The following is a 54555-nucleotide window of genomic DNA, read 5'->3' on the forward strand; positions in this document are numbered from 1 at the left end:
GCCGTTCAAAGCCCGCGGCGCCCTGGCCATCCTGCGCGGCTCACTCGCCCCCGACGGATGCGTGCTCAAACTGGGCGGCAAGGACGACTTCCGCCACGAAGGCCCCGCCAAGGTCTTCGACTCCGAGGACGCGTGCTTTACAGCCATCCAGGAGGGGCGTGTCATGCCCGGCGACGTCGTCATCGTCCGCTACGAGGGCCCGGCGGGCGGGCCCGGCATGCGCGAGATGCTCTCGATCACGGGGGCACTGGTGGGCCGAGGGCTGGGGGAGTCCGTGGCGCTGGTCACCGACGGGCGCTTCAGTGGGGTCTCGCACGGCCTGGTGATCGGGCACGTGGCCCCCGAGGCCTACCATGGCGGGCCGATCGCGCTGGTGCGCGACGGCGACCCGATCGTCATCGACAGCGCCGCCGCCACCCTCGACCTGCTGGTGCCCGAGACCGAACTGGAACGCCGCCGCGCCGCCTGGCAACGGCCGGAACGCGAGGTCGAACGCGGCGTGCTGACCAAATATGTGGCTACCGTCCGCTCCGCCTCCGACGGCGCGGTCACCGCCTGACGCATGACACGCCGCCGCCGCGCCCCGTGGTCGCCAGGGCAGGGGCGCGGCGGTCGTGGCGACCACGTGCCTTTCGGCCGGTCGCGCGCGCCCACGAGGACCTTAACGGATGGAGTGCGCGAAATATAGGTCTTGCCGTAATGGCGATTTTAGCCCTAGCGTCTTGATAATCCGTACGACGTCCTGATTATTAAGACGAGGGCCTATGAGCGACCTGTCGCCCGCCATCGAACCCCGTGATCCCGCCTTCCTCATGCGCCCCGAGCGGCTGGCGTCCCTGCAGCCGTCCCGCTTCAGCGCCAGCCGGTCGCTCGTCGCGACCATGCTGCGAAAGGGATGGACGGTCGATGCGGAGCGGCTGCAGCTGGACGACCGCGGCGACGGAACGGCCGTCTACCGGGTCGAGACGCACGCGGGCGTGCTGTCGTTCGTGGCGTTCAGCACCGAGCCGCGCTTCGTGGACCGCACCCCGCGGATCATCGGCCGGAGCTGGGACATGGTCGGCGCGCTGCTCGAGGGCGAGGCCGACGCGGGGCGGATCGAGCAGACGCGGACGGAGCTGCCCAAACTGTACGCGGGCCGCGCCGCGCCGGGGACGCTCGTGTGGTGCCGGTCCAACCGGAGCCTGCGGGCCTTCGAGCACGCGGTGGAAGCGCTGGCCGACGGGCGGCAGCCCAGCCTCGACCGGCTGCGCCACGTCGGCTACCTCATGCGCAACACCGGGCTGGACGCCAACGGCACGTTCGGCACCCGCACCTACCTGTCCTACGGGCCTGACCATCCGCTGATGGCGCCGTATCACGCGCAGATGCTCACCGCCTACCTCATGCGCGAGTTCAGCTTCGACCTGTGCGATCACCTGGCCCGCGCCGCCCGCCCCGGTGCCGCGCGGCTCGCCCCCGCGCTGCGGCGCCATCTCGGCCTGGGCAACGGGTCGGCGCTGGGCCTGGTGCTGTTCGTCGCCAACCATCCGCGCATGGTCGACCGCTGGCTGCGCGTGCGCGAGGACGCCCTGGCACGGGCCAGACGGCTCGGCTTCCCGGCCGGCGACCCGGCGTACGCGCGGCTCGTCAGCCTGCTCGACGGCGCGATCGTGCACCGCGAGCAGGACCCCGTGCGCTACGGAGTCTTCCCCGCCGGGCCCCGGTTGGCCGCCGAGCTGCGCCAGGTGCGGGAGCGTGCGGCCGAGCTGCGCGATGAGGGCCCGCGCGGGGCGCACCCGTTCGAGACGCTGCGGCGGGCGGTCGAGGGCACGGTGGCCCCCGAGACCGAGGAGATCCTGAACGCGCTGCTCATGGAGCTCCTGCCGGACGAGGTGGACGAGGAGTTCGACCGGCTCATCGTGGACGAGCGGCTCATCGGCGACCCGGGCATGACGGTGCGGGAGTTCGGCGCGATGTTGCGCGGACCGTACGCGTGGGCGCACGACCTGCCCCTCGCCGACGAGGCGCGCCGGGCACGGGTCTGGTACAAGTCGCGGGCCGCGGAGGAGCCGCGTTCCGGGCCGCGCGAGCAGTTTCCCGGTGGTTTCGACCTGTCGGTGGACGTGCCCGGCGACGTGCGCCGGCTGTCGCGGCTGATGGCCCGCTACGACCCGCGCACCCGGGTCGGCCGGGTGCTCTTCGACCATCCGGAGGAGCGGGCGGCGGTCGAACGGCTCCAGGCGCTGCGCGACCTGCCGTACGCGCTGCCCCGGATGGACATGCTCGACCTGGACTTCCTGCCGGTGCACGTCATCCGGCTGGCCAACGCCGCCTTCTACGGTCTCGACCGGACGAAGGACTTCCTGGGCCGCACCCTGCGCGGCCTGATCTTCCAGGGCGCTCCCACACGCGCCGACCTGGCCGGTGGCGACCTAGGCCCGTGGTGGCAGCCCCGCGAACCCGACACCGAGGACATGACCCTTGACTGAGAACAACGCGCCGCGAACCCAGCCGCTGAGCACCGCGCTCAAATGCCTCAAGATGCTCGAAGTGGTGGCCGGTGCCGAGCGCTCGGTACGCGTCGCCGAGCTGGCCCGAGAGCTCGGCCTGACCCGCGCGGCCGTGCACCAGCAGCTCGTCACCCTGGTCGCCGCCGGGTGGATGGAGCAGGCCGGTGACGGCACCTACCGGCTGACGTTGCGGCCGGCCCGCGTCGGGCAGGCGGCGCTGCGCCAGGCCGGGCTGGGCGAACGTGTGCTGCCGGTGATGGAACGCCTGGTGGACGTCGTACGCGAGGCCGTCTCCCTGGCCATACTCGAACGCGGCACCGCCACGATCATCCAGCGCATCGAACCCGGCCGCCCGCTCCAGGTGGACCTGCGGGCCGAGGCCAGGATGCCGATCAGCCGCAGCGCGTCAGGGCAGGTGCTGCTGGCCTACGCGACCGAGCGCCAGCTCGCCGAGCTGCGGGAGCTTGGCGCCGAGCTGCCCGGCGAGGACGAGCTGGCGCGGGTGCGCGAGCGCGGGTACGCGACCTCCGAGGGCCGCTGGCTCGAAGGCGTGCTCGGGATCGCCGCCCCCGTGTTCGACGTCGAGCGGCGGTGCGTAGGGGCGCTGAGCGTCGCGGGGCCGAGCAGCCGGTTCGACCACGAGAAGGGCATCCGCGCGCTGGGCGACGCGGTCGCCGAGATCAACGAGGTGCTGTCGGGCGGGCCGGCCGGCACTCGAGGGGAGCGGCTGTGAAGGCGCGTGCCGCCGGCGGGCGAAGGGAGCGAGTGTGACCGCGAACCCGCTCACCGTCAGCCTGCGGGAGACGCGGGTCATGACCGAGCGTCTCCTGCTGCTGCTGGGCGTGCCGAAGGGGGCCGTGCCCGCCGTGCGCGAGGTGATCGTCGACGCGGAGGCCCTCGGCCTCGGCGGTCTGGCCTTCCTCGACTCCGCCCAAGCCGCCGCGACATCCTGGCGCGTCCCCGCCCTGACCGCCGCGTCCGGCGGGCGGGTCACGGTCGAGGCCCACGGCATGCCCGCGCCGTACGCCGCTCCCGCCCTGCTCGACCTGGGGGTGGCGCTGCAGCGCGAACACGGTCGCGCGGAGATCGAGGTCGGTGGCGTGCGCTCGGCCCATCTCCTCCTTGTCCTCCCGCACGCCGCCCTGCCCTACGGCGCCGGCGTCGAGGTCACCTGCGGCGACGGCGCGCCGCGGCTGACGGTGGGCGAGCGCGCTCCGGCGGCGGACCCCGTGCCCCGGCATCTCGCGCGCGCCGTGCGGCAGGGGCTGGACGTGGACCCCGCGCTGTGGTGGCGGCTCCATCACCGTTCCAACGACGCCCTCACCGAGGACACGCCCGTCTCGCGGCGGCACGCGGGGGCCACCCTCGACCCGGATGACCAGAACGCCGACGTCGACTACGTGGGAGCCAACCCGTGATCTTTGTTGATGGCCTGGAGTGCAGCACCTTCGATCGGGAGGTCTTCGAGGAGTTGCGCGGCGGCGGCCTCGGCTGCGTCACCGTCACGTGCGGGTTCTGGGAGGACGCGATCGAGTCGATGGACTCCCTGGTGGCCTGGCGCGACCTCGTGCGGGCGAACGCGGATCTGGTCGCGGTCGCCACGACGGCCGCCGAGATCGAGGAGATCCAGGCGGACGGCCGGACCGCGCTGCTGCTCGGCTTCCAGAACAGCTCGTTCCTGTCCGGACGCATCGGCTACGTCGAGCTCTTCGCCGACCTCGGCGTACGCGTGGCGCAGCTCACGTACAACATCCAGAACGACGTCGGCGCGAGCTGCTACGACCCCGTGGACGGCGGGCTGACGAGGTTCGGCCGCGAGGTGGTCGAGGAGATGAACCGCGCGGGCATGGTCGTCGACCTGTCCCACGTCGGCGAGCGCACCAGCCTGGAGGCGATCGAGCACTCCGCCGAGCCGGTGGCCGTGACGCACGCGAACCCCGCGTCGCTGGTGCCGCACCCCCGCAACAAGTCCGACGGGCTGCTGCGGGCGCTGGCCGAGAAGGGCGGCGTGCTCGGCGTGTCCGGCTACCGCAACATCAGCGGCGCGTACGCCGCGAGCGCCGACACCTGGGCCGAGTTGGTGGCCAGGACCGCGGACCTGGTGGGCGTCGATCACGTCGGCGTCGGCTCCGACCTCGGCCGCAAGGTCGTGTACGCCGACCTGCAGTGGATGCGCCAGGGCAGGTGGACCAGGACGACACAGTACGGCGCCGGCTCGGCGACCAACCCGGGCAAGCAGCCCCCGCTGCCCTGGTTCCCCGACACCCGGTCGTTCCCCGCGCTCGCCGAGGCGCTGGCACGGCGCGGATTCGACGCAGCGGACGTGGCGGCGGTCATGGGAGGCAACTGGATGCGCCTCTACCACGAGGTGCTGCCGAACCGATCGACGAAGGAGTGAGCCCATGGCGACCTTGACCGGCAGGCAGGCGCCGCCCCGCCCTGCGGCCATCGCGCTGCGTGGCGTCTCCAAGACGTTCACGCGCCGGAGCGCCGCGGTCCGCGCGCTGGATTCCAGCGACCTGGACATCGAGCCGGGGGAGTTCGTCTCCCTGATCGGCCCGAGCGGCTGTGGCAAATCGACCCTGCTCAAGCTGATGGCGGGGCTGTTGGAGCCGACCGAGGGATCGGTGTCCGTGGACGGCGTCCCGGTGACCGAGCCGCTGCCACAGGTCGGCGTGGCGTTCCAGAAACCGACGCTGCTGCGCTGGCGTACCGTGCTGGACAACGTGTGCCTGCCGCTCGACATCGCCGGCGACGGCGGGCCCGACGGCCGGCGCCGGGCCAGAGGGCTGCTGGAGATGATCGGGCTGGCCGGGTTCGAGAAGCACTATCCCCGGGAGTTGTCCGGCGGCATGGAGCAGCGGGTGGCCATCGCCCGCTCACTGGTGGGCAGGCCGTCACTGCTGCTGATGGACGAGCCGTTCGGCGCGCTCGACGAGTTCACCCGCGAGGACCTCAACGACGAGTTGCTCGGCGTGTGGCAGAGCGAGCCGAAGACCGTCGTGTTCGTCACCCACAGCATCTCCGAGGCGGTGTTCCTGTCGGACCGGATCGTGGTGATGAGCGCCAGGCCGGGCCGGGTCCACTCCGACATCCCCGTACGGCTGTCGCGGCCGCGCGACAGAGGGCTGCGCGACCAGCCTGAGTTCTACGAGGCCATCCGGCACGTGCGCGCCGCCCTGGACGAGGCGAAAGGCGGCGGCCGATGACGACCCGGCTCGACACCGAACCCCGCCTGACCCAGCCGGGGCAGAGCGGCGGCGCTTCGCGCGACGGCGCCATGTCCGCGATCCTCGCGATAGCGATCTTCGTCGGCATCGTGGGCGCCTGGCAGGCGGTGGCCGCCGCGAAGCTGGTGTCGCCGCTGATCCTGGCCCCGCCCGGCGAGGTGGTCGCGGTCCTGTTCCGGCTGGCGGGCGATGGGACGTTGTGGCCCAACCTGCTGGCGACCGTGAACGAGACCCTGCTCGGCTTCGTCGTGGCGGTGGTGGCGGCCGTGCTCGTCGGGTCGGTGTTCGCGTTCTTCCCCATCCTTCGCAACGCCGTCTATCCGTACATTCTGATCTCGCAGACGTTTCCCAAGGTCGCCATCGCGCCGCTCATCGTCGCGGCGCTCGGGTACGGCCTGGCGCCCAAGGTCGTACTCGCGGCCCTGCTGGCGTTCTTCCCCGTGCTGGCCAACACGATCGCCGGGCTGACCGAGGTGAGCGAGGACGAGGTCAGCCTGTTCCGCGCGATGCGGGCGAGCCGCTGGCAGGAGCTGCGCTACCTGCGCGTGCCCAACGCGCTCGCGTTCATCTTCCCCGCGCTGAACAGCGCCGCCGTGCTGGCGCTCATCGGAGCGATCGTCGGCGAGTTCGTGGCCGCGCGCGAGGGCGTCGGATACGCCATCGCGCAGTACACGGTCACCGGCGAGGTCGCGGCCACGTACGCGATGCTGATCGCCCTGTCGGCCTTCGGGCTCGTGGTGTACGGGGTGCTGTCTCTCGCCGAGCGCCTGGTGCGCAGAGTCAAGTGATCATCAACCCCTGGAGTCTGAGATGAACAGATTCGGACTACGGCTGCTGGGCGTCATCGCGCTCGGAGCGGGCCTCGTGGCCTGCGGCGGCGGCGCCGGCGACGGCGAGCTCGTGTTCACCGTGCCGGACAAGGCGCTGACCGCGACCACCGCGTCCTACACGTCGGTCCCGATCCAAATGGGCTACTTCAAGGCCGAGGGCGTGGGCGTGACGATCCAGCCCGTGGACAGCGCCCCGTCGGCCGTGCAGTCCGTCGCCACGGGCAAGGCCTTCATGACGTACGCGTCCCTGAACGCCGCCATCACCGCGTACCAGAAGGATCCGAGCATCGCCGTGATCGGCGTGACCACCGGCAGCATCTTCCGCGTGGTGGTGCCGCAGCGGAGCCCGATCAAGACCGCCGACGACCTGAAGGGCAGGACCATCGGGGCGAACTCGCTGGCCGGGGTGTCGGCGCTGTTCGCCAAGGGGGTCATCAAGGAGGCCGGGGGAGACCCCGCCAAGGACGCCACGTTCCTGCCGGTCGGGCTGGGCGCCCAGGCGGCCGACGCGCTACGCGGCAAGCAGGTGGACGCCTACGCGGGCTGGGACGGGCCGAACGTGGTCATCGGCGACCTGCTCGGCACCGGCATGCGCGACATCCCCTCGCCGCTGAACGACATGACGGGCACCTCCGCGCTGATCGTGCGCAAGGACTCCATCAAGAACGAGCCCAAGAAGGTGACCGGGATGGCGCGCGCCTTCGTCAAGGCGATGGTCTTCTCGCAGGAGAACCCCGAGGCCGCGATCAAGCTGCACTGGAAGCAGTTCCCCCAGTCCAGGCCCGCCTCCGACGTGCCGGAGGACAAGGCGCTGGCCCAGGCGGTGCGCATCCTCAAGCTGCGCCTGGACATCACCGCCGGCCGCGGAGAGTCCGGCGGGTACGGGGTGATCGACGACGCCGCCCTGCAGAAGACGGTCGCCACCTTCGCCCGGCACGGCATGATCACCTCGCCCCTCGACGTGAAGTCCAGCGGGCTGTTCGACTTCTCGCTGGCCGACCAGTACAACTCCTTCGATGAGAAGGCCGTCGAGGCGGAGGCACGGAAGTGGAGAGCGTGATTCCCGGCGCCGGCAGCGCGGACGGGGTGACGCCATGACGAACGGGGCCGCCCAGGTCGCCGCGGCGCTCGACGTCCTCGGTGTCCGGCACGTCTTCGCCATCGCCAGCATCCACAACCTGCCCATCCTGCACGCGCTGCGCGAACGGGGCGGCATCGAGATCGTCGGCATGCGGCACGAGCAGGCCGCCGTCCACGCCGCCGACGGCTACGCCAGGGCCACGGGGCGGCTCGGCGTCGCCCTGGTGAGCACCGGCCCCGGCACCGCGAACGCCATGGGGGGCCTGTACGAGGCGTCGTTCGCCTCCTCACGGGTGCTGCTGATCACCGGCCAGGTCGAAAGCGCCCATCTGGGACGCGGCCGCGGCTACATCCACGAGGCCGAGGGCCAGACGGACATGCTGCGCTCGGTGTGCCGTACCGTCTCGCTGATCCGCCGCCCCGCCGACATCGGCGCGGAGGTCGTCCGGCTGGCGCGCGACGTGCTCACGGGGCGGCCCGGACCGGCGGCCCTGGAGATCCCGATCGACCTGCAGCGCATGCCCGCCGACGCGCCGCCGCCGGCTGTCACGTCGCCGCCCCGCGACGCCGTGGACGACAGGGCCGCCGAGGAGGCGGCTCGGCAGCTCGCCACCGCGCGGCGTCCCCTCATCTGGGCCGGTGGCGGCGCCGTCGGCTCCGGCGCGTCCGTGGCCGAGTTCGCCGAGGCGGCCGGGACGCCCGTGGTCACCTCGCGGGAGGGACGCGGCGCGCTGCCCGAGGACCACCCGCTGTGCCTGGGCGCCTTCCCTACCGTGGAGCCGCTGCGGTCGTACGTCGAGTCGGCCGATCTCGTCCTGGCCGTGGGCACGCGTTTCCAGATGCACCCGACGGACGCCTGGCGGCTGCGGTTGCCGGACAACCTCATCCACCTCGACGTCGACCCCTCGATGATCGGGCGTAACTACCCGGCCCGGCTGGCGCTCGTCGGTGACGCCCGGCGCGGCCTGGAGCAGGTGGCGGAACGGCTGCGCGACCACGCGGCGGCGATCCCCGACCGGTCGGGCTACCTGGCCGAGGGACGGGCGGCGTGGGCGGCGGCCAGGGAGCGGATCAGCGCCGAGATGGGGCCCGACCACGAGGCCATCTGCGCCTCGATCCGCCGTCACCTGCCCCGCCACGGCGTGGTGGTCCGTGACGCGACCGTCCCCGCGTACGTGTGGGGCGACCGCGTCCTGCCGATCCTGGCGCCGCGCACCTCGATCCGCCCCGCCGCGGCCGGCATAGGCCCGGGACTGCCCCTCGCCATCGGCGCCGCCACCGGCTCGGGCGCGCCGACGGTGCTGGTGCAGGGGGACGGTGGCTTCATGCTGAGCGCCGGCGAACTGGCCGCCGCCGCACAGGCCGGAGCGCACGTGATCGTGTGCCTGTTCAACGACCGGGGGTACGGCGTGCTCCGCGAGATCATCCGCGGCACGGGGGAGGGCACGGCCGAGGACGTGGACCTGGTCACGCCGGACTTCGCGGCGCTCGGGGCGTCGTTCGGGATCGCGACGCGCCGGATCACGGACGCGGCCGGATTCGACACGGAGTTCGCCGCCGCCGTGACCCGTCCAGGGCCCACGCTCCTGGACATCGACCTGACCGCCCTGGTTCCCATCCGCAGGTGAGCGGGCGGCGTCACGGCATGGCTGCGCGGGGTAGCCGAACCCCGTGTCAGACACCGTGATCGGGGAATGAGATCTGCATGACGAGCGCCGCACCCGAGGCCGGCCACGTTCCCCTCAAGCGGGCTATCGGCCCCAAACTTCTCATCCTGTTCATCATCGGCGACATCCTGGGCACAGGCGTCTACGCGTTGACCGGCGTCGTGGCCGGCCAGATCGGTGGCGCCCTCTGGATGCCCTTCCTGTTCGGCTTCGTCATCGCGTTGCTCACCGCGATGTCCTACGTCGAACTGGTTACGAAATACCCCAGGGCGGCGGGCGCCGCGCTCTACACGCAGAAGGCCTTCAAGAAGCCCTTCTTCACGTTCATGGTCGCGTTCACGGTGATGTGCTCCGGCCTCACCTCGGCCAGCGCCGCCGCCCGCGCGATCGGCGGCGACTACCTGGAGGCGTTCTTCACGCTGCCGAGCGTGGTGGTCGGCATCGTCTTCATCGTCGCCGTCGCGGCGCTGAACTACCGGGGCGTCTCCGAGTCGGTGAAGACCAACATCGTGTTCACGCTGATCGAGCTCACCGGCCTGTTGGTGATCATCCTGATCGGCGTCTACACCGTGTTCACGGGGGCGGGCGAGCCCTCCAGGCTGGTCGAGATCGACGCCGAGCAGGCGGGCGGCCTGATGTACGCCCTGCTCGGCAGCACCGCGCTGGCCTTCTTCGCGTTCGTCGGGTTCGAGGACTCGGTGAACATGGCCGAGGAGACGCAGGACCCCTCACGGAACTTCCCCCGGGCGATCTTCCTCGGAGTGGCGATCACCAGTGTCGTCTACATCCTCGTGGCCCTCACCTCGTCGCTGCTCGTCGCGCCCGGGGTCCTGGAGGAGTCGTCCGGCCCGCTGCTCGAGGTGGTCAAGGCCGGCGGGCTCAACTTCCCGCCGCAGCTCTTCGCCGCGATCGCCATCTTCGCCGTCGCCAACTCGGCTCTGATCAACATGATGATGGCCTCCCGGCTCGTGTACGGCCTGGCCAACGAACGCGTGGTGCCCCGCCGCCTCGGCTGGGTCGATCCGCGCCGCCGTACGCCGGTGATCGGCATCATCTTCACCACCGCGCTGGCCATCGCGCTCATCTCGACGGGAGAGATCGCGGGGCTCGGCGACACGACCGCGTTCCTGCTGCTGTGCGTCTTCACGGTCGTCAATGTGGCCGTGCTCGTGCTGCGCAAGGACCGGGTGGAGCACGCCCACTATCGCACGCCCACGGCCTTTCCGGTGATCGGCGCCGTGCTGGCCTTCATCATGGCGAGCCCGCTGACCGGCCGGCCCGCCGAGGTGTACGTCCGGGCCGGCCTGCTCCTGGCCGTCGGGCTGGTCCTGTGGGGGATCAACTGGCTGGTGGTGCGCCGCCAGAGCGCCTCGTAGGCGCACGAACGGCGGCGCGGCTCCGCGGAGAAGACCACGGCACACAGAGCGAAACCCCGGCTTCGACGAGAAGCCGGGGTTTCGCTGGAGCTGGTGGACGATACTGGGATTGAACCAGTGACCTCTTCCGTGTCAGGGAAGCGCTCTCCCGCTGAGCTAATCGTCCATGGAGGTGGCGACGGGATTTGAACCCGTGTGGACGGCTTTGCAGGCCGCTGCCTCGCCTCTCGGCCACGCCACCGAGCCCAAAACTCCGAGCGGAAGACGGGATTCGAACCCGCGACCCTCACCTTGGCAAGGTGATGCTCTACCACTGAGCCACTTCCGCGTTGCTCCGTTAACTCTAGCGGGTTTTTCGACCGGATGCTTCCGGTCCTTCGTCGCGCAGCAGCCGGACCATGCCGCGTTCGGTCGCGGGCAGGCTGAGGAAGATCTCCAGGATCCTCGTCAGGCGGTGCACCTCGATGCGGTGGAACGAGGGGCCGTCGGAGCGGGCCAGCACCAGAGACAGCGCCAGAGGCGGCAGCGGGGCATGGATGACGTGCAGGCCGTCGTCGAGGGTCAGGGCGACCGGGCGGGCCGGGACGTCGGCCGGGATGGCGGGCGGCTGCTGCGGGGCGCGCCAGCTCGCGTAGACCACTCGCTGCTCGGCCGTCATCGTGGCGGCCCAGTCGGCGCTGAACAACACGGGGAGCGAGTCGACGAGCGTGGTCAGCGCCCGGTCGCCCGCCGTGGTGATGAACTTGAGGATCTCCAGCTCGGGGTAGGTGCCCGGGGCCTCCCGTGTGGTCCAGACGCCCTCGACCCTCACGCCTTCGACGCCTTCGAGGCTCTTGACCAGCGCCTGCCTGGACGTGCCCGCCGGGTTGAAGATCGTGATGTCGTCGACGGCCCGGCCGGCGCCCCGGTCGAGCACGGTCACCTGGGTGATGTCGGCCCCCGCCGCGCCCAGGACCCTCGTCACCTGGGCCAGAGAGCCCGGCCGATCGGGCAGCACCAGGCGCACTCGAAGAAGCATCCGTGTCCCCTCGCATGAAGATGCCGGTGCACAGTTTATCGGTGAGGGGTGCGGCGGTCCGCGCTTTCGCCGCCGCCGCGCTGGTGGCCGGCGCGCGATGACGCGACCGGCATGGTCGGCTGGTCCGACCGGAAACGCTGAGGAAACAGCCCGCTTCATAGAAAGTCCTGACGCATCACAGCAGGACGTTCGGACAGGCGCAGTCAGCTCCTGGCCGACATGTCCACGGACGGAAGGACATCCATGCGAATGCTCACGGGAATAGCCACCGGCGTCATCACCGCGGCCATGCTCACGCTGGGCTCCGCCGGCGCCGCGGCGGCCGCCCCTGACGACACGGCGGTCACCGACGAGGCGGTGGTCACTCCCGACGTGGGGACCAAGGACGTCGAAAGGAAGAAGTTCGACTGCAAGACGCCCAAGGGGAAGAAGCTCAGCGTCTCCTGGGGGACCGGCACGAACATCTCGACGACCATCTACTTCAACAACCACTGCAACCAGAAGCGCACCATCCAGACGTGGGTCGACGGCGCCGGTCTTCCGGAGCCGGTGAAGAGCAAGTGCCTCACCGTGAATCCGAAGACGAAGGGGGACAAGAAGTTCTCCACGTTCGGGCGCACCGTCGTCAAGGTGACGTCCCCGAAGAAGTGCTGACGCGGCGCCGGACTAGCTGAGGTCGCGGCACTCGTCCACCGCGGGGGCCGCCGCGGTGGACGAACCCATGGGCGAATACCGCTCGCGGCCCGACCTGCGCTACAACTGGGACGGTGAAGATGGGGCCGATCGAAGTGTGGCCGCCGGTGGTGCTCGCGCCCATGGCGGGCATCACCAACGCGCCGTTCCGGGTGTTGTGCCGGGACCAGGGCGCGGGATTGTTCGTGTCAGAGATGATCACGACGCGGGCGCTGGTCGAGCGCAATCCCAAGACGTTCAGGATGATCCGGTTCGCGGAGTCCGAGCGGCCCAGGAGCATCCAGTTGTACGGCGTCGACCCCGCCATCGTGGGCCGGGCGGTCCGGATGATCGCCGAGGAAGACCTCGCCGACCACATCGATCTCAACTTCGGCTGCCCGGTGCCCAAGGTGACCAGGCGCGGGGGCGGGTCGGCATTGCCGTACAAACGGCATCTGCTGCGGCGGATCCTGCGCGAGGCGGTCGCGAACGCCGGGCCGCTGCCCGTGACGATGAAGATGCGCAAGGGCATCGACGACGATCACCTGACCTATCTGGACGCCGGGCGCATCGCGGTCGAGGAGGGGGTCGCGGCGATCGCCCTGCACGCCCGCACGGCCCGCCAGCACTACGGAGGCGTGGCCGACTGGGCGGCCATCGCGCGGCTCAAGGAGGCCGTGCCGGAGATCCCCGTGCTGGGCAACGGCGACATCTGGTCGGCCGACGACGCGCTGCGGATGGTGGCGCGCACGGGCTGCGACGGCGTGGTGGTCGGGCGCGGGTGCCTCGGCCGGCCGTGGTTGTTCAGAGATCTGGAGAACGCGTTCAACGGCAGCCCCGAGCGGGCCAGGCCGGTGCTCGGCGAGGTGGCCGAGACGATGGCCAGGCACGCCGAGGGGCTGACCGGGTGTTTCGACATCGAGCGCTACGCGGTGGCCGACTTCCGCAAGCACGTCGGGTGGTATCTGAAGGGGTTCACGGTCGGGAGCGAGCTGCGGCGTGAGCTGGCCACAGCCGAATCGCTCGACGGGCTGCGCGAAGGGCTGGCCAAGCTGGATCACGACCAGCCGTGGCCGCCCAACACCGACACCCCGCGCGGCAAGTCGGGCGAGCGGTCCAAGGTGCTGCTGCCGGACGGGTGGCTGGACGATCCGTGGGACTGCGTGGTGCCGGAGGCGGCCGAGTCGGACGTCTCCGGCGGCTGACGCGCTCAGTGCGGGCCGGTGATCTCGGTGCCGCAGGGGCCGCCGCCGACGGCCGGCTCCAGCCGGACACGCTCGCCCGACATCGTGAGCGTCGGGTAATACTCCGCGATGCGCTCGGCCGAGCGGCCCGTGTAGTGGCAGATGAAGCTGCGCCTGAACCGGTCGCTCGTGGTGTTGGGCTCCGAGCCGTGCACCAGGCTGCCGTTGAAGAACAGCACGTCGCCGGGGTCCATGTCGACGGGCACCCGTTCGAGGCCGGGTGGCGGCGGCACGTACTCCCTGGTGAACGACGCGCCCTGGTCGGCCTCCTCCGGGCAGAACAGGTCCATCAGGTGCGTCCCCGGCACCACCTCCAGGCCGCCGTTCGCCCGGTCCACCCGGTCGAGCGCCACCCAGGCGGCCACGCAGGTGCCCGGCTCGACGCGGAGGTAGAAGTTGTCCTGGTGCATGGCCTGGCCCCTGGCGCCCGGCGGCTTGAAGTAGAACATGCTCTGGGCTGCTATCGGCTCCTCGCCGAGGAGGTCGCGGAGTATCGCGGCGATGCGCGCGTCGAGCAGGAAGCGCAGGGCCACGTCGTTCACCTGGTGCGGGTGCATGATGCGCGGATACTCGCGCAGGATGTCGTACGGCCGGCCGGGCTCCTGCGGCTGCGGGGCGAAGTGCCCGGGGATCGGCCCCCTGGCGTGCAGCGCCATGAACTCCTCGCGCAGCTCGGCCACCTCGTCCTGCGACAGGAGGGCGGGCGCCAGCATGAACCCCTGGTCGTGGAAGTCGTTGAGCCTCATGGGTCTCACGCTAGGGAGCACGGTCGTGCGACGGTATGCCTGTGACCGCTGAGGACCTGTCTGTTCCTGCTGCCGAGCTGTTGATCGTGGGCCACTACGACAAGGCGCCCGGCTACGCGACGCGCCGCCCGGCAGGGTCGCCCAGCTGGCTGCTGTTGTGGACGGAGGCGGGGGAGGGGCTGGTCGAGCAGGGCGGCACGTCGTTCGCGGTGAGGGCTGGGGATCTGGCGGTGCTGGGCTCCGGGGTGGCGCAGCACTACCGGGTGCGGGCGGGCGCGGAGCGGTGGCGGTTCTGGTGGGTGCACTTCCAGCCGCGGCCGGGCTGGGCGGCGTGGCTGGCGCCGTACGCCGAGGGCGACGGTTGCCACCTGGTCGCCGGGGTGCCGCCGTCCGTGCACGAGCGCGTCGATCTGGCGTTCCAGCGGGCGCTCCAGGACGCGCGCTGGACGCCCGGGCTCGCGCGCACGGCGCCGGTCGAGGCGCGGGTTCCGGCGCTCGCCGTGGGCGGGCCCGCGCGGGAGCTGGTGCTCGGCGCCGTCGAGGAGGTGCTGGTGCTGGCCACCGCGTCCGCGCGCCCTGAGGCCACGCGGACGGGCGAGGAGGGCGACGACCGTGTACGCCGGGCCCTGGCGATCATCGCGGCCGAGCCCGGCGCCCCGCATACGGTGGCCTCGCTGGCCCGCGCCGTGGCGCTCTCGCCCTCCCGCTTCGCCCACCTGTTCGCCGAGGAGACCGGTCAGACCCCCATGCGGGTGGTACGCCGGGCGCGGGCCGGCCACGCCGCGAGCCTGCTGGAGGTGACCGACATGGACGTCGGCCAGGTGGCGGTGGCGTGCGGTTTCGTCAGCCCTTTCCATTTCAGCAGGGCCTTCAGCAAGGAGTACGGGATGCCGCCCCGCGACTATCGCGCCCGCCTGCGCGACGTTAGCGGCTGACCGGGAGCGGTCCCCTGTCGGGAGTGAACAGCCGGTCGTCCAGGTGGTCGACGGCGTAGTCGATCGCTCCCATCACCACGCACTCGTCACCCAGCGTGGACGCGCGCACCTCCGGCATGCGCATGCAACTCACCGCCGCCTGCCTGCGCCACGGCGAGCACCTCGCCGCCCTGCCCGGCGAGGCGGCGCGGGCGCGGTCACGCCGGCTCTTCGCCGAGGTGACGGCCGCCACGATGACCGCCACGCTCGCCCACCTGCGCGACCGGTACGGGGGAGCGGAGGCGTACCTGCTGGACGGCGGCCTGCCCCCGGCGGACCTGCCCGTCCTGCGCGCCCGCCTGACGGAAGCGCCCGTCTGAGGGCGCACCCGCGCGCAAGTGGTCGGAGGCTCGTCAGACGTCGACAGGGCCGCCGCTGCGCCAGTAGACGTTGTCCTCTCTCGACAGCAGCCCCTCGTCCACGAGGTACCGCCGCAGCGCCGCGTGGTCGTCGTGGAAGGCCCGCAGCGCCACGTTCACGTCCTTCTCCGGATAGCGCACTCCCGGCTCGAACACCCGCACGATGTACCGGAGGACGACGAGCCGCTTGTCGCGGCGCATCGTCGTGGTCGTCAGCCGCCCGCCGACCAGGAACGTCCGCAACACCCGCTCCTCCGCGCCGAGTTCCCCGGCCGGCTCGTCGGCCGACTGCGCGTGGGCGCGCAGCAGCTCGCGGAACCGCTCGGGCGTGGCCCGCCACGTGCCGTCGTCGTCACGGGCGGCCAGGCCGCCGGTGGCCAGCCTGTGCAGTGCCTTGGGGGACGGGTCGCCGGGGAGGCCGAGCACCAGGGCGGAGAAGGCGCGCAGGGTGTCGTCCTGGGAGAGCAGCCCGAGGACGCGCCGGAGGTCGGGGTCGTTCACCTCACCCATTTTGTCCTATGATCGACGCGAGGCTTTCTTGACTCTTTGTAACCGTAAATGTCACGAAATGTCTCGATCTTGAGACATGGTCATGACACGACCTCAACGCTCCGAGCCGGACACTTAATCGACAGGCCTGTGCCGGGGCGCCCTTGCCAGTCCGTTCCGGCACAGGGCTTGTCGCTTCTCCAGGGATCTCAGAGCCGGTTGAGCCCGATCACGTGGAGCACGGCCCGCCCCTCCTCGTCGGAGGCGGCCAGGTCGACCTGGGCGTCGATGCCCCAGTCACCGTCGCCGGCCGGATCCCTGACCGTCTGGCGGACCTTCCACAACCCGCTCTCCTCCTCGATCCGCAGCAGCGCGGGCCCCCGGGCGTCGGCGTCGGTGAGGATCTCCTCGTGGTCGTCGTAGTACGCGTCCAGCGCCGCGCCCCAGTCGACGTCGGGGGCGAGCTCCTCCAGCTCGTCCTCCTTCTCGACGGCGCAGAGCTCGACCAGCCGGAACATGGCGTTGCGCACCAGCACCCGGAACGCCCGCGGGTTGGCGGTGACCGGGCGCACCTTGGCCTCCAGCTGGTCCTTCTGCTCCAGCACCTCGGCCGGGTTGGTCAGCTTCTCCCACTCGTCGATCAGCGAGGAGTCGACCTGGCGGACGAGCTCGCCGAGCCACTCGATCAGGTCGACCAGGTCGTCGGTCTTGAGATGCTCCGGCACCGTGCGCGACAACGTGCGGTAGGCGTCGGCCAGGTAGCGCAGCACCGTGCCCTCGGACCGGGCCAGCTCGTAGAACTGGATGTACTCGGCGAACGTCATGGCCCGCTCGTACATGTCGCGCACCACGGACTTCGGGCTGACGGTGTAGTCGCCGACCCACGGATGCCCGCGCCGGTAGGTTTCGTACGCCCCGAGCAGCAGGTCGTCCAGCGGCATCGGATACATGACCTCGGCCAGGTGCTCCATCCGCTCCTCGTATTCGACGCCGTCGGCCTTCATCTGCGCGACGGCCTCGCCCCTGGCCTTCTTGAGCTGGGCGGACAGAATCTGGCGCGGGTCGTCGAGAATCGACTCCACGATCGACACCACGTCGAGCGCGTAGGCCGGCGACTCGCGGTCGAGCAGGTCGAACGCGGCCAGCGCGAACGTCGACAGCGCCTGGTTGAGCGCGAAGTCCTCCTGCAGCTCGATCGTGAGCCGGGCCCGCCTGCCCTGCTCGTCGGGCTCGGCGAACTGCTCCACGATGCCGCCGGCCAGCAGCGACCGGTAGATCGCGATGGCCTGGCTGATGTGCCGCCGCTGCCACCTGCGGTCTTCGTGGTTGTCGGTCAGCAGGTGCTTCATCGCCTGGAAGCAGTCGCCCGGCCGGTTGATCACCGCGAGCAGCATGGCGTTGCTGACCTTGAACCGCGAGTTGAGAGGCTCGGGCTCGGCCTCCTGGAGCTTGACGAACGTGTCCTCACTCCAGCCCACGAAGCCCTCCGGCGGCTTCTTGCGAGCATAGCCGCGCCGCCTCTTGGGGTCGTCGCCGATCTTGGCCAGCGCCTTGGCGTTCTCGATGTCGTGCTCGGGAGCCTGGCAGGCGACGTAGCCGATCGTGTCGAAGCCCGCCCGGCCGGCCCGCCCGGCGATCTGGTGGAACTCGCGGGCGCGCAGCCGGCGCACCTTGTTGCCGTCGTACTTCGACAGCGCCGTGAACAACACCGTCCTGATCGGCACGTTGACGCCGACGCCGAGCGTGTCGGTGCCGCAGATGACCTTCAGCAGCCCCGCCTGCGCGAGCCGCTCCACCAGCCGCCGGTATTTCGGCAACATGCCGGCGTGGTGAACGCCGATGCCGTGGCGGACCAGCCGCGACAGGGCGCGCCCGAACCGGGTGGTGAACCGGAAACCGCCGATCATCGAGGCGATGGCCTCCTTCTCGGCCTTCGTCGCCATGTTGATCGACATCAGGGCCTGGGCGCGTTCCATGGCCGCAGCCTGCGTGAAGTGCACGACGTAGACCGGCGCCTGGCCGGTGCTGAGCATCTCCTCCAGCGTCTCGTGCAGCGGGGTCATCCGGTAGGAGTAGACGAGCGGCACCGGCCGCTCCGAGTGCTTGACCACGGACGTGGGCCGCCCGGTGCGCCGGGTCAGGTCGCGCTCGAACATCGACACGTCGCCGAGCGTCGCCGACATCAGGACGAACTGCACGTTGGGCAGCTCCAGCAGCGGCACCTGCCAGGCCCACCCGCGGTCGGGCTCGGCGTAGAAGTGGAACTCGTCCATGACGACCTGGCCGATGTCGGCCGCGGCCCCGTCGCGCAGCGCCACGTTGGCCAGGATCTCGGCCGTGCAGCAGATGATGGGCGCGCCCGCGTTGACGCTCGCGTCGCCGGTCATCATGCCGACGTTCTCGGTGCCGAAGACGGCGCACAGGTCGAAGAACTTCTCCGACACCAGCGCCTTGATCGGCGCGGTGTAGAACGTGCGCACGTCACGCGTCAGCGCGGCGAAGTGGGCGCCGGCGGCCACCAGCGACTTGCCCGAACCCGTCGGCGTGGCCAGGATCAGGTTGCTGCCGGAGACGACCTCGATGAGCGCCTCCTCCTGGGCGGGATAGAGGGTGAGCCCCCGCTCGGCGTTCCAGGCGACGAAAGCGTCGAAGATGGCGTCGGGATCGGCGTCGATGTCATCTGGCAGGCGGTCAACGAGTAGGCTCACACCCTCTATCCTGCCGAAGTTTGCCCGATGGTCGAACCGGCTCCGCCCCGATCAGGTCAAACCTCCAGGTCGAGCTGGAACAGGACCGTGTCGATCCAGCGCCCGTGCTTGAAGCCCACGGCCCTCAGCCGGCCGGCCTGGGCGAAGCCGTACGCCTCGTGAAGCCGCGCCGACGACGGGTCGCCCGAGTCGGCGATCACCGCCACGACCCGGCGGGCGTGCGTCCGGCGCGCCGCGTCCATCAGCTCGCCGAGCAGCAGCCGGCCGAGCCCGCGCCCGGTCATGCCGGGCGCGAGATAGATGGTGTCCTCGACGGTGTGCCGGTAGGCGGGCTTGGGACGGTACTGGGCGAGGTAGGCGTAGCCGGCGATCACGCCGTCCACGTCGGCCACCAGGAACGGCAGCCCGGCCCGCGTGACGCCGGCCGCCTTCGCCCGCCAGTCGTCCAGCGACGGCGGCCTCTCGTCGAACGTGGCCACGCTGCCCGTCACGTAGTGCGCGTAGATGGCGGCGACGGCGGGCAGATCGGCGCCGGCGAGGGCTCGGACCTTCGTCATGCCCCCCATTCTGCGCACCGGCGCATTACGCCGGTGTTTCCCCGACCTCACGCCCCGGCGCGCGGCGCCGTCATCAGCAGCCCGCCGAGCAGCGCGATCACCGCGAGGAACGGCCCGCCGCCGGGGGCGAAGCCGCCCACGGTGAGGGTCAGCACCCCCGCGCCGACCATCGCGGTCGCCCCCAGCGCCGTGCCCCAGCCCTCCTTGCCGTACGGCAGCGCGGGCGGCGTCTCGAACCGGGCGAACCCCTTCAGCAGCGGCCACAACACCAGGCACAGCAGCCCGAACCAGAGCGGCCATCCGGCGAACCAGAGTGCGCTGCCCGGCGCCGGCGTCTCGACGCCCAGCAGGACCACCACGACGCCGGTGACGGCGAACAGGGCCGGCATGTGCCACAGGTACACCGTCATGATCCGCGGCCCCGCCCAGTCCAGCAGCCGGCCCGTGCGCAGCCGCAGCAACCACGGCCGCAGCAGCACGGCCAGCCCGATCTGCCCGGCGGAGACGGCCAGCATGGCGAGGGTGGGCGGGGCCATGTTCGACATCTCGGCGCCGGGCAGCCCGATCATGCTGCCCGGGTAGGGGCCGTACGCCACCAGGAGCGCCGCCGCCCCGAAGCCCCCCGCCGCCAGCGCCCAGGCGTGGCGCAGCCGGCCCTCGGCGTAGAGGAAGCCGAGCTGGTGCACGGCCAGCCAGACGAACACGATGTTCAGGTAGCCCACGGTCTCGACCCCGGTGGAGAAGCGTGCCACGTCGGTCAGCACCGCCCCGGCCGCCAGCCCGGCGGGGACCCACAGGCCGTACCTCTGGTGCAGGCGCAGAGCGTACGGGGTGGCCGTGACGGCGATCAGGTAGACGGCCAGGAACCACAGCAGCTGCCCGGTCAGCTTCGCGCCCACGTCGAGCGGCTGCGGGGGCACGCCCAGCGTGAGCAGGATGTGCGGCAGCGGGATCCACACCGCGGCGAGCGGCAGGAGCGGCCAGGCCAGCCGGCGCAGCCGCTCCGCCAGCCACCGCGGCGCGCTCTTGCCGGTCCGCCCGAAGCCGATCGCGTTCGCGGCGCCGCCCGCGAAGAACACCAGCGGCATCACCTGGCTGATCCAGGTCACCACCCACACGCCGGGCGTGGACAGCGCGTTGCCCGTGGTCAGCCGGACCCCGTCGTACGACAGCACCGGGATGGTCCAGTGCTGCAGGACGATGAGCGCCATGCCGAACACGCGCAGCAGGTCGATGAACGGATCCCGCGTCGCGCGCACGGCTGCCGTGCGGCGCGGCCCTGTGGTCGTGGCCGCGGCGGTGGGGCGGTCCAGCAGGACGGTCATGGGGGCGCCTCGATTCGCAGGGGACGGATGACCCAAGGCTTCCGTCGCGGGCGCCCGCGCACATTGCCGCCGCCCACCCTGTCGAGGTCAAGATCGCACCACCGGCTCCGGTAGGGCTGGCCCTACCCCCGCACACCGGTGCACCCGCTCGTCCGGGACGACGGGACGAAATACGGTTGAGGCCATGCGCTCCCTGATGAGGCGTGTCCTTCTCGACACCCGTTACACGCTGGTGGGCTTCCCCACGACCGTCATAGGTTTCGTGCTCATGGTCGCCGGCTTCGCCGCCGGCACGGGCACCCTGGTCGTGTGGCTCGGCGTGCCGCTCCTGGCCGGCACGCTGCTGATGGCGCGGGGATTCGCCGACGCGGAGCGCGGCTGGCTGTCGGACGTGCTCAAGCGCCCTCCGGTGCGGCCCCGCTACAAGCCGGCCCCGCCCGGCGCGGGCTGGTTCCGCCGGCTGGTCAACCCGCTGACCAGCGGGCAGTCCTGGCTCGATCTGCTGCACGGCATCATCAGCCTGCCGTTCGCCATCGTGGCGTTCGTGCTGACGGTCGTCTTCTGGGCGATCCCCCTGGCGGGGCTGACCTGGCCGCTGTACGGCATCATCACCATGCGGATCCCCGGCAACACGGAGCTGCCGGAGCTGCTCGGCCTCGGCGACGGCTACGTCGTCAACGCGGCCTTCCACGTAGGCATCGGCCTGGTCTTCGCGGTGCTCCTGCCCTTCATGGTGCGCGGGGCCGCGCTGCTGCGGGCCGGGCTCGGCAGGGCGCTGCTGACCGGCGTGGCCGAGCTGCACGAGCGCATCGACGACCTGGCCGAAGGGCGCGCCGCGGCCGTCTCCGCCGAGGCCAACGCGCTGCGCAAGCTGGAGCGCGACATCCACGACGGCCCGCAGCAGCGGCTGGTCTCGCTGGCCATGGAGCTGTCCAGGGCGCAGCGGCAGATGGCCAAGGACCCCGAGGCGGCGCAGGTCACGCTCAAGTCGGCGATCGGCGCCACCCGCGAGACGCTCGACGAGTTGCGCGCGCTCTCGCGCGGCATCGCCCCGCCCGTCCTGTCGGACCGCGGTCTCGCGCCCGCGCTCGCCGCCCTGGCCGGGCGCTGCACGATCCCGGTGGACCTGGACGTGCAGACGGTCGAGCGCTATCAGGCGTCGGTCGAGAACGCCGTCTACTTCGTCTGCGCAGAGGCCCTCACGAACGTGGCCAAGCACAGCCGCGCCACCGTCTGCACGGTCCAGCTCGTCCGCATCGGTGACGGCCTGATGCTCACGATCGGGGATGATGGTGTCGGCGGTGCGAGCATCGCCAAGGGACACGGTCTCGCCGGGCTGGCCGACCGGCTCCGCGCCGTCGACGGGGAGCTGTCGATCCAGTCACCCGACGGCGGGCCGACAACGATCGTGGCGGAGGTGCCGTGCGGGTAGTCGTGGCCGATGACGCGGTCCTGATCAGGGAGGGCCTGGTCAGGCTGCTCGAAGAGTTCGGCTGCGAGGTGGTGGCGGCCGTCGGTGACGGCCCCGGCCTCGTCGAGGCCGTCGCCGGGCACAAGCCCGACGTGTCGGTGGTCGACGTGCGCATGCCGCCGTCGTTCACCGACGAGGGGCTCAGGGCGGCCGTCGAGGCGCGGCGCAGGGTGCCGGGCGCGCCCGTGCTCATCCTGTCGCAGTATGTCGAGGTCTCCTACGCCGACGACCTGCTGGCCGACGCCCGGGGCGCGGTGGGCTACCTGCTGAAGGACCGCGTCGTCGACGTCGACGAGTTTCTCGAGGGCCTGCGGCGGGTGGCCGCCGGCGGCACCGTGTTCGATCCGCAGGTGGTGTCCCAGCTGATGGTACGCAGGCGCAAGGACGACCCGCTGGCGCAGCTCACGCCGCGTGAGCGTGAGGTGCTCGGGTTGATGGCCGAGGGGAAGTCGAATCCGGCCATCGGGCGGCAGCTCGTGATCAGCGACGGGGCCGTGGAGAAGCACATCAGAAGCATCTTCAGCAAGCTCGGCCTCTACGCGGAGGACAGCGACCAGCATCGCCGGGTGCTCGCTGTGCTGACCTACCTGCGGTCCTGACCCTCATGTCGTTGGCGGTTCGCCCGCACCCCCGGCCCCGGCCCGCCGGCGAGCGGGGGCGGCTCCGCTCTCCGGTCCCTCCTCGGCCGCGCTGAGGGGTGGCTGGCCGGTCCGCGCGGCGCTGCGCGCGGACCTGGCCGCTCGGGGTCAGCCGAGCGCGTCGACCAGCTTCTTGCGCTGCTGGGCGCCCAGGCCGCCGAGACGGCGCTTCTCGTCGACGCCCGCCTCCTCCATCAGCGCGGTGGCCTTGGCCGGACCCACGCCCTTGACGGCGCGCAGCGCCTGGGAGACCTTGATCTTCTTCGCGATGTCGTCGTCGCGCTCAAGCAGCTGGGCGAACGTCAGCTCACCGGCCTTGACCTTGGCCAGCAGGGCGGTGCGTGCGGCACGCGCCTCGGCCGCCTTGGCCAGAGCCGCTTGACGCTGCTCGGGGGTGAGGGTGGGAAGTGCCATCTCTGTTCTCTCCTCGGGGAGTTTAGGTTCGGGTTCTGTTACCCGTGGTGCAGTGGCTAATCATGGCGGATACCAGCGGTTCGTGTTGCGGAAAGCGCCCGGCTCAACGTGTCGGCCACCCCGTCGCGGCCACTTCCGTGCGCGCCACGTGCCGCGTGACCGGGCCTTCGCCGGCCCCCATGCCGCCGACCACGTGTTCTCCCACACCGTAGCCCTCATAGAGCGGGTGCGACCTCAGCGGTGGCCGGACCGGGCCCCGGCCGGCCCCGCGAGCGTGGTGCCGCGGGCCGCCGGCCTCGCCGGGTCCGCGGTCGTCCCGGGCGGAGCGGCCGAGGGGCGCGCCCTGCCCGGCGCGAGCGCACCTCCGCACCCTTCATACGCTGGGAAGACGCCGGACATCGCCCGTGTCCGCGAGCGCTCCGGGGACGGCCGCGCACGCCCGGAACGCCCGCGTCGTGGCCGCCTCCGTCATGGGGGCGCGAGCTCCAGATTCACGGGTTCCGCCGCCCGGCTCTCGGGGGTCGGGCTCGGGGGGTCATCGCAGCCGTACCGCCGGCCGGCGGGGGCCGTACAAGATCGCAAACGTGTTCGGATGCGGAGGGCGCTATAGCGGCTTGTCCCCCTGCGGGGTGGAATGCGTCACATTTCGCCTTTCGGGCGTGTCGCGACCCTGGTCAGGGTGGTTTTCCCGCCATCTTTCGAGCCCTTCGGGGGTCAGGAAAGCGTCGAAGACCGACTCCATGGCGCCCAGCAGAGCCCCGCGCCAGCCCAGAGCCGACCCCTCGATCCTGGGCGGGGGGTCGCGGCGGATCGCCATGAGGCGGGGCTCGCAGGCCCGCAGCAGCGTCCCGCCCGCGCGCTCCGCCAGCTCCACGCCGTGGCCCGACAGGGTCACCACCTCCGGATCGTGGGCGTTCACCAGGGCGGCGATCCCGCGGCCGAGCGCGGCGGCGCCGGCCGCCACCGCCTCCTCGCTCGTGGCCAGCACGCGTTCGGCCTGCTCGCGTCCCCGGCCGCCGCCGTGCTCCATGCCGACGTGGCGCAGCAGCGCGTTCGCGCCGACGTCCATGCCCCAGCAGCCGATCGCCCCGCACATGCAGGGCCGGTCGCCGCCGTCCAGCGGCATGTGCCCGAACTCGGCGCCGGTGCCGCTCGCCCCGCCCAGCGGGCGCCCCTCGACGACCAGCACGCCGCCCAGGTCGAAGTCCACATGCAGGTGCAGCCCCACCCGCACCCCTCGCAACCGCCCGCGCCGCGCCTCCGCCAGCGCCGCGAACGCGGTGTCGTTCCCGACCGTCACCTCACCCGCGCCCTCCCGCGGGGCGTCACCGGGGGAGCGGGACAGTCCGAGGAGGGCGGGGACGTTCACCGAGCGCCATCCGAGGTGGGCGATGTCCACCAGCCCGCCGAAGCGCACCGGCCCCGCCAGGGCGACACCTACGCCGACGACCCGGTGGCCGAGCCGGGACGTGTGGGCGGCGACGGCCTCGCCCAGCGGAGCGAGCGCGCCCTGCGGCGTGCCGTCGTGCGGGCGCACGTCCAGGACGGTGACCCGGCCGCCCAGCTCGCACGCCGCCAGCTCCCACGCGTCCTCGCGCACGTCCGCCGCCAGCGCCAGCGGCCCGCGCGGGTGAGGGCCCGGCACCTGGGTCGGCCGTCCCCGCGCGTGCTCGGGGGCCGGTTCCTCGTGCAGCAGCTCGTCGTCGGCCAGCCCGGCGACGAGCACCGACGCCGTCCCCCTCGCCAGCCCCAGGTCGCGGGTCAGGCGCGATCGGGTGCTGGTGGCCCCGCAGTCGTGTACGGCGCGCAGCAGCCGCACACGGTTGTGCGCACGAAGTTCGCCGCTCGTCGTGGCTCCATTCACGAACACAGTTTATGCTCTAGCCGTGAACAAAAGCCTCGTTGAAGCCAGACGCGCTCGTGCCGGAGTTTTCGGATTCTTCATCCTCTGCGGTTTTGTGATGGGTCTCTGGGCGGCCGGGCTGCCGTCCCTGAACGACCGGCTCGACCTCGGCTTCGCCCGGCTGGGCGGCATCCTGCTGCTGATCTCCGGCGGTGCGCTGGTGTCGATGCTGGTGGCCGGGTCCCTGGTGGACAGGTGGTCCAGCAGGCGGGTGTGCTGGTTCGCCGGGCCGTTCTCGGCGCTGGTCCTGCTCGGCCCGGCGCTGGCGCCCTCGTACGAGGCCCTGGTGGTGCTGGCGGTCGTGTTCGGCATCGGGCTCGGGGTGACCGAGGTCTCCATGAACGCCCACTCCGTCGAAGTCGAACGCCGCTACGGCCGGCCGATCATCTCGGCCTTCCACGGCACGTGGAGCCTCGGCGGCGCCGCCGGGGGCGGGCTCACCGCGCTCGTCCTGCAGGCCGGGCTGGACGCCCAGTGGCTGCTGATCGCGGCGGCCCTGGTCGTGCCGTTCCTGTACGTGCCCGCGGCCCGGTTGCTGCTGCCCGACGAGCCCGGGCACGCATCGCCGGAGCCGGGGGCCCAGAAGGGCGCCGGGCTGAAGTGGGGACTCATCGCGATGCTCGGGCTGGCGGCCTTCGCCGGGCACCTGAGCGAGGGCGCGGCCATCGACTGGGCCGCGTTGCACGCCCGTACGGTGCTGGAGACCGACCCCGCCATGGCGCCGCTGGCGTACACGGTCTTCTCCGTGGCCATGACGACCGTCCGGCTGCTGGGCGACCCGATCAGGGCCAGGCTCGGCTCCGTGCGCACCATCCAGTTCGCCGGGCTCTTCGCCACCGTCGGCTACGTGCTGATCCTCCTCTCGCCCGCCGTCGGCGAGCCGCTCCAGGTGGTCTGCGCCTGGACCGGCTGGGCGCTGGCCGGGGTGGGCCTGGCCACGGTGGTGCCGGTGCTGTTCAGCGCGGTCGGAGCGGTCGGCGACCGGGTGGGACGGGCGCTGGCCATGGTGACCGCGTTCGGCTACAGCGGACTGCTGCTGGGGCCCGCCGTGCTCGGCTACGTGGCCGAGGCGTCCTCGCTGCCGGTCGCGCTCGTCATCCCGACGGTCCTGGCCGCCGTGGTGGCGCTCACCGGCGCGCCCGCGATCCGGTCGCTGCTCAGGATCTCCGGAGCGGAGCCCCGCAGGGAAGGGGTCGTCGCGCGCGGGCCCGAACCCGAACCCGCCCGGGACTGACCTCGCGCGGCGCCCCGTCCTCTCCGTCTCTGCCGGCCTCATCCGCTCATCCGTCGTTCGTCCGGCGTGCTGCCGGGGCGCGCCCGGGCTTGGCGCGCCGGTTGTCGCGGATTTGCCAGGATGGCGGCTGACCTGGTGTTATGCGATCGTGACTTGACCTGCGGGTTGCGTGCCGGTTTCATGTGGCCCACGCGGTAAACGTTTACAGCAATCGGGTCGTAAACGTTTACTCCACCGGGAAGGACAACCGTGGCCGACGGACCCACGATCAACACGATCGCCGAGCGCGCCGGCGTCTCGATCGCCTCGGTCTCGCGGGTTCTCAACGGCCTGCCGACCAGGCAGGAGACCGTGCGCAAGGTGATGGCCGCCGCCGACGAGCTCGGCTACGTGCGCAACGCCGTCGCCAGGTCGCTCAAGTCGCGCCGCACCCACCAGGTGGCCTTCGCCATGGCCGACGTGGGCAACCCCGCCTACCTGGCCATGCTCCGCGAGATCCAGCCGGTGCTGAAGGCGGCGGGCTACCGGCTCGTGCTGCACTCCACCGACGCCGTCGTGGCCGACGAGATCGACGTACTGCACAGCCTCGGCGAACGTTACGTGGACGGCCTGATCATGAGCCCGCTGCGGGTCACCGAGCAGCACCTCGAGATGCTGGCCGCGGCCAGGGCGCCCGTCGTGATCATCGGTTCGGTGCCGGAGGGCACGCGGGCCGACAACGTGCGCGCCGACTCCCGCACCGGCGTGCGGCTGGCGATCGACCACCTCTACGCGCTCGGCCGCCGCAGGATCGGCATGATCAACGGCCCGCTCGACACCGTGCCGGGCGCGGCCCGCGGCGCCGCGTACCGCGAGGCGCTCGCCGACCTCGGCCTGCCCTACGACGAGGACCTCGTGCGGATCGGCGACTTCTACCGCGCGGAAGGGGGCCGCGCGGTGGCGGAGCTGCTCGACAGGGTTCCCGACGTGGACGCGCTGATGTGCGCCAACGACCTGATCGCGCTCGGCGCGCTCGACGTGCTGCGCGCGGCGGGCAAGCGGGTGCCCGCCGACGTGGCGGTGGTCGGCATGGACGACACCGACCTGGCGGCGGCCTCGTGGCCGGCGCTGACCAGCGTCTCGCTCGGGTCGGCCGAGCGCGGCAAGGCCGCCGCCGAGCTGCTGCTCGACCGGCTGCAGGGCGGCGACCGCGAGCCGCGGGTGGTCACCGTGCCGCCCCGGCTCGTCATCCGCGCCAGCACGGCGGGCGCGGGCGCCGCGCACGACGACGCGGGACGTACCGAGAGGAAGGAGGGCGGCGCGTGACGGCGACCGTGACGAGACCGGCGCCGCCGCGGAGGCCGCGCGCCAAGCGCCGCCGCATGTCGCGCCAGACGCGCGAGATGTGGCTGCTGATGTTGCCCGCGCTGGTGCCGGTGCTGCTGTTCAGCGTCGGCCCGCTGCTGTACGGCATCGGCCTGGCCTTCACCGACGCCCGCAACACGCGGGTCCACGAGACGAGCTTCGTCGGCCTGGAGAACTTCACCGACCTGCTGGCCGACGGCGACTTCTGGGCCTCGTTCAGGATCGGCGCCGTCTGGGCGGTCTCCGTGACCGTGCTGCAGTTCCTGGCCGCGCTCGGCCTGGCCGTGCTGCTCAACCAGAACCTGCGCTTCAGGGGCGTGGCCCGCGTGCTCGCGGTGGTGCCGTGGGCGATGCCGCCCGTGGTCATCGGCCTGATGTGGAAGCTCGTCTACCACCCGGACGCGGGCATACTGAACGACCTGCTCGGCACGGACGTCAACTGGCTGGCCGACTTCTCGCTCGCGCTGCCCGCGATCATCGTGGTCGGCGTGTGGACCGGCATGCCGCAGACCACGGTCGTGCTCCTGGCCGGCCTGCAGAACGTGCCCAAGGAGCTCTACGAGGCCGGTGAGATGGACGGCGCGGGCCGCTGGCGGCGCTTCTGGAGCATCACGCTGCCGCAGTTGCGGCCCGTGATCGTGGCGATCACCTCGCTCGACTTCGTGTGGAACATCAACCAGTTCGGCCTGGTCTACGTGCTCACGCAGGGCGGGCCCGGCGGGCAGACGCGGCTGCCGATGTTGTTCGCCTACGAGGAGGCGTTCCGCTACCGGTTCGCGGGCTACGCCTCGATGCTCGGCCTCGCCATGGCGATCGTCGTGCTCGCGGTGCTCGGGTTGTACCTGTGGCGGCAGATGAGGGAGAACCGATGAGACGCCTTCCGCAGTACGCCGCGCTGGTCGCGTACATCGTCTTCCTGGCCTTCCCGCTGCTCTGGCTGCTGTCGACGGCGCTGAAGACGCCGCAGGAGATGGCGCTGACCGAGCCGACGTGGCTCCCGCGCGAGCCGACGCTGGCCAACTTCACCGACGCGTTCGGCGAGCAGGACCTGGTGGGCGCGGCGGCGCGCAGCCTGATCGTGGCGCTGTTCAGCAGCGTGATCACGGTGCTGATCTCGCTGCCCGCCTCCTACGCCATGGCCCGCTACCGCGGTCTGCTCAACCGGGTCGCGCTCGGGTGGGTGCTGGTCAGCCAGGTGTTCCCGTTCATCCTGATCATCATCCCGCTCTTCATGATCCTGCGCGAGATGGACCTGGTGAACACGCTGCCTGGGCTGGTGGCCGTGCACGTGACGTTCACGCTGCCGTTCGCGTTGTGGATGTTGCAGGGGTACGTGCGCGCGGTGCCGCCCGAACTGGAGGAGGCGGCGGCCGTGGACGGCGCCACCCGGCTGCGCTCGATCGCCACCGTCGTGGCGCCGCTGCTCGCGCCGGGCGTGGTGGCCACGCTGCTGTTCGCGTTCATCTCGTCGTGGAACGAGTTCATGTTCGCGCTCGTGATCCTGCAGAACCCCGATGTCATGACGCTCCCGCTGACGCTGGTGAGGTTCACCGGCCCAGAGGGGGTGGCCAGGCTCGGCCCGCTGGCCGCGGCGTCGCTCATGGCGACGATCCCGAGCCTGATCTTCTTCGCAATCATCCAGCGGCGCCTGAAGTCCGGCCTGATGGCCGGCGCCGTCAAGGGCTAGGAGGCTCATATGCGTATCAAGTCCGCTCTGGCGGTGGTGGCGATCGCCGCGCTCACCACGGCGTGCGGCGGGGGAGGAGGCGGCGAGTCCTCCTCCCCGAACGAGCCGGTGAAGATCGATTTCCTCAGCCTGGCGTGGCAGAAGGAGTCCGTGGCCGCCAACAAGCAGCTCGTGGAGGAGTGGAACAAGGCCAACCCGAACATCCAGGTCACCTACGTCCAGGGCAGCTGGGACAACGTCAACGACCAGCTCGTCACCCAGTTCGCCGGTGGCACGGCCCCCGACGTCATCCACAACGACTCGCCCGCGCTGTCCGGCTTCGCCACCGACGGCTACCTGCTCGACCTCAGCGGCAAGCTGCCCGCCGAGCTCAAGAACGACATCCCCCAGGCCGCCTGGGACACCGTCACCTTCGATGGCGGCAAGGGCGAGCAGGGCGTCTACGGCGTGCCGTTCCTGCAGGAGTCGCAGGTCGTCATCGCCAACAAGAAGCTGCTCGAGGCGGCCAAGGTGCGTATCCCGACGGCGGACGCCCCGTGGACGTGGGACGAGTTCTCCGCGGCCGCCAAGAAGATGACCAAGGGCGACACGTACGGCGTGGCCTGGCCGATGAAGTCGCCGGTCAACAAGACGCTCAACCTGGCGCTCAACTTCGGCGGCACGTTCTTCCAGACCGTTGACGGCAAGACCACGGTCAAGGTCGGGCCCGAGGAGCGCGAGGTGCTGCAGCGCATCCACGACCAGCTCTACAAGGACAAGTCGGCCGATCCCGCCGCGCTCGGCCAGGGCACGGCCGATCCGCTGCCGGCCTTCTACAAGGGCAAGTTCGCGCTGCTGCCCGCCGGGGTCTACCTGCGCCAGCAGGTCGCCGAGCAGGCGCCGGACGGCTTCGAGTGGGTGACCCTGCCGGGCCCGAAGGGCACCACCACCCAGCAGGGCGCGGTCTCGCAGACGTTGTCGATCGCGCAGGAGAGCGAGCACCCCGACGAGGCCATGAAGTTCATCTCGTTCTTCCTGAACGGGCCCAACCAGGCCAAGCTCGCCAAGGGTGACTGGCTGCTGCCGACCTCCAAGAAGGCCGCCGCCGACCCGGCGATGACCAGCGAGGAGAACGGCTGGGACGTGGCCACCGCCTCCGCCAAGGACCTCGTCGTGGCGCCGTTCCTCAAGGTGAACGGGTTCGACGAGTGGAAGAGCAAGGTCGCCACGCCGGCCCTCCAGGAATACTTCGCCAACAAGATCACCATCGACGAGGTGGCCAAGAGGCTCGTCGAGGACGGCAACAAGGTGCTGGAGCGGTACCAGCGGTGACTCTTCGCGACAGGGCCCGGGGGTGCCTGCTCGGCCTGGCGGCCGGCGACGCCCTCGGCGCCCCCGCCGAGAACCTGACGCCGTCGGAGATCCGGCGCCGGTGGGGACGGCTCACCGAGATCGAGGGCGGAGGCACCGACGACACCGAGTACGCGATCTTCGCCGCGTCGCTCCTCGTCCGCCACGGTCATGCGCTGACCAGCGAGGACGTCGCCGCCGCGTACCGGGAGCTGATCCTGCCCCGGATCGCCGGGCCGATGCGCGGGGCCGGGTTCTCCGAACTGGGCACCGTCGAAGCGCTGCGCCGCGGCCTGGAGCCGCCGCTGACGGGGCTCGTGCACGCGCACGGCTGGTCGGACGGGCTGGCCATGCGGGCCGCGCCGTACGGGATCTTCTGCCCGGGCGATCCGGCGGAGGCGGCCCGGCTGGTGGAGCAGGACGGGCTGGTCAGCGCGGCCGGTGAGGGCATCCTCGGCGGCCGCGCGGTCGCCGGCGCGGTGGCCGCCGCGATGGGCGGCGCCGCCCCTGACGAGGTCGTGGCGGCGGCGCTGGCGGTCATCCCGCCCGACTCCTGGACCGCCAGGAACATCGTCCGGGTCCGCGACGTGCTCGGCCGGTCCTCGGCCGCGGTTGCGGACGCCCACGCCGCCGGCCCTGCCGGCCCCGCTGCCGGCCCGGGCCCTGATGCCGACGCCGACTTTGACGCCGACGCCGCGCGCCGCGCCGATGCCGGCGGGCAGGCCGTTGTCGAGGCGTTGCACGAGGCCGTGGTCGTGCGGCATTACCCCTGGACCGACGTGGCGCCGGAAGCCGTGGCGCTGGCGTTCGCGGCCTTCCTCGCGGGAGGCGGTGACGTGGAGGCGTCGGTGACGTTCGGGGTGAGCCTGGGCAGGGACGCCGACACGATCGGCGCCATCGCCGGGGCCGTGGCGGGAGCCGGTAGCGGAGAGAGCGGCGTGCCCCGGCGGTGGGCCGGAAGAATCGGGCCGGTGACGGGCAAATGCCTGCCCGTCGTGGCAGGGAGACATGTGCTGGACGTCGCCGACGAACTGGCGGAAAGGCTGTAGATCACGATGTCGGGGGACAGGATCAGGGGCGCCTTCGCCGGGCTCGCCGTGGGCGACGCGGCCGGATGGCCCGCCGCCAGGCACCGGGCGGCGCTGCACGCGCCCTGGAGCCGGCGCCTGCACAGGGAGCTGGACGCGTTCGCGGAAGAACATCGCGTGACCACCCTGCCGGTGCCGTTCGCGCTGAACCAGCCGGTGGCGCCGCTGCGCGTCGGCCCGTCCGACGACGCCGAGTGGCTGGCGTGGACGGTGCTCACCATCGACCGGCCGAGGGCCGAGGCCTTCATGGACCTCATCGACCCGGCCCTGGGAACGCCCGGGATACGCGCCGTCAGTGACCCGGTGTCCGGGCCGTCCGGGGGGCGCGCCGGCGGCAGGGCGGTCAGGGCGCGGATCTCGGTGGCGACCGCGCTCGACAACCTCGCCAAGGGAGTGGAGCCGCCCGCGTCCGGGCACGACAACCCGCACTTCTTCGACGACGCCGCCGCGGTCAGGGCCGTCGCGTTCGGGGCCCTGGGGAGGGACCCCACGCGGGATGCCGAGGTGACGAACGCCGGCGACGGCGTCCTGGGGGCCAGAGCCATGGCCGCCGCCGTGGCCGAGGCCGTGGCGTCGGGCTCGGCGGTCAACGCCGTGGAGGCCGCGCTCGCCGTACTGCCCGACGGCACCGCCATCGGCCACAACGCCCGGCTGGCGGTCAAGGCCGCGCGGGCGGCCGGGGATGCGTTCGCCGCCGTCCCCGCGCTGGACGGGGCGCTGCTCGACCACGTCTACAGCTACGGCGTCGGCGCGGCGCAGACGGTGCCCGTCGCGCTGGCGCTGGCCGAGGTGTCGGGCGGGGACCTGGACAGGGCCGTGCCCGCGGCGGCGTGCCTGGCCGCGCTCGCCGACTCGGCGCCCGCGCTGACCGGAGCGCTCACGGGGGCCTGCGGCGGGCTCGGCGCGATCCCGGAGGGGTGGATCACGCCGGTGCGTACGCTGGCCGGTTGCTGCCTGCCTGACCTGGCGGGCCTGGATCTGATCGAACTAGCCAACGATGTCACGGAGGGAATCGCATGACGCCGCTTGAGGACAGGGCAACCGGCTGCGTGGCGGGGGCGGCGGTCGGTGACGCGCTGGGCGGCGCCACCGAGGGCTGGACCCCCGAACAGATCGTCGACCGGTACGCGGGCCGCGTCGAGGGCATCGTGCCGCCGTTCAACGAGGACTGGCGCAACGCCCGGCCGATCGCGCCGTACCACAAGGGTGACGGCCACATCACCGACGACACGTTGATGACCCACGCCCTGATCCGCGTCTACGAGAAGGCCGGCGGGCACCTCGGGGCGTACGCGATGGCCGAGCACATGGTGCCGGAGCTGATGGGCGAGCGGCGGTGGATCCCCGAACTGGAGGCCGAGGCGCTGCCGCTGCAGCGGATCTTCCTGGCCGAGAAGTGGATCGTGGCCAGGCTGCACTACGGGCACGTGGACCCGCGCGAGGCCGGCGTCGGAAATATCGTGAACTGCGGCGCCGCCATGTACGTCGCCCCCGTCGGCATCGTCAACGCCGCCGACCCCGACGGCGCCTACGCCGAGGCCATCGACCTGGCCGGAGCCCACCAGTCCAGCTACGGCCGCGAGGCCGCCGGGGTGATGGCCGCCGCCGTCGCCGAGGCCATGCGGCCGGGCGCCACGGCCGACTCCGTGGTCGCCACCTGCCTGCGCCTGGCCAAGGACGGCACCAGGGCCGCCATCGAGGCCGTCTGCGAGGCCGCCGCCGGGCTCGGGCACTGGGACGGGTCGTTCGAGGCGCTGCGCGCCGCCATGCGGCCGTACGACACCGTCGCCGACACCTACCGCGACCAGGGGCTGGGGGCACGGCGGCCGAGCCGGACGCACAGCATCGAGGAGCTGCCGCTCGCGCTCGGGTTCCTGGTGATCGCCAAGGGCGGCTACCGCGACACCGTGCTCGGCGGGGTCAACTACGGGCGCGACGCCGACTCGATCGCCTCCATGGGCGGGGCCATCGCGGGGGCGCTCGGAGGGTTGTCCTCCGTGCCGGCGGAGTGGGTTGAGCAGATCGGCTCCGCCAGCCGTACGGACCTGGTGGCTCCGGGGCTCGCCATCGCGGGGGTCGCCCGCCGGGTGCACGCCGCCGACCTCGCGCGGCGGCGTGACCACGAGGCCGCCTTCGCCGACCTGGACCGCCGGTGATCCGGCTCACCTGGGTCCAGCCGGAGGACCTGCTCGGCCACGAACTCCGCCAGGCCGCCGAGGACGGCCGCGCCGGCGGCCGGGTCAGGGAGATCGCGGCCCGGTGGCACGCGGCCGGAGGGCACGACGCCCCGCCACGCGCGGGCGCCTCCGACCCCTGCGCCGCGCGACTGCGGGGGCTGGCCGAGGAACTGCTGGACGAGCTGGCGGCCATCCCGTCGCCGCTCGACGAGCCGTCCGACCTGGCCGCGATCATCGCCGCCTGCCCCGCCTGGCCCGCCCCCCGCTCCAGCGCGGCCGACCCCGCACGGGTGCTGGGCGCCTGGCTCGGACGGGCGGCCGGGTGCGTCCTGGGCAAACCCGTCGAGAAGATCCCGCGCGAGGGCATCAGGCGGATCGCCGAGGCCACCGGCAACTGGCCCATCAGGGGCTGGTTCACCGCTGAGGGCCTGCCCGATGACGTCGCGCGCCGCTGGCCGTGGAACCGCCGTAGCGCCGTCAACTCCCTGGCCGAGAACATCGACGGCATCCCCGAGGACGACGACCTCAACTACCCGCTGCTGGCCCTGACCGTCCTGGAACGCCACGGCCGCGGCTTCACCACCGACGACGTGGCCAGGCTGTGGCTGGACGAGTTGCCCGCGGGCCGTACGTTCACCGCCGAGCGGGTCGCGTACCGCAACCTGCTGGACGGCGTCGAGCCGCCGCGCACGGCCACCCATCGCAACCCGTTCCGCGAGTGGATCGGAGCGCTGATCAGGGCGGACGTGTACGGCTGGGTCAACCCGGGCGATCCGGCCACGGCCGCCGAGTACGCCTGGCGCGACGCCCGGCTCACGCACACCGCGAACGGGATCTACGGGGCGATGTTCGTGGCCGCGATGTGCGCCGCCTCGCTGGTGGCCAGGTCGGCGGAGGAGGTGGTGCGGGCGGGCCTGTCGGTGGTGCCCGAGGGGTCGCGATTGCACGAGGCCGTCCGCCTGGCCGTCGCGGACGCCGCCCGTGAGGACGACTTCGAGGGGGTCGTCGACCGCCTCCACGAACGCCACGGCGCCCTGCACTGGGTGCACACGGTCAACAACGCCGCCCTCGTCGCCGCCACGCTGATCCATGGCCGGGGCGACTTCACCGCCACGATCGCGGGGGCGGTCGCCGGCGGCTGGGACACCGACTCGGCAGGGGCCACGGCCGGATCCCTCGCGGGAGCGCTGAACGGCGGCGTGCCCGGCCCCTGGCGCATGCGCGACCGCCTGGCCAGCAGCCTCACCGGGTTCGACGGGGTGGGTCTGGAAGAGCTGGCCGCCCGTACCCAGGAGATGATGGCCCCATGATCTCGGTTTTCGGCAGCGCCAACATGGACCTCGTCGCGTACGTCTCAAAAGCCCCCAAACGCGGCGAGACGGTCACTGGGCACCGCTTCCGCACCATCCCCGGCGGCAAGGGCGCCAACCAGGCGATCGCCGCGGCCCGCGCGGGCGCGCAGGTGGCGTTCCTCGGGGCGGTCGGCGACGACGGTTTCGGCGCGGAGATGCGGGCCACGCTGGCGGAGGCCGGCGTCGACGTACGCGGCCTGCGCCAGGTGCCGGGGCCCAGCGGCATCGCGCACATCGTGGTCGACGACGACGGCGGCAACTCGATCGTCGTCGTGCCAGGGGCGAACGGCACGGTCACCGGACCGTCCCCCGACGACCTGGCCGTGATCGCGGCCTCCCAGGCCCTGCTGCTCCAGCTGGAGCTGCCCATGGGCGCGGTCGTCGAGGCGGCCCAGGGGGCGAGGGCGGCGGGCGTGCCGGTGTTCCTCACGCCGGCGCCCGCGCAGCCCCTGCCAGGTGAGCTGCTCGACGCGGTCACGACGATCGTCCCGAACGAGCACGAGGCGGCTGCCGTCACCGGCGCCTCCGGCGCGGACGCGGCCCTCGACGCGCTGCTCGAGCTGGTCGAGGAGGCCGTGATCACGCTGGGCTCGGAGGGCGCGCTCTTCGGGTCGCGGTCGGGGGAGCGGCTGCGCGTGCCCGCGGTGCCGGTGAAGGCGGTGGACACGACGGCGGCCGGCGACACGTTCGTGGGCGCGCTGGCCGTGGCCCGCTCGGAGGGGCGTGCCATGGCCGGCGCTCTGCGATTCGCCTCGGCGGCGGCGGCGCTGTCGGTGCAGCGTGAGGGGGCCAGCACGTCGATGCCGGCCCGCCAGGAGATCGAACGCGAGGTCTCATGACGTGCCACCTGGGCAGGTGGTGACCATGAGCGACAAATCAGAGGAAAAGCCTGACGCGGTCGGCGGGGTGGAGGGCGAGAGCGACGTCATCGCCGAACGGTCGGGTGCCGGCACCCCGCGGAGCCGCCGCCCAGTCCCAGCCGACCTCCCCGCCGAGGTCGACCAGCAGGAGGACGACCAGCAGGAGGACGACCTGCATGAGGAGGGCGCAGGAGAGGACGAGGAGAACGGGGACGACGTCGTCCGCCCGGACGCCGGCCCCACCGGCTGACCGTCACACGCGTCCCCCGTGCAGGTGGGCGAGGGCCGCCTGACGCCCCTCTCGCGACCGGTCCGGGCTTGTGCGCCGGGCCGCTGTGGTTGCGGCAGGTCGTCACCCGAACCAAGCCGTCCGGGACCGCACGCCGGCCAGCCGGTCAGGCGCGAAGCGGGGGCTTTCGACTCAACTGCCGTATGACTACTATCAGGCACCGATCACCTACTTTGGCGATTTGCGTCATGAACCCACCGATCGGCGGAGGAGAGTGTCCTGCACGTGTCCGGATGGGGCAGGGTCGGTCGTCGACGGACGGAGAACATGGAAGACCGGAGTGAGTCAGCGGGCTCGGCGGGCGCCGGTCCGCCGCGGCTGTCGGGTGTCCGCCGGCTGCCGTTGCGTACCGTGCTGCTCATTGTCGTGTTCGTGCCGAGCGTGACCTTCACTCCGCTGCTGGCCTCGGGAATGTACCAGCTGTTCACTCAGTGGCAGGCGGAGAAGGCCCAGATGGATCTGGCCACCACTGTCGTCGGCAGGCCTGCGGCCGACCTGTTCTTCGGCCTCGACCAGGAGCGGCGCCTCACCGCGGAGATGCAGGCCGACCCTCGTAGGGCCTCCCGCGACAAGCTCGCCGAGCAGCGTGCCGCGACCGACCATGCCGTGCGCGCCTTCCGTCCTCTGGTGGCCCTGGACACCACCGGCGGACAGGAGGGGCTCACCGACGCCATCGCCCGGACCGAACGCGGCCTCGGCCTTCTCGACCAGCAGCGCCGGGCGGTGGACGCCGGCTGGTCCAGCGCGCGGAACGCGTTCGACTACTACAGCGGCGTCATCGAGTCGGACCTCAGCGTGTTGACCGCCCTCGGCAACACCGACGAGGGCCAGGTGAACACCCGGGCACAGACCCTGGTCGACCTTTTCTGGGTGGTCGACGCGATCGGCCGCGAAGACGCCGTTCTGGCTGGCGCCTGGAAGGCGGGACGCCTCACAAGGGACGAGTACGGCCTGGTCACCGACGCCATCGGCACCAGGAACCACCTCATGCGGTCACGAGTGGTCCCCGCTCTCACAGGTGACGAGACCCCGTACGGAAAGCTGACGGCCGGCCAGGCATGGGGCACCATGACCGCCCTGGAAGGGCGGTTGATCGCCTCCGGGAGCAGCTCCGCGGACGACAGTGCGGAGTGGCGCTCCTCGGTGGACACGGTCACCACGCAACTGCTGCGACTCCTCAACCTCCGATTCGAGAACGTCGGGAAGATCGGCTACGACCACGCCGACATGATCTTCAGGGTCTTCGCCGGCATCTCCACCGTGGGCCTGCTCGCCCTGGGCCTGGTGATCTTCACCAGCTGGCGTCTCACCTCCATTCTTCGCCGGCGCATCCTTCACCTGCGCCAGGAGGCCCAGGACCTTCAGGAGAGGTTGCCCGACGTGGTCGCCAGGCTGGAGCGCGGCGAGGACGTCGAGGTCGACGCGGAAGTGCGCATGGTGAAGCCCACTCCCGACGAACTCGGCGAGCTCGGGCAGGCTCTCAACCTGGCCAGCCGCAGCGCCGTCCTCACCGCCGTGCGGCAGGCCGACCAGCACCGCGGTTTCCAGCGCATGCTCCAGCGCATCGCCCGTCGTACGCAGATCCTCATCGGCCTCCAGCTGAAGAAGCTGGACGAGCTGGAGCGCAAACACGAGGACCCGGAGGTGCTGGAGGGCCTGTTCGACCTGGACCATCTCACCGCACGGCTGCGCCGCTACGAGGAGAACCTGGTGATCCTCGGCGGCGGGCAGCCGCAGCGCCGCTGGCGCAAGCCGGTACAACTGCTCGACGTACTGCGCGCCGCGCAGGGCGAGGTCCAGGACTACCGCCGGATCACGATCGACGTCGAGGGCGACCTCTGGATAGCCGAGCGCGCGGTGGGACCGCTGGTCCACGTCCTCGCGGAGCTCATGGAGAACGCCACCACCTTCTCGAAGCCGCTGACCCCGGTCGAGGTTCGGGCCGCACCCGTCAGCCGGGGCATCGCCGTGGAGATCGAAGACCGCGGCCTGGGCATGGAACCCGAGGAGTACGCCGCCGCCAACGCCCTGCTGCGGTCGCCGCCACAGCTCGACGTGATGACCCACGCCGACGATGTGCGTCTCGGCCTGTACGTGGTCGCCCGGCTCTCCGCGAGCCTCGGCCTCCAGGTGGAGCTGCGGTCGTCGGCCTTCGGCGGCACCCGTGTCATCGTGCTGCTCCCGGAGGCGCTGGCGGTGGAGCGCCCCCACGCCGTGCCCGCCCCGGCCGCGCCCCCCGAGGAGGCCCCCCAGGGCGCCACCGAATCGCGGCCGCGCCCGCAGCAGGACACCGTCGGTCCTCACCCGCGTCACGACGACGGTCAGCTGCCGACTCGCTCCAGAGGACGCGCGATCGCGGCTGTGACAGCGCCCGCCGAATCGCCGCGTCGGGACGGCCGGGCAGACGACGCACCGTCGTCGCCCGATCATCAGCCGCTGCCCCAGCGGGTGCGCCAGGCCAGCCTGGCCGCCGAGCTCAAAGTCCCGGCGAACGGGGAAGAACGGCCTCACCAGGAGACCTGGGCGGTACGCGACCAGCCCAGCCGATCCAGTGCGACGATCGGTGCGTTCCAGAGACAGTCACGTAGGCGCCGGACCGGTGACGACGCCTCCCAGCCCCGGCCGAGCGGATCCCCGGAGTCCGCTTCCCCCACGACGGAAGATCGATGATGATGCAGCGAACCACCGCCACCAACGTAGACCTGGACTGGCTCCTGGACGGCCTGGTCGATCAGGTTGCAGGCACCCGGCACGCCATCGTGCTGTCCGACGACGGCCTGGTGATCAGCCGGTCCCGGACCATCGAGCGCTCCGATGCCGAACGCCTCGCCGCGATCGCCACCGGCCAGCAGAGCCTGGCTCGCGGTGTCGGGCAGCTCTTCCGCGGCGGGCCGGTCCATCAGGTCATCATCGAGATGGCCGACCTGTGGCTGTTCGTCACCGCGGCGGGCCGGGGCAGCCATCTGGCCGTGGTCGCGTCCCAGGAGGTCGACGCCGAACTGATGAGCGTCGCGATGCACACCCTGATCCAGCAGGTCGGCCAGAAGCTGGGAACCGATGCGCGCACCCCGCCGGCCGATGACGGCGGGAGACACAGGTGAAGCACTGGACGGAGGGCTTCGAGGACGACGACGCGGACGAAACCCTTGTCCGTCCCTATACGATCACCGGCGGACGAACCGCCCCTGAGCGGGACGACCTGACGCTGATCACTCTCGTGACGGCGATGGTGGAGGACTCACCGGACACCGGATGGGGCCTGAGGCGAATGCAGCCGGAGCACCGCACCATCCTGAGTCTGTGCAAGCGGCCCCTGGCGGTGGCCGAGGTCGCCTCCGCGCTGAACCTCTCGGTCTCAGTGACCAAGATCCTCATCGGCGATCTGATCGAGGCCGGTCGGATGCGGGCTCGGCCACCGCTGGCTTTCGCGCGAACAGGCGGCATTCCCGACATGGCAATCCTGGAGGCGGTGAGGGATGGGTTACGCGAACTCTGACCAGGGGGACCCTGCTCCCCAGGCCGTGAAGATCCTTATCGCCGGTGGGTTCGGCGTAGGGAAGACGACCCTGGTCGGCGCGGTGAGCGAAGTCGCCCCACTGCGTACGGAGGAGTATCTGACCCATGCGAGCGTCGGCGTCGACGATCTGGACGGGCTGGGCGGCAAGTCCACCACCACCGTCGCCCTGGACTTCGGGCGCATCACGATCAACCGTCAACTCGTGCTCTACCTGTTCGGGACCCCCGGGCAAGAACGCTTCTGGTTCATGTGGAACGACCTGGTCAACGGAGCGATGGGCGCGGTCGTCCTGGTAGACACCCGCCGACTGGATGTGAGCTTCGCGTCCATCGACTTCTTCGAGAGCCGCAGCATCCCCTTCGTCGTCGCCGTCAACTGCTTCCACGGTGTCCGGGACCGGACCCAGGAGGAGATCCGCAGGGCGCTCGACCTCGATCCGCAGGTGCCGCTGGTGCTCTGCGACGCCCGCGACCGGAGGGCGGCGCGCGATGTGCTGCTGGCACTTGTCGACCACCTGATGGCGGGCAAGTCCCGCACCACACCGCACCCGGTGGCCTGAGCGTCAAGGCTGAGCGGCGACCTTCGCCCCCAGGCGGGCGGCGCACTCGTCCCGGTAGTCGAGCGTGCGCGAGCGCAGCTCCTTGGGGTCGGCGAGCACGGCCCTGGAGACCGAGGGCACGACGGCATGGCGGACGGACGCGAACACCCTGGCGACGTGGGCGGGGGTGGCGCCCTGGACGCCCAGCCCCGGCGCGAGAACGGGGCCGTTGAGGTCGTCCAGCGCGTCGTCGAGTGCGGGCAGCGTGGCCCCCATGACCAGCCCGACCGGCCCGAACGGCGTGTGCCCCGCGTTCGCCCCCGCCGCGGCGGCGATCACCTGGCCGGCCACGTGCCGCTGCAACGCGGTGGCCTCGGGGTTGGAGGTGCGGGCCAGCACGAACACGCCCGCGTCGTTGACCATGGCCGACGTGATCGCGCCCTCGAGCGACCCGAACCCCAGGTAGGGGCTGAGCGTCACCGCGTCGGCTGCCAGCGGGCCGCCCCGGTCGAGGTACGCCTCCGCGTAGGCGGCCATCGTGCTGCCGATGTCGCCCCGCTTGGCGTCGAGCAGCACCAGCGTGCCGGCCTCGCGCAGGTCGGCCATGGTGCGTTCGAGCACGGCGATGCCGCGGCTGCCCCAGCGCTCGAAGAAGGCCGACTGCGGCTTGACCACCGCGGCCACGTCGCCCACCTCGTCGACGACCGTACGGCTGAAACGCTCCAGACCGGCGGGGGAGTCGTCGAGCCCCCAGGCGTGCAGCAGCGCCGGGCTCGGGTCGAGGCCCACGCAGAGCGGTCCGCACGCGTCGAGCCTGGCTCGCAGGCGCGCCCCGAACGTGTCATTCATCGGCTCCTCCTTCGCCGGAGACGCCGGACGTCAGCCCTCGACACGGTGCTCGCCCGGCCTCTCTCACGACCACCGCCACGGCCCTCAGCGCCGGCCCCGGCGGAACGGTTCTCCGGCGACGATACGGGACAGGACTCCCGATGCTGAACAGGGTGTGCGATCCGAGTCTTCCTCGCTTGGCCTTGGGGGTAGATCAGCAGACATGTACGAGATCGCCCATCGTGTGCTGGTGCTGCGTACCGATCCGCCCCGTGACGTCGTCGTCACGCTCGGCCTGCCGTACGAGGAGCCGGCGGGCGAGTGGTCGTGCCCGTACCGCATCGACGGGCTCGCCGGGTGGGAGCACGAGCGGAAGGTCACCGCGTTCGACTCGCTGGAGGCGATCGGGCTGGCGATGGTCACGGTGCGGGCGGCGCTCGCCGGGTCCCACGAGGCCAAGGGGGGCCTGCTGAGCTGGGACGACGCGCCGCCGGGCCGGCGGGCGCGGACGGTTTACGTGAGCGTGGACCAGGAACACGACATCGCCTACGTCTCCATGAAGCACGAAATGTCACCAGGTGAGGCGGTACGTCAGGTCGAAGCCGACGACGTCATCGTCGACTACGGCGAATCCGGGCAGATCCTCGGCCTGGAGATCTTGAACGCGGCGGCGGTGCTCCCGCCCGAGCTGCGGCTCTGATCGGAGAGGCGTCCTCCACGAGCGCTCGCCGGCGGGCCGGCGACCACGGCCGGTCACCAGGGGCGGGGGAGGGAGCACACCCGCGTACCCTGCGGGCGAGCACGGCCGGGGATAATCGCCCGGGTGAGCATCGTGATCTCGCCGCGCATCGTGGCCACCGACCTCGACGGAACCCTCCTCACCTCCACCGGCACCATCACCCCGCGCACCAAGAAGGCTCTGCGGTCCGCACGAGCGGCCGGAGCCGAAATCGTCTTCGTCACCGCCAGGGCGCCGCGCGGCGTCCGCGAGATCGCCGAGCAGACCGGCATCACCGGCATCGCGATCTGCAGCAACGGAGCCGTCACCTACGACGTGGCCGCCGACGAGATCATCGACAGCAGTCCGCTCCCGCCCGAGGCGGCGAGAAAGGTCGCCGCCGCGCTGGCCGAGGCCATTCCCGGCGTCGGCCTCGCCGTCGAGACCGGCAGAAACGTGCTGACCGAAGTGGCCTACACCCGGCGGGTCAGCCACGACCTCGCGCACTACCGCGAGGTGTCGTCGGTCTTCGACGAGAACGAGCCCATCGTGAAGCTGCTCGCCATGTCCGCAGCGCACACCGCCGACGAGATGTTCACCGCCGTGGTGGCGGCCGTCGAGGGCCAGGCCGAGGTGACGTACTCCAGCGACGAGGGGCTGCTCGAGATCAGCGCGCCGGGCGTGACGAAGGCGGGCGCGCTCGACCGGCTCTGCGGGGAGCGAGGCGTCGGGGCCGGTGAGGTGGTGGCGTTCGGCGACATGCCCAACGATCTGGCGGTGCTCGCGTACGCGGGCGCCGGCTACGCCATGGCGAACGCGCACCATCTGGTGCTGGCGGCGATCGAGCGGCGCACGCTCTCCAACGACGAGGACGGCGTGGCCGCGGTGCTGGAGGATCTCTACGGACGACCCCGCGGGTGACGTGCCCGCCCACGCGGGTGGACGGGCACGTACGGCCTCAGGCGTCGTTGGATGATCACGTCACCGACGAGCGACCGCCCATCAGAACCCCCACCCCCGGCACCACCGCGTCACGGCGAGATGCGCCGGCCTGCCGAGGCGGCCTTCATGCCGACGGGGTCGACGCCGTCGGCGGTGTCGTGCTGAGGCCGCCCGCCCTCCATCATCCGGTCGACCAGCGCCGGCGCCGATACCACGAAGGTCAGGTGGATCAGGGTTTTCCATTGTCAGTGATGCCGGTCTGGCCGCGTCGATGAAGATTTGGCGGGGGTGGATGGACGAGATGCCGATGATGGCCATGGCCGGCTTGACCTTGAGTCTCCTTGTTGCAGGACCGGGACGGCGGTGGTCACGGCTGCAGGCAGCCGGCGGCCGGGAGCTCGGGCGGCACGGTCAGCGCCGCGGGATCGACCAGAGCGGTGAGGTCGCCCGTGGGTTCGAGCAGGCAGGTGCCCAGGTGAAGGGGGTCTATGACGGCATGGGGGGCGGGGGCGGCGGACAGCGCCAGAGCGCCGGCGGCGAAGCACGGTGAGCGTGATCCGCCGAGATGTGGACAACATCGAACCTCCTGGGTAGAGGTGGAACGACCGCTGGTGCTACCCAGAGTAGTGGAATAGTAACTCTTGGTTAAAGGGCTCTACAGGTTGTGATCGGAGGATCGGAGGTCCTGGGCGGCCATGACCTCGTCGGCGTGGTCGGACGCCCACACGCCGAACGCCTCGATCGGCCCCAGGAGGCTGCGGCCCAGCTCGGTCAGCTCGTACTCCACGCGGGGCGGCGCCTCGGCGTACGCGCGCCGCGCCACCAGGCCGTTGAACTCCAGGCGGCGCAGCGTTTCCGTGAGGACCTTCGGGCTGATGCCGCCGATCTCCTCCCGCAGCCGCCCCGGACGGCGCGGGCCGTGGCGGAGCGCCCAGACGACCACCGCGTTCCAGGTGTTGGCGATCAGGTCGAAGGCGAGTCTGGCCTGGCAGTCGGCGAGGAACAACGAAGCCTCCGTTAGGCACCGGATGGTGTGCGACGGGATTCCTATCGTCGTCATCCAAGCAAATCCCTTTGGAGGACGAACATGCGTATCGGGATCCTGGGCGCCGGCGGCATGGCGGACGCCCTCGGCACGCAGTGGGCCAGGGCGGGCCACACGGTCATGATCAGCGGGCGGGACCCGGGCAGGAGCACGGCACAGGCCGGTGAGATGCGCGCCCAGGCCGTTCGGACACCGGCCGGGCAAGCGGATGTCCGGGCCGGGACGTGGGCGGAGGCGGCCTGCTTCGGCGAGGTCGTGATGGTCGCCGTCAGGGAGGCGGGCCTCGTGGACGTGCTCCGGGCCGCTGGTGCGTCGATGCGCGGCAAGCCCGTCATCGACGTGACCAACGCTGCCGCTCCTGACCGCTATGACCCCACGCGACCGATCGCACGCCTGATCAGCGACCTCACCGGAGGTCACGTCGTGAAAGCGTTCAACCTGTGCCACGTGGACGTGTGGCGGATGACGCCGCCGGTGTTCGGCGGGCGGCCACTGGCCGTGCCGCTGTGCGGCGACGACCCGGCCGCCATGGACGCCGCCCGCACGCTGGTCGCCGACCTCGGCTGCAAGCCGCTGAACGGAGGAGGGCTCGACCGGGCGACGCAACTGGAGGCGACCGCCGCGTTCGTGATCGGACTGTGGTTCGGGGGCGCCGACGCCCAGGCCATCCTGCCGCCGCTGGACTCGTCGGGCGCTCACGGGCAGGGCTGACGTACGACGAGAGGCGTAGCGGGGATGACGACGGCCGGCGGATGCCGCGCGCGCCGCCAGGGAGAATCCTGGAGGCCTTCATACGAGGCCGAAGGAGAAGTCCAGTGGTAACCGAGGTCGCCAAGGGCAGTGGGTACATGACCGCGTTCAAGGTCGTCGCCATCCTCAACACGGCATCCGTGCTCGCTCAGGCCGTGACGGCCGGGCAGCTGATGAGCGGCGCCGGCGCCGCCCTGCACGGGCAGGGGTCGTTGGCCGTGCACGTGCTGGGGCTGGTGCAGCTCATTGTGGCCGTGCTGCTGTGGCGTCCGGGCCGCGGAGCCGGCTGGCCCGCACTGGTCAGCCTGGCGATCCTGCTGCTCGGGTTCGTCCAGTCGATGCTGGGCGGCTCCGGGGCGGTGACGACGCACGTGCCGCTCGCTGTGGGGCTCTTCGGGCTCAGCGTGTGGCTCGTGGTCTGGTCCTGGCGCCGCTGACCCGTCGGCGGCACGGGGTCAGGAGGGGTGGCGGGCCAGGTGGTCGGCGTGGCGGACGGGCTCCGGGAGGCGGAAGCGGGCGGCGAGACGGAGAACCTCGTCGGTGGCCGTGTCCAGGGAGATGCGATGGCCCTGGGAGACGTACACCGGTTTGACCCCTCGTTGCGTGCGCAGCGCCCGTCCGACCGTGCCGCCCTCGTACACGATCGGCGTCCACGCCCCGCGCTCCGGCCCGGGAGGCTCGTGCGTGCCGATGAAAGGCGTCTTGCCCACCCCCAGAGCCGGCAGGCCGGTGAGCACCCCCAGGTGGCAGGCCAGCCCGAACCCGCGCGGATGGGCCAGCCCGTACCCGTCGCAGACCAGCAGGTCAGGGGTCACGGTGAGCTGTTCGAGGGCGTCGATCAACGCGGGCAGCTCGCGGAAGGCGAACAGCCCCGGCACGTACGGGAACGCCACCCGCCCCTCGGCGACCACCTGCTCCACCGGCGCGAGCGTGCTCCCGTCGAGGACGACCACGGCCGCCGTCACCGCTTCGTCGCCGTGGTAGTGCACGTCCAGGCCCGCCACCAGCGCGAATCCGGTGGGGCCGGTCAGCTCGACGTGCCCGCGCAGCCGGTCCTGGATGGACTCCGCCTCCGCGACGCTGGAGGGCCATGGATGAAGTCGTCGTACCTGCACAGCGATCAAGGTACGGGGTCGCGGCAGGAGATCGTTGCGTAGGGTCGGTCGTCATGAGCGAAGTTCCGGTGGACATAACGGTGATCGTCGGTCCGGGGGTCGTCGCCGACCCGGCGCTGCTGGCGCGGATCGCCGGCCGCGAATTCGCCGCCCTGGGCGTGCGAGGCACCCTCGTCCACGCCCGCGACGCTTCTCACCTGCTCTCGCTCGTACGGGACGGGGCGGTCGTGATCCCCGGGCCCGAGGCCGAGGTGCGCGCCCTCATCGGACGGCCGCTCGGAGCCGTGGTCTGGGTGGACACGCACCGGACCGACGGCGTCGAGCCGGGCGAGGGCGCGTCCCACCTGCACGGGCGCGGGCTCAGCGGCCTGAGCTGGGGCATCCGGCACGCCCTGCATCGGCTACGCCACACTCCCCTGCGGGTCCCTTACGGGCCGTCCCGCGATCAATGGGGTGATCTGTACGTGCCGGAGGGCGTGCCCAGGCCGCCGGTCGTGGCGCTGGTTCACGGCGGATACTGGCGCTCGATCTGGGCCGCGGACCTCATGGAGGCACTCTGCGCCGACCTGGCGGGGCGCGGGTTCGCGGTGTGGAACCTCGAATACCGCCGTCCCGACACGCACGGCTGGCACGCCACCACCGCCGACGTCGCCACCGGCCTGGCCACCCTCCACGCCCTTCGCCCCCGCACCCCGAGGAGCGCCCCCGCCCGCGACGGCCACCGTGACGATGACCCGGGGCCGGACGCCGGGATCGGGCTGGACCTCGATCGGGTCGCCGTAGCAGGACACTCGGCCGGTGCCCAGCTGGCGTTGCGGGCGGTGGCCGACGGGGCGCGGGCCGCGCTGGCAGTGTCGCTCGCGGGCGTGCTCGACCTGGTCGAGGGCGAGCGGCGGTGGCTCGGTTCCGGTGCCGTCGCCGCCGCCATGGGCGGTCCCGCGCCCGGAGAACGGCCGTCGGGAGGCGCGGACGTCCACGGGGCCGGATCGCCACTGCTCAGGGTGCCGATCGGCGTGTCCCAGCTCGTCGTCCAGGGCGCCTCCGACGACCTGGATCTGATCGACTTCGGCCGCCGCTACGCCGAGGCCGCCGGACGGGCCGGCGACGACGTGACGTACCTGGAACTGCCCGGCGACCACTTCGACGTCATCACCCCCACCACCTCGATCTGGCGGGCAGCGGCGGAGGCCATCGCCGCGGCGCTCACCTGAGCGTGGTCAGGAACCCGCGGCGAGGACGCCACCCGCCCGAAGGGGACGAACCGGTCACCGCCTAGCATGTCCAGGTGATCGTCGGAGAGGTGCTCGGACTGCTCGGCGTCGGTGTGGTGGCCGGCGTGGTGAGCACGGTCGTGAGCCTCGCGTCGATCGTCTCCTATCCGGCGCTGCTGGCGTTCGGCCTGCCCCCGCTGACCGCGAACGTCACCAACACCGTCGCCCTGGTCTTCACCGGCATCGGCGCCGCGGCGGGCTCGCGGCCCGAACTGGCCGGTGAGGGCGGCCGGATGCTCCGGCTCGGCCCGGTGGCCGCGATCGGCGGCGCGACGGGCGCGTTCCTGCTGCTGGTGACCCCTGCCGAGACGTTCGAGCTGATCGCGCCGTGGCTGATCGCGATGGCCTCGCTGCTGCTGGCCCGCCCGCCGTCCGGCCGGGCGGACGGCGAGCACGGGATGGCGGCGCGGGTGGGGCTGTTCGCCGTGACGATCTACGTCGGCTATTTCGGCGCGGCCGGAGGCCTGATGGTGTTCGCCGTGCTGGCCGCCACGTTCGCCCAGCCCGCAGCCAAGCTCAACGCGATGAAGAACGTGTTGTCCGGGCTGGCGAACGCGGTGGCGGCGCTCGGGTTCGCGCTGTTCGGCCCGGTGGACTGGGGTGCGGCGGCGCCGCTGGCGGCCGGGTTCCTGCTCGGCGGATGGACCGGCCCCAAGATCGCCCGCAGGATGCCGGGCTCCGGCCTGCGGTACCTGGCGGCGGCCTGCGGGCTGGCCGTGGCGATCAAGCTGGGCTGGGATTCGTACGTGACCTGACCGGGACGCTCGCACGTTCCTTCACGAGCGCGGCGAACCTGCCGGTGACCCGGCGCCAGATCGGCGTGGAGACCGGCTCGTCCGCCACCGCCCGCTCGTAGATCTCGCCGGGGTCGAACCCCTCGGCTCGCCACTCCCGGATGCGCGCGGGCGTCACCTCCGGATGGAACTGCACGCCCCACGCCCGCTCGCCCACCCGGAACGCCTGGTACGGGCACGCCGCCGTCTCGGCCAGGTGCACGGCCCCGTCGGGCAGCCTGGTGACGGCGTCCTTGTGGTGCTCGACGGCGGGAACCACCGGGGGCAGGTCGTGGAAGAGCGGGTCGGTGGCGGCCTCCGGCCGGATCGTGACCGGAACGCTGCCGTTCTCGGGCGCTCCGGTGTCGCCGGTCACCACGCCTCCCGCCACCTCGGCGATGAGCTGGCCGCCCAGGCAGATGCCGAAGAACGGCACGCCGTCCGCCAGCGCCTGGGCCGCCAGCCGCCGGGTGCCGGCCAGCCACGGCGCCCTGTCGTCCTGGCTGGGCAGGTAGCCACCGCCCAGCACGATCATGGCGTCGTGCTCCAGGCGGCCGGGCAGGGGAACGCCGTCGTGGGCGTGTACGACGTCCAGCTTCAGCTCGGCGTCCTCGAGCCATCCGCCCACGCGGCCGGGGCCGCCGCTGCGGCTGTTCTGGACGATCAGGACATCACCCATCGTGGGCCTCCGCTGGGGTTCGCGAACATGGGGGTGGAAGGGACCGGGGTCACGGCAGGTTGGCGGCCCTGGCGGTGTGGCGGAGCAGGAGGGCGGTCGTCACCGGCCCCACGCCGCCGGGCACCGGGGTGAGCGCGCCAGCCACGGCCGCGACCTCGTCGGAGGCGACGTCGCCGGTCAGCCCGCCGTCCTCGGTGGGGTTGGTGCCGACGTCGATCACCACCGCGCCGGGCGCGACGTGCGCGGCGCCGATCAACCCGGGCCGGCCCGCCGCGGCGATGAGCACCTCGGCCGTGGAGGTGACGCAGGCCAGGTCGCGGGTGCGCGAGTGGCAGACGGTGACGGTGGCGTTCCGGTCGAGCAGGAGGTGCGCCAGCGGCTTGCCCACCACGGTCGAACGGCTCACCACCACGGCGTGCCGCCCCTCCAGCCCCACCTCGTGGTGGTCGAGCAGCGCCATCACGGCGGCCGCCGTGGCGGGCGGGAACGCGGGCAGCCCCGCCGCCAGCCGGCCGAGCGAGAGCGGGTTTGCGCCGTCGACGTCCTTGCGCGGGTCGATCGCGCCGGCCAGCTCCTGCGCCGAAGCGCCCTCCGGCAGGGGCGTCTGCACCATCACGGCGTGCACGTTGGCGTCGGCGCTGAGCCGGGCCAGCGTCTCGCCGATCTGGTCGGGGGTCGCGCCGGGGCCCAGGTCGACCAGGTCGCAGGCGACGCCCACGCCGGCCGCCGCCTTGGCGATCGAGCGGACGTACCACAGGCTCGCCTCGTCGGCCGTGGCCACCACCACGGCCAGGCGCGGCTGCGGGCCGGCGGCCGCCTCGGCCTGCGTCCGGGCGCGGATGGCGGCGGCCAGTTCCTTGCCCGGCAGCGTCCTCACGGGTTGATCTCCTCGCGTACGGAGGCGGTCACGGCGCCGGCTCTGGCGATGGTCGCGTCGACGCCGGACAGGCGGCCGGTCAGCTCCTGGCGTGCCCGCTCGTCCTCGATGCCGCCCAGGTTGACCTCGACGTTCACCCTGGCGGTGGAGAGCGCGGCGCGCGCGGCGTCCGCGGCGGCGGCCACGTCGGTGACGAGGTTGCGGTTGGCGACGGGCAGCAGCATCTCGCACAGCTCGACGACGCGCGTGGCCGTCTCGGCCACGCGGGCGGGCGGCTCGGCGGCGGCGGCCAGGGCTCTGGCGATGGCGGCGCTGCGCTCCTCTCCCTTGGGCAGGCGGTAGGCGTCGGTGACCGCGGTGAAGGCCGCGGCGTCCTCCTCGGCCAGCTTCAGCGCCTGCCCCCGCAGGGCGTCGGTCTCGGCGATCACGCCGGCGACGGTGCCGGCGTGGTCGGCGTACTTCTCGCCGGTGGTGTAGCGGGCCACCATGCCGAGCAGCGCGGCGGCCTGCGCCGCGTGCAGGGCCGCGGTCGCGCCGCCGCCGGGTGCGGGCACCCTGCCGGCCAGCTCGGCCAGGAAGTCGACGATCTTTGAGTCGCGCATGGCGGCATTCTGCCAGGCTCCGCCCGGCTCATTCGCGGAACATCGGCCGCGTGGTGTCGCCGGGGCCGCTCTGCGGCGGGTACGGGTCCTGAGCGGGGCCGTACGCGTGACCGTAATCGAGGCCCTGCTCGAGGTGATGGTCGGGAGGCGGCGGGCGGTGGGTGGCCCGCCACCTCGACGGGAACATGGAGACGACCAGCGTGGTGATGCCGAGGAAGAGCAGCAGGCACGAGTAGGCCAGGGTCTGGTAGCCGCTCCCGACGGTGTCGGGCAGCCACTGGCTCGGCAGGAGCCGCTGACGGGTGAACATCTCCAGGAGGGGCAGGACGCCCAGCGCGGTGAACATGAGGCCGCCGAGCAGCGACGCCACCGGTGACAGGCGAGAGCCGACCAGGAAGGCGAGTGCGATCGCCGACACGGCGATGACGGCCAGCCCGAGCCAGGAGAGCTCGAACGCGACCCTCAGACGCGTCGCGAAATCGCCGACTCCGAACGACAGTCCGACGGCGATCAGCGGAGGCAGGAGCAGCCCGGCGACCACTCCGAGAGCATGACGGGCACCGTTTGACATGTTAAAACCCCGTTTGTTCGGCTCTGTCCAAAGCTACCGTGCGACATCCGTTCGTGTGAGGGGCCCCGTTCTCCGCGTGGACGTTCCTGCGAAATCGCTGTGAAGCCCGCCGGCGGCCGTTGCCCGCCTCGGCGTGCGCGGGCATCGTGGGCCGCATGAGATCCGCGATCCTGAAGACCGCACTCGGCGCCCTGGCCGTCCTCCTCGTGGGCGGTGTCCCCGCGCAGGCCACGGGCAAGCCCGGCACGCTCGATCTACCCGACGGGTTCCAGCCCGAGGGCATCGCGATCGGGCCGGGCCCGTACGCCTACTTCGGCTCCCGCGCGACCGGTGACATCTACCGGGCCGACCTGCGTAGCGGGAAGGGGTCCGTCGTCAGCGAGGGGCCGGGCACGCCGTCGCTCGGTCTCGAGACGGACGGGCGGCGGCTGTTCGTGGCCGGTGGGACGGGCGGCGACGCCCGGGTGGTCGACCTGCGCACGGGCAAGGTGATCAGGTCGTACACGCTGGCCACCGGCGAGTCGTTCGTCAACGACGTCATCCTCACCCGCGGCGCCGCCTACTTCACCGACTCCACCAACCCGGTGCTCTACAAGCTGGAGCTCGGGCGCGGCGGCGCGCTCCCCGCCAAGGCCGTCAAGATCCCGCTCAAGGGCGACATCCAGTACGGCACCGGCATCAACGCCAACGGCATCGCCCCCAGCCCCGACCACAGGTCACTGCTGATCGTCCAGTCGAACACCGGCAAGTTGTTCGAGGCCGACCCGTCCTCCGGCGCCACCACGGAGGTGGACCTGGGCGGCGAGGCGCTCACCAACGGCGACGGCCTGCTCCTGTCAGGCCGCACCCTGTACGCCGTGCTCAACCGGCTCAACACGGTCGCCGCCATCGAACTGGCGCGCGACGCCTCGTCCGGCAAGATCGTCAAGCGGCTGACCGACCCCCGCTTCGACGTGCCGACGACGGTCGCCGCCCACGGCCACCGCCTCTACCTGCCCAACGCCCGCTTCACCACGACGCCGACACCGGAGACGCCGTACACGGTGGTCGCCGTCAAACGCTGACAAGGACCGCGGGGCGCGGCCGGTCCGCGCTCCCGCGGTGGTCAGCGGACCTGGCCGTTCGCCGGGCGCAGGGCCGCGAGCTGCTGCTCGAACGGGACGACCTCCTCGGCGTCGTCCCGCCGGGGCGCGCGGTGCTCCATGAGAGCGGCCAGCTCGCCCGCCGCGCGGGCGACGCGCTCGCCGAGGCCGTCGGTGAAGGCGTCGCCACCGCCGCCCCAGTCCTCCGAGGCTGCGTAGACGGCCGTCGGGACGACGATCGCGCGCAGGTAGGCGAACAGTGGCCGCAGCGCGTGCTCCAGCGCCAGCGAATGGCGGGCGGTGCCGCCGGTGGCGGCGATGAGCACGGGCTTGCCCTCCAGCGCGGTGTTGTCGATCACGTCGAAGAAGCTCTTGAACAGTCCGCTGTACGAGCCGCTGAAGATCGGAGTGACCGCGATGAGCCCGTCGGCCTCCGTCACGTCCTCGATCGCCGCCCGGAGCCGGGCGTTGGGGAAGCCGGCCACGAACGCGCCGGCGACGTCCACGGCCAGCTCGCGCAGCTCGATCACGCGGACGTCCACCGGCTCCGCCCGCTCCTCCAGCCGCCGGCGCGCCGCCTCGGCGAGGCGGTCGGCGAGCAGGCGGGTGGAGGAGGGCTGCGTCAGTCCGGCCGTGACGATGGCGAGCTTCATGTGCGTCGCTCCTTCCGGAGGTTCTTCGGGGAATCGGGGTCAGGCGGTGACGGGCGCGCCGGAGTCCTTCGCCGCGAGCAGGGAGGCGTGGGTCGGGGCGCCGGGCACCTCGGCGGGGCGGCCCTTGGCGAACTCCTCGCGCAGCACCGGCACGACCTCCTCGCCGAGGAGGTCGATCTGCTCCAGCACCGTCTTCAGCGGCAGACCCGCGTGGTCCATGAGGAACAGCTGCCGCTGGTAGTCGCCGAAGTGCTCTCTGAACTCCAGCGTCCTGTCGATGACCTGCTGCGGGCTGCCCACCGTGAGCGGCGTCTCCGCGGTGAACTCCTCCAGCGACGGCCCGTGGCCGTACACGGGGGCGTTGTCGAAGTACGGGCGGAACTCCCGGACCGCGTCCTGCGAGTTCCTGCGCATGAACACCTGGCCGCCCAGCCCGACGATGGCCTGCTCGGGCGTGCCGTGGCCGTAGTGGGCGTAGCGCTGCCGGTAGAGGTTGATCAGGCGCATGAAGTGCTCCTTCGGCCAGAAGATGTTGTTGGCGAAGAAGCCGTCGCCGTAGTAGGCGGCCTGCTCGGCGATCTCGGGGGTGCGGATCGAGCCGTGCCACACGAACGGCGGCACCCCGTCGAGCGGGCGCGGCGTCGAGGTGAAGCCCTGCAGCGGCGTGCGGAAGCGGCCCTCCCAGTCGACGACGTCCTCGCGCCACAGCCGGTGCAGCAGCGCGTAGTTCTCGATGGCCAGCGGGATGCCCTGCCGGATGTCCTGGCCGAACCACGGGTAGACCGGCCCGGTGTTGCCCCGGCCCATCATGAGGTCCACCCGGCCGTCCGCCAGGTGCTGCAGCATGGCGTAGTCCTCGGCGATCTTCACCGGGTCGTTGGTGGTGATCAGCGTCGTGGCCGTGGACAGGACCAGCCGTTCCGTCCTGGCGGCGACGTAGCCGAGCATGGTGGTCGGCGAGGACGGCACGAAGGGCGGGTTGTGGTGCTCACCCGTCGCGAACACGTCGAGGCCGACCTCCTCGGCCTTGAGCGCGATCGTCACCATCGCCTTGATGCGTTCGCGCTCGGTCGGCGTCCGGCCCGTGGTGGGGTCGGTGGTCACGTCGCCCACACTGAAGATCCCGAACTGCACTTTAGTCACCATCCATGACTGTTGAAGCTTTGACGATAAGCGTAGCGCCCAAGCCCGTCCCGGTATTCCATCATCCGCCATCGCCGGTGGACGAGCCGTGGACGGATGACGCCGGTCCAGGAAGCGCGGGTCAGAGCGCGTTGATGTCGGCGGGTCCGAGCACCCGCCGGGGCGCGCCGCGCTCGGCGACCGTGATCATCGCCCGGCCGATCTGCCCGGCCGTGGTCGCCGTCGCGGGGAAGACCCTGCGCAGGACGGGATAGAGCGGCCGGACGACGATGTACGCCAGCCGGTGGAGCCCGGTCCGTGCCGTGACGCCGCCCGCCGGCCGGGCGGGGCCCGGCCTGAACACGTAGGCCCGCAACGGCAGCGCGAGCAGCGCGTCCTCGGCCGCGCCGTCCGCCCCGCCCGCCGACACGTACACGAAGGCCGAACCGGGGGTGAGCCGCGCGAGCGTCTCGCCGGCGGCGTACGCGTGTTCCGGCTCCCCCGGGCAGAAGAAGCACGCGTCGTGGCCGCGGAGCCCGGCCTCGATCGGCGTCAGGTCGAGCAGGTCGGCGTGCACGATCTCGCGCAGCCTGTCATGGACGACCCCCGTCGGGGCGGGGCCGACCGCGAGCACCGCGGTCACCCGGTCGTCGAGCAGGCACGCCCGCAGCACCCCGCGCCCGACCGTCCCGGCCGCCCCGAACAGGATCACCTTTACGTCTGGCTCGCCCCCTGCTCCGGCCTCGACCCCGGTGGCTCCCTAGTCTGTCATCGGGTCCGGGCGGATCTCGGTGAAGAGCCTGAGCCTCGCCTGCCGCAGCCGGTGCCGGGCCTCGGGCGGCCAGCGCAGCGCGAGCGACGGCAGCCGCGTCTCCAGCACGATCTTCAGGTACGGGCGGCCGGAGCGTCCCCCGGGCAC

The 54555-nt window shown here is 72.0% G+C and carries 60 protein-coding genes and 3 tRNA genes (1 of these 63 only partly in view); 39 read left to right on the forward strand and 24 right to left on the reverse strand.

Annotated elements, in window-relative coordinates; all coding sequences use genetic code 11:
• From ABGB01_RS24895 to ABGB01_RS24940, 10 genes are all read left to right on the forward strand, one after another.
• Positions 1 to 559: dihydroxy-acid dehydratase (locus tag ABGB01_RS24895; RefSeq protein ID WP_347775953.1), on the forward strand; the 559-nt coding region annotated here is incomplete at its 5' end.
• A 205-nt stretch (positions 560 to 764) separates the two neighbouring features.
• Positions 765 to 2471: a hypothetical protein gene (locus ABGB01_RS24900; protein WP_347775954.1), complete on the forward strand. Its 1707-nt coding sequence runs from the start codon at positions 765 to 767 to the stop codon at positions 2469 to 2471.
• Positions 2464 to 3225 (forward strand): IclR family transcriptional regulator, encoded by a 762-nt coding sequence (locus tag ABGB01_RS24905; RefSeq protein ID WP_347775955.1) that lies wholly within the window; start codon positions 2464 to 2466, stop codon positions 3223 to 3225. Before ABGB01_RS24900 ends, ABGB01_RS24905 begins: the two co-directional genes overlap by 8 nt.
• Before the next feature lie 34 nt (positions 3226 to 3259).
• Positions 3260 to 3910 carry a hypothetical protein gene (locus ABGB01_RS24910; protein ID WP_347775956.1) on the forward strand — a complete coding sequence of 217 codons (651 nt, stop codon included), beginning with the start codon at positions 3260 to 3262 and terminating at the stop codon, positions 3908 to 3910.
• Entirely contained in the window at positions 3907 to 4890 is a 984-nt protein-coding gene (locus ABGB01_RS24915) for a membrane dipeptidase (RefSeq protein ID WP_347775957.1), read from the forward strand. The genes ABGB01_RS24910 and ABGB01_RS24915 overlap by 4 nt, the downstream gene beginning before the upstream one ends.
• Before the next feature lie 4 nt (positions 4891 to 4894).
• Positions 4895 to 5701, forward strand: a complete 807-nt coding sequence (locus ABGB01_RS24920) for an ABC transporter ATP-binding protein (protein ID WP_347775958.1) — start codon at positions 4895 to 4897, stop codon at positions 5699 to 5701.
• Positions 5698 to 6510, forward strand: a complete 813-nt coding sequence (locus ABGB01_RS24925) for an ABC transporter permease (RefSeq protein ID WP_347775959.1) — start codon at positions 5698 to 5700, stop codon at positions 6508 to 6510. The genes ABGB01_RS24920 and ABGB01_RS24925 overlap by 4 nt, the downstream gene beginning before the upstream one ends.
• A 22-nt stretch (positions 6511 to 6532) precedes the next feature.
• Positions 6533 to 7612 carry an ABC transporter substrate-binding protein gene (locus ABGB01_RS24930; RefSeq protein ID WP_347775960.1) on the forward strand — a complete coding sequence of 360 codons (1080 nt, stop codon included), beginning with the start codon at positions 6533 to 6535 and terminating at the stop codon, positions 7610 to 7612.
• Between the two features lie 34 nt (positions 7613 to 7646).
• A complete protein-coding gene (locus ABGB01_RS24935) occupies positions 7647 to 9260 on the forward strand; it encodes a thiamine pyrophosphate-binding protein (protein WP_347775961.1) in 1614 nt (537 codons plus the stop codon).
• Positions 9261 to 9337: 77 nt separating this feature from the next.
• The gene (locus tag ABGB01_RS24940; RefSeq protein ID WP_347775962.1) at positions 9338 to 10675 is read left to right on the forward strand and encodes an APC family permease; all 1338 of its coding nucleotides are present in this window, start codon (positions 9338 to 9340) and stop codon (positions 10673 to 10675) included.
• 91 nt (positions 10676 to 10766) lie between these two features.
• Here the strand turns inward: ABGB01_RS24940 and ABGB01_RS24945 are convergent.
• The 4 genes from ABGB01_RS24945 to ABGB01_RS24960 form a co-directional block, all read right to left on the reverse strand.
• A tRNA-Val gene (locus ABGB01_RS24945) sits at positions 10767 to 10841 on the reverse strand.
• A 1-nt stretch (position 10842) separates the two neighbouring features.
• A tRNA-Cys gene (locus ABGB01_RS24950) sits at positions 10843 to 10916 on the reverse strand.
• Positions 10917 to 10931: 15 nt separating this feature from the next.
• Positions 10932 to 11003 (reverse strand) — tRNA-Gly (locus ABGB01_RS24955).
• Positions 11004 to 11018: 15 nt separating this feature from the next.
• Entirely contained in the window at positions 11019 to 11693 is a 675-nt protein-coding gene (locus ABGB01_RS24960; RefSeq protein WP_347775963.1) for an ACT domain-containing protein, read from the reverse strand.
• A gap of 243 nt (positions 11694 to 11936) precedes the next feature.
• On the opposite strand from ABGB01_RS24960, the gene ABGB01_RS24965 reads away from it, so the two are divergent.
• Together ABGB01_RS24965 and dusB are read left to right on the forward strand one after the other, a co-directional pair.
• Positions 11937 to 12347 carry a hypothetical protein gene (locus ABGB01_RS24965; protein WP_347775964.1) on the forward strand — a complete coding sequence of 137 codons (411 nt, stop codon included), beginning with the start codon at positions 11937 to 11939 and terminating at the stop codon, positions 12345 to 12347.
• A 119-nt stretch (positions 12348 to 12466) separates the two neighbouring features.
• Positions 12467 to 13570, forward strand: coding sequence for a tRNA dihydrouridine synthase DusB (dusB, locus tag ABGB01_RS24970; RefSeq protein WP_347775965.1), 1104 nt, complete (start codon positions 12467 to 12469; stop codon positions 13568 to 13570).
• 5 nt (positions 13571 to 13575) lie between these two features.
• On the opposite strand, the gene ABGB01_RS24975 is transcribed toward dusB, so the two are convergent.
• Positions 13576 to 14355: a phytanoyl-CoA dioxygenase family protein gene (locus ABGB01_RS24975; RefSeq protein WP_347775966.1), complete on the reverse strand. Its 780-nt coding sequence runs from the start codon at positions 14353 to 14355 to the stop codon at positions 13576 to 13578.
• 41 nt (positions 14356 to 14396) lie between these two features.
• On the opposite strand from ABGB01_RS24975, the gene ABGB01_RS24980 reads away from it, so the two are divergent.
• A complete protein-coding gene (locus ABGB01_RS24980; RefSeq protein ID WP_347775967.1) occupies positions 14397 to 15290 on the forward strand; it encodes a helix-turn-helix domain-containing protein in 894 nt (297 codons plus the stop codon).
• On the opposite strand, the gene ABGB01_RS24985 is transcribed toward ABGB01_RS24980, so the two are convergent.
• Positions 15280 to 15414 carry a hypothetical protein gene (locus ABGB01_RS24985; protein WP_347775968.1) on the reverse strand — a complete coding sequence of 45 codons (135 nt, stop codon included), beginning with the start codon at positions 15412 to 15414 and terminating at the stop codon, positions 15280 to 15282. The two genes, ABGB01_RS24980 and ABGB01_RS24985, sit on opposite strands and share 11 nt — an antisense overlap.
• On the opposite strand from ABGB01_RS24985, the gene ABGB01_RS24990 reads away from it, so the two are divergent.
• Positions 15407 to 15649, forward strand: a complete 243-nt coding sequence (locus tag ABGB01_RS24990; RefSeq protein ID WP_347775969.1) for a tyrosine-protein phosphatase — start codon at positions 15407 to 15409, stop codon at positions 15647 to 15649. The two genes, ABGB01_RS24985 and ABGB01_RS24990, sit on opposite strands and share 8 nt — an antisense overlap.
• A 33-nt stretch (positions 15650 to 15682) precedes the next feature.
• Here the strand turns inward: ABGB01_RS24990 and ABGB01_RS24995 are convergent, their stop codons facing one another.
• The 4 genes from ABGB01_RS24995 to ABGB01_RS25010 all read right to left on the reverse strand — a co-directional run bounded on the left by ABGB01_RS24995 (position 15683) and on the right by ABGB01_RS25010 (position 20767).
• Positions 15683 to 16198 carry a DUF2087 domain-containing protein gene (locus ABGB01_RS24995; RefSeq protein WP_347775970.1) on the reverse strand — a complete coding sequence of 172 codons (516 nt, stop codon included), beginning with the start codon at positions 16196 to 16198 and terminating at the stop codon, positions 15683 to 15685.
• Between the two features lie 188 nt (positions 16199 to 16386).
• Complete coding sequence (locus ABGB01_RS25000) at positions 16387 to 18894, reverse strand: DUF3516 domain-containing protein (RefSeq protein WP_347776150.1); 2508 nt, start codon at positions 18892 to 18894, stop codon at positions 16387 to 16389.
• A gap of 47 nt (positions 18895 to 18941) precedes the next feature.
• A complete protein-coding gene (locus tag ABGB01_RS25005) occupies positions 18942 to 19442 on the reverse strand; it encodes an N-acetyltransferase family protein (protein WP_347775971.1) in 501 nt (166 codons plus the stop codon).
• Positions 19443 to 19489: 47 nt separating this feature from the next.
• The gene (locus tag ABGB01_RS25010; protein WP_347775972.1) at positions 19490 to 20767 is read right to left on the reverse strand and encodes an acyltransferase; all 1278 of its coding nucleotides are present in this window, start codon (positions 20765 to 20767) and stop codon (positions 19490 to 19492) included.
• 184 nt (positions 20768 to 20951) lie between these two features.
• Here ABGB01_RS25010 and ABGB01_RS25015 point away from each other — a divergent pair, with 184 nt between their 5' ends.
• Positions 20952 to 22199 carry a sensor domain-containing protein gene (locus ABGB01_RS25015; protein ID WP_347775973.1) on the forward strand — a complete coding sequence of 416 codons (1248 nt, stop codon included), beginning with the start codon at positions 20952 to 20954 and terminating at the stop codon, positions 22197 to 22199.
• A complete protein-coding gene (locus tag ABGB01_RS25020; protein WP_347621116.1) occupies positions 22190 to 22837 on the forward strand; it encodes a response regulator transcription factor in 648 nt (215 codons plus the stop codon). Before ABGB01_RS25015 ends, ABGB01_RS25020 begins: the two co-directional genes overlap by 10 nt.
• Positions 22838 to 22984: 147 nt before the next feature.
• On the opposite strand, the gene mihF is transcribed toward ABGB01_RS25020, so the two are convergent.
• On the reverse strand, positions 22985 to 23290 hold the full coding sequence (mihF, locus tag ABGB01_RS25025) for an integration host factor, actinobacterial type (protein WP_043641121.1): 306 nt from the start codon (positions 23288 to 23290) through the stop codon (positions 22985 to 22987).
• Positions 23291 to 23894: 604 nt separating this feature from the next.
• Positions 23895 to 25154 (reverse strand): ROK family protein, encoded by a 1260-nt coding sequence (locus ABGB01_RS25030; RefSeq protein ID WP_347775974.1) that lies wholly within the window; start codon positions 25152 to 25154, stop codon positions 23895 to 23897.
• Between the two features lie 22 nt (positions 25155 to 25176).
• Between ABGB01_RS25030 and ABGB01_RS25035 the strand changes: the two genes are divergently transcribed.
• From ABGB01_RS25035 to ABGB01_RS25105, 15 genes are all read left to right on the forward strand, one after another.
• The gene (locus ABGB01_RS25035) at positions 25177 to 26427 is read left to right on the forward strand and encodes an MFS transporter (RefSeq protein ID WP_347775975.1); all 1251 of its coding nucleotides are present in this window, start codon (positions 25177 to 25179) and stop codon (positions 26425 to 26427) included.
• A gap of 249 nt (positions 26428 to 26676) precedes the next feature.
• Positions 26677 to 27732, forward strand: coding sequence for a LacI family DNA-binding transcriptional regulator (locus tag ABGB01_RS25040; protein WP_347775976.1), 1056 nt, complete (start codon positions 26677 to 26679; stop codon positions 27730 to 27732).
• Positions 27729 to 28643, forward strand: coding sequence for a sugar ABC transporter permease (locus ABGB01_RS25045; protein WP_347621120.1), 915 nt, complete (start codon positions 27729 to 27731; stop codon positions 28641 to 28643). Before ABGB01_RS25040 ends, ABGB01_RS25045 begins: the two co-directional genes overlap by 4 nt.
• On the forward strand, positions 28640 to 29458 hold the full coding sequence (locus ABGB01_RS25050; protein ID WP_347775977.1) for a carbohydrate ABC transporter permease: 819 nt from the start codon (positions 28640 to 28642) through the stop codon (positions 29456 to 29458). Before ABGB01_RS25045 ends, ABGB01_RS25050 begins: the two co-directional genes overlap by 4 nt.
• Positions 29459 to 29467: 9 nt before the next feature.
• On the forward strand, positions 29468 to 30769 hold the full coding sequence (locus ABGB01_RS25055) for a sugar ABC transporter substrate-binding protein (RefSeq protein ID WP_347775978.1): 1302 nt from the start codon (positions 29468 to 29470) through the stop codon (positions 30767 to 30769).
• Entirely contained in the window at positions 30766 to 31836 is a 1071-nt protein-coding gene (locus ABGB01_RS25060) for an ADP-ribosylglycohydrolase family protein (RefSeq protein ID WP_347775980.1), read from the forward strand. Before ABGB01_RS25055 ends, ABGB01_RS25060 begins: the two co-directional genes overlap by 4 nt.
• A gap of 6 nt (positions 31837 to 31842) precedes the next feature.
• Positions 31843 to 32895: an ADP-ribosylglycohydrolase family protein gene (locus ABGB01_RS25065; protein WP_347775981.1), complete on the forward strand. Its 1053-nt coding sequence runs from the start codon at positions 31843 to 31845 to the stop codon at positions 32893 to 32895.
• Positions 32892 to 34031 (forward strand): ADP-ribosylglycohydrolase family protein, encoded by a 1140-nt coding sequence (locus tag ABGB01_RS25070; RefSeq protein ID WP_347775982.1) that lies wholly within the window; start codon positions 32892 to 32894, stop codon positions 34029 to 34031. Before ABGB01_RS25065 ends, ABGB01_RS25070 begins: the two co-directional genes overlap by 4 nt.
• The gene (locus ABGB01_RS25075; RefSeq protein WP_347775983.1) at positions 34028 to 35362 is read left to right on the forward strand and encodes an ADP-ribosylglycohydrolase family protein; all 1335 of its coding nucleotides are present in this window, start codon (positions 34028 to 34030) and stop codon (positions 35360 to 35362) included. Before ABGB01_RS25070 ends, ABGB01_RS25075 begins: the two co-directional genes overlap by 4 nt.
• A complete protein-coding gene (rbsK, locus tag ABGB01_RS25080) occupies positions 35359 to 36243 on the forward strand; it encodes a ribokinase (RefSeq protein WP_347775984.1) in 885 nt (294 codons plus the stop codon). The genes ABGB01_RS25075 and rbsK overlap by 4 nt, the downstream gene beginning before the upstream one ends.
• A gap of 25 nt (positions 36244 to 36268) precedes the next feature.
• Positions 36269 to 36514: a hypothetical protein gene (locus ABGB01_RS25085; RefSeq protein ID WP_347775985.1), complete on the forward strand. Its 246-nt coding sequence runs from the start codon at positions 36269 to 36271 to the stop codon at positions 36512 to 36514.
• A 306-nt stretch (positions 36515 to 36820) separates the two neighbouring features.
• Positions 36821 to 39223 carry a nitrate- and nitrite sensing domain-containing protein gene (locus ABGB01_RS25090; RefSeq protein WP_347775986.1) on the forward strand — a complete coding sequence of 801 codons (2403 nt, stop codon included), beginning with the start codon at positions 36821 to 36823 and terminating at the stop codon, positions 39221 to 39223.
• Entirely contained in the window at positions 39223 to 39654 is a 432-nt protein-coding gene (locus ABGB01_RS25095) for a roadblock/LC7 domain-containing protein (protein WP_347776151.1), read from the forward strand. The genes ABGB01_RS25090 and ABGB01_RS25095 overlap by 1 nt, the downstream gene beginning before the upstream one ends.
• Positions 39651 to 40049, forward strand: coding sequence for a DUF742 domain-containing protein (locus tag ABGB01_RS25100; protein ID WP_347775987.1), 399 nt, complete (start codon positions 39651 to 39653; stop codon positions 40047 to 40049). The genes ABGB01_RS25095 and ABGB01_RS25100 overlap by 4 nt, the downstream gene beginning before the upstream one ends.
• Complete coding sequence (locus ABGB01_RS25105) at positions 40030 to 40629, forward strand: ATP/GTP-binding protein (RefSeq protein WP_347775988.1); 600 nt, start codon at positions 40030 to 40032, stop codon at positions 40627 to 40629. Before ABGB01_RS25100 ends, ABGB01_RS25105 begins: the two co-directional genes overlap by 20 nt.
• A gap of 3 nt (positions 40630 to 40632) precedes the next feature.
• Here ABGB01_RS25105 and pyrF read toward each other — a convergent pair whose 3' ends face one another.
• Positions 40633 to 41457, reverse strand: a complete 825-nt coding sequence (pyrF, locus tag ABGB01_RS25110) for an orotidine-5'-phosphate decarboxylase (RefSeq protein WP_347775989.1) — start codon at positions 41455 to 41457, stop codon at positions 40633 to 40635.
• A 202-nt stretch (positions 41458 to 41659) separates the two neighbouring features.
• Here pyrF and ABGB01_RS25115 point away from each other — a divergent pair, with 202 nt between their 5' ends.
• Positions 41660 to 42136: a DUF2283 domain-containing protein gene (locus ABGB01_RS25115; protein WP_347775990.1), complete on the forward strand. Its 477-nt coding sequence runs from the start codon at positions 41660 to 41662 to the stop codon at positions 42134 to 42136.
• Positions 42137 to 42259: 123 nt separating this feature from the next.
• A complete protein-coding gene (locus tag ABGB01_RS25120) occupies positions 42260 to 43075 on the forward strand; it encodes an HAD family hydrolase (RefSeq protein WP_347775991.1) in 816 nt (271 codons plus the stop codon).
• Positions 43076 to 43185: 110 nt separating this feature from the next.
• On the opposite strand, the gene ABGB01_RS25125 is transcribed toward ABGB01_RS25120, so the two are convergent.
• Positions 43186 to 43311: a hypothetical protein gene (locus ABGB01_RS25125; RefSeq protein WP_347775993.1), complete on the reverse strand. Its 126-nt coding sequence runs from the start codon at positions 43309 to 43311 to the stop codon at positions 43186 to 43188.
• A 77-nt stretch (positions 43312 to 43388) separates the two neighbouring features.
• Here ABGB01_RS25125 and ABGB01_RS25130 point away from each other — a divergent pair, with 77 nt between their 5' ends.
• Entirely contained in the window at positions 43389 to 43646 is a 258-nt protein-coding gene (locus ABGB01_RS25130; protein WP_347775994.1) for a hypothetical protein, read from the forward strand.
• A 105-nt stretch (positions 43647 to 43751) separates the two neighbouring features.
• On the opposite strand, the gene ABGB01_RS25135 is transcribed toward ABGB01_RS25130, so the two are convergent.
• Positions 43752 to 44156 carry a helix-turn-helix domain-containing protein gene (locus ABGB01_RS25135; RefSeq protein ID WP_347775995.1) on the reverse strand — a complete coding sequence of 135 codons (405 nt, stop codon included), beginning with the start codon at positions 44154 to 44156 and terminating at the stop codon, positions 43752 to 43754.
• Between the two features lie 27 nt (positions 44157 to 44183).
• Between ABGB01_RS25135 and ABGB01_RS25140 the strand changes: the two genes are divergently transcribed.
• Both ABGB01_RS25140 and ABGB01_RS25145 read left to right on the forward strand, forming a co-directional pair.
• Entirely contained in the window at positions 44184 to 44852 is a 669-nt protein-coding gene (locus tag ABGB01_RS25140) for an NAD(P)-binding domain-containing protein (protein WP_347775996.1), read from the forward strand.
• 104 nt (positions 44853 to 44956) lie between these two features.
• The gene (locus ABGB01_RS25145; protein WP_347775998.1) at positions 44957 to 45328 is read left to right on the forward strand and encodes a hypothetical protein; all 372 of its coding nucleotides are present in this window, start codon (positions 44957 to 44959) and stop codon (positions 45326 to 45328) included.
• A gap of 18 nt (positions 45329 to 45346) precedes the next feature.
• Here ABGB01_RS25145 and ABGB01_RS25150 read toward each other — a convergent pair whose 3' ends face one another.
• On the reverse strand, positions 45347 to 46006 hold the full coding sequence (locus ABGB01_RS25150; protein WP_347775999.1) for an endonuclease V: 660 nt from the start codon (positions 46004 to 46006) through the stop codon (positions 45347 to 45349).
• A gap of 53 nt (positions 46007 to 46059) precedes the next feature.
• Here ABGB01_RS25150 and ABGB01_RS25155 point away from each other — a divergent pair, with 53 nt between their 5' ends.
• Positions 46060 to 47217, forward strand: coding sequence for an alpha/beta hydrolase (locus ABGB01_RS25155; RefSeq protein ID WP_347776000.1), 1158 nt, complete (start codon positions 46060 to 46062; stop codon positions 47215 to 47217).
• A gap of 74 nt (positions 47218 to 47291) precedes the next feature.
• Entirely contained in the window at positions 47292 to 48032 is a 741-nt protein-coding gene (locus tag ABGB01_RS25160; protein WP_347776002.1) for a sulfite exporter TauE/SafE family protein, read from the forward strand.
• Here ABGB01_RS25160 and ABGB01_RS25165 read toward each other — a convergent pair.
• The 4 genes from ABGB01_RS25165 to ABGB01_RS25180 are packed head-to-tail and all read right to left on the reverse strand — an operon-like array spanning position 48001 to position 50779.
• Positions 48001 to 48729 carry a type 1 glutamine amidotransferase gene (locus tag ABGB01_RS25165; RefSeq protein WP_347776003.1) on the reverse strand — a complete coding sequence of 243 codons (729 nt, stop codon included), beginning with the start codon at positions 48727 to 48729 and terminating at the stop codon, positions 48001 to 48003. The genes ABGB01_RS25160 and ABGB01_RS25165 overlap by 32 nt on opposite strands.
• 49 nt (positions 48730 to 48778) lie before the next feature.
• Entirely contained in the window at positions 48779 to 49606 is an 828-nt protein-coding gene (locus ABGB01_RS25170; protein WP_347776004.1) for a bifunctional 5,10-methylenetetrahydrofolate dehydrogenase/5,10-methenyltetrahydrofolate cyclohydrolase, read from the reverse strand.
• A complete protein-coding gene (locus tag ABGB01_RS25175; protein ID WP_347776005.1) occupies positions 49603 to 50208 on the reverse strand; it encodes a cyclodeaminase/cyclohydrolase family protein in 606 nt (201 codons plus the stop codon). Before ABGB01_RS25175 ends, ABGB01_RS25170 begins: the two co-directional genes overlap by 4 nt.
• Before the next feature lie 28 nt (positions 50209 to 50236).
• Positions 50237 to 50779 carry a hypothetical protein gene (locus ABGB01_RS25180; RefSeq protein WP_347776006.1) on the reverse strand — a complete coding sequence of 181 codons (543 nt, stop codon included), beginning with the start codon at positions 50777 to 50779 and terminating at the stop codon, positions 50237 to 50239.
• A gap of 155 nt (positions 50780 to 50934) precedes the next feature.
• On the opposite strand from ABGB01_RS25180, the gene ABGB01_RS25185 reads away from it, so the two are divergent.
• Positions 50935 to 51843, forward strand: coding sequence for a superoxide dismutase (locus ABGB01_RS25185; RefSeq protein WP_347776007.1), 909 nt, complete (start codon positions 50935 to 50937; stop codon positions 51841 to 51843).
• Positions 51844 to 51884: 41 nt separating this feature from the next.
• Here the strand turns inward: ABGB01_RS25185 and ABGB01_RS25190 are convergent, their stop codons facing one another.
• From ABGB01_RS25190 to ABGB01_RS25205, 4 genes are all read right to left on the reverse strand, one after another.
• Positions 51885 to 52514: an FMN reductase gene (locus tag ABGB01_RS25190; protein ID WP_347776008.1), complete on the reverse strand. Its 630-nt coding sequence runs from the start codon at positions 52512 to 52514 to the stop codon at positions 51885 to 51887.
• 39 nt (positions 52515 to 52553) lie between these two features.
• Positions 52554 to 53648: an LLM class flavin-dependent oxidoreductase gene (locus ABGB01_RS25195; RefSeq protein ID WP_347776009.1), complete on the reverse strand. Its 1095-nt coding sequence runs from the start codon at positions 53646 to 53648 to the stop codon at positions 52554 to 52556.
• A 130-nt stretch (positions 53649 to 53778) separates the two neighbouring features.
• The gene (locus tag ABGB01_RS25200; RefSeq protein ID WP_347776010.1) at positions 53779 to 54348 is read right to left on the reverse strand and encodes an epimerase; all 570 of its coding nucleotides are present in this window, start codon (positions 54346 to 54348) and stop codon (positions 53779 to 53781) included.
• Between the two features lie 48 nt (positions 54349 to 54396).
• Positions 54397 to 54555, reverse strand: the 3' portion of a protein-coding gene (locus tag ABGB01_RS25205; protein ID WP_347776011.1) for a hypothetical protein. Its footprint extends 321 nt past the window's final position; only the last 159 of its 480 coding nucleotides appear in the window; its start codon lies off the right edge, out of view — the gene reads right to left on this strand; its stop codon occupies positions 54397 to 54399.

The organism is Nonomuraea sp. B5E05 (assembly GCF_039880665.1).
Classification (GTDB): domain Bacteria; phylum Actinomycetota; class Actinomycetes; order Streptosporangiales; family Streptosporangiaceae; genus Nonomuraea.

What these genes read in the sequence shown, in the direction of transcription:
- ABGB01_RS25140 (WP_347775996.1), top strand. Translation starts at nt 44,184, where the DNA reads ATGCGTATCGGGATCCTGGGCGCCGGCGGCATGGCGGACGCCCTCGGC.
- ABGB01_RS25185 (WP_347776007.1), top strand. Translation starts at nt 50,935, where the DNA reads ATGAGATCCGCGATCCTGAAGACCGCACTCGGCGCCCTGGCCGTCCTC.
- ABGB01_RS24995 (WP_347775970.1), bottom strand. Translation starts at nt 16,198, where the DNA reads ATGGGTGAGGTGAACGACCCCGACCTCCGGCGCGTCCTCGGGCTGCTC.
- ABGB01_RS25175 (WP_347776005.1), bottom strand. Translation starts at nt 50,208, where the DNA reads ATGCGCGACTCAAAGATCGTCGACTTCCTGGCCGAGCTGGCCGGCAGG.
- dusB (WP_347775965.1), top strand. Translation starts at nt 12,467, where the DNA reads ATGGGGCCGATCGAAGTGTGGCCGCCGGTGGTGCTCGCGCCCATGGCG.
- pyrF (WP_347775989.1), bottom strand. Translation starts at nt 41,457, where the DNA reads ATGAATGACACGTTCGGGGCGCGCCTGCGAGCCAGGCTCGACGCGTGC.
- ABGB01_RS24925 (WP_347775959.1), top strand. Translation starts at nt 5,698, where the DNA reads ATGACGACCCGGCTCGACACCGAACCCCGCCTGACCCAGCCGGGGCAG.
- ABGB01_RS25005 (WP_347775971.1), bottom strand. Translation starts at nt 19,442, where the DNA reads ATGACGAAGGTCCGAGCCCTCGCCGGCGCCGATCTGCCCGCCGTCGCC.
- ABGB01_RS24940 (WP_347775962.1), top strand. Translation starts at nt 9,338, where the DNA reads ATGACGAGCGCCGCACCCGAGGCCGGCCACGTTCCCCTCAAGCGGGCT.
- ABGB01_RS24920 (WP_347775958.1), top strand. Translation starts at nt 4,895, where the DNA reads ATGGCGACCTTGACCGGCAGGCAGGCGCCGCCCCGCCCTGCGGCCATC.
- ABGB01_RS25105 (WP_347775988.1), top strand. Translation starts at nt 40,030, where the DNA reads ATGGGTTACGCGAACTCTGACCAGGGGGACCCTGCTCCCCAGGCCGTG.
- ABGB01_RS25090 (WP_347775986.1), top strand. Translation starts at nt 36,821, where the DNA reads ATGGAAGACCGGAGTGAGTCAGCGGGCTCGGCGGGCGCCGGTCCGCCG.
- ABGB01_RS24960 (WP_347775963.1), bottom strand. Translation starts at nt 11,693, where the DNA reads ATGCTTCTTCGAGTGCGCCTGGTGCTGCCCGATCGGCCGGGCTCTCTG.
- ABGB01_RS25070 (WP_347775982.1), top strand. Translation starts at nt 32,892, where the DNA reads ATGACGCCGCTTGAGGACAGGGCAACCGGCTGCGTGGCGGGGGCGGCG.
- mihF (WP_043641121.1), bottom strand. Translation starts at nt 23,290, where the DNA reads ATGGCACTTCCCACCCTCACCCCCGAGCAGCGTCAAGCGGCTCTGGCC.
- ABGB01_RS24985 (WP_347775968.1), bottom strand. Translation starts at nt 15,414, where the DNA reads ATGCGCATGCCGGAGGTGCGCGCGTCCACGCTGGGTGACGAGTGCGTG.
- ABGB01_RS24975 (WP_347775966.1), bottom strand. Translation starts at nt 14,355, where the DNA reads ATGAGGCTCAACGACTTCCACGACCAGGGGTTCATGCTGGCGCCCGCC.
- ABGB01_RS24990 (WP_347775969.1), top strand. Translation starts at nt 15,407, where the DNA reads ATGCGCATGCAACTCACCGCCGCCTGCCTGCGCCACGGCGAGCACCTC.
- ABGB01_RS24935 (WP_347775961.1), top strand. Translation starts at nt 7,647, where the DNA reads ATGACGAACGGGGCCGCCCAGGTCGCCGCGGCGCTCGACGTCCTCGGT.
- ABGB01_RS25065 (WP_347775981.1), top strand. Translation starts at nt 31,843, where the DNA reads ATGTCGGGGGACAGGATCAGGGGCGCCTTCGCCGGGCTCGCCGTGGGC.
- ABGB01_RS25130 (WP_347775994.1), top strand. Translation starts at nt 43,389, where the DNA reads ATGGACGAGATGCCGATGATGGCCATGGCCGGCTTGACCTTGAGTCTC.
- ABGB01_RS25115 (WP_347775990.1), top strand. Translation starts at nt 41,660, where the DNA reads ATGTACGAGATCGCCCATCGTGTGCTGGTGCTGCGTACCGATCCGCCC.
- ABGB01_RS25180 (WP_347776006.1), bottom strand. Translation starts at nt 50,779, where the DNA reads ATGTCAAACGGTGCCCGTCATGCTCTCGGAGTGGTCGCCGGGCTGCTC.
- ABGB01_RS25085 (WP_347775985.1), top strand. Translation starts at nt 36,269, where the DNA reads ATGAGCGACAAATCAGAGGAAAAGCCTGACGCGGTCGGCGGGGTGGAG.
- ABGB01_RS25135 (WP_347775995.1), bottom strand. Translation starts at nt 44,156, where the DNA reads ATGACGACGATAGGAATCCCGTCGCACACCATCCGGTGCCTAACGGAG.
- ABGB01_RS25155 (WP_347776000.1), top strand. Translation starts at nt 46,060, where the DNA reads ATGAGCGAAGTTCCGGTGGACATAACGGTGATCGTCGGTCCGGGGGTC.
- ABGB01_RS25165 (WP_347776003.1), bottom strand. Translation starts at nt 48,729, where the DNA reads ATGGGTGATGTCCTGATCGTCCAGAACAGCCGCAGCGGCGGCCCCGGC.
- rbsK (WP_347775984.1), top strand. Translation starts at nt 35,359, where the DNA reads ATGATCTCGGTTTTCGGCAGCGCCAACATGGACCTCGTCGCGTACGTC.
- ABGB01_RS24965 (WP_347775964.1), top strand. Translation starts at nt 11,937, where the DNA reads ATGCGAATGCTCACGGGAATAGCCACCGGCGTCATCACCGCGGCCATG.
- ABGB01_RS25055 (WP_347775978.1), top strand. Translation starts at nt 29,468, where the DNA reads ATGCGTATCAAGTCCGCTCTGGCGGTGGTGGCGATCGCCGCGCTCACC.
- ABGB01_RS25050 (WP_347775977.1), top strand. Translation starts at nt 28,640, where the DNA reads ATGAGACGCCTTCCGCAGTACGCCGCGCTGGTCGCGTACATCGTCTTC.
- ABGB01_RS25190 (WP_347776008.1), bottom strand. Translation starts at nt 52,514, where the DNA reads ATGAAGCTCGCCATCGTCACGGCCGGACTGACGCAGCCCTCCTCCACC.
- ABGB01_RS25015 (WP_347775973.1), top strand. Translation starts at nt 20,952, where the DNA reads ATGCGCTCCCTGATGAGGCGTGTCCTTCTCGACACCCGTTACACGCTG.
- ABGB01_RS25095 (WP_347776151.1), top strand. Translation starts at nt 39,223, where the DNA reads ATGATGCAGCGAACCACCGCCACCAACGTAGACCTGGACTGGCTCCTG.
- ABGB01_RS24900 (WP_347775954.1), top strand. Translation starts at nt 765, where the DNA reads ATGAGCGACCTGTCGCCCGCCATCGAACCCCGTGATCCCGCCTTCCTC.
- ABGB01_RS24930 (WP_347775960.1), top strand. Translation starts at nt 6,533, where the DNA reads ATGAACAGATTCGGACTACGGCTGCTGGGCGTCATCGCGCTCGGAGCG.
- ABGB01_RS25010 (WP_347775972.1), bottom strand. Translation starts at nt 20,767, where the DNA reads ATGACCGTCCTGCTGGACCGCCCCACCGCCGCGGCCACGACCACAGGG.